At 71.6% G+C, this 48,566-nt stretch carries 38 protein-coding genes, 1 tRNA gene, 1 rRNA gene and 1 pseudogene; 14 read left to right on the top strand and 27 right to left on the bottom strand.

Features of this window, described 5'->3' with window-relative positions; genetic code table 11:
• From ACWCV3_RS26745 to miaA, 4 genes are all read right to left on the bottom strand, one after another.
• The coding region (locus tag ACWCV3_RS26745; RefSeq protein WP_451229164.1) for a RelA/SpoT family protein at positions 1-1,723 on the bottom strand (1,723 nt) is incomplete at its 3' end.
• Positions 1,724-2,007: 284 nt separating this feature from the next.
• Positions 2,008-2,889 (bottom strand): diaminopimelate epimerase, encoded by an 882-nt coding sequence (dapF, locus tag ACWCV3_RS26740; protein WP_451229161.1) that lies wholly within the window; start codon positions 2,887-2,889, stop codon positions 2,008-2,010.
• Positions 2,890-2,952: 63 nt separating this feature from the next.
• On the bottom strand, positions 2,953-3,453 hold the full coding sequence (locus ACWCV3_RS26735; RefSeq protein WP_451229174.1) for a hypothetical protein: 501 nt from the start codon (positions 3,451-3,453) through the stop codon (positions 2,953-2,955).
• A 107-nt stretch (positions 3,454-3,560) separates the two neighbouring features.
• Positions 3,561-4,499: a tRNA (adenosine(37)-N6)-dimethylallyltransferase MiaA gene (gene miaA, locus ACWCV3_RS26730; RefSeq protein ID WP_451229158.1), complete on the bottom strand. Its 939-nt coding sequence runs from the start codon at positions 4,497-4,499 to the stop codon at positions 3,561-3,563.
• 178 nt (positions 4,500-4,677) lie between these two features.
• Between miaA and ACWCV3_RS26725 the strand changes: the two genes are divergently transcribed.
• On the top strand, positions 4,678-4,926 hold the full coding sequence (locus ACWCV3_RS26725) for an antitoxin (RefSeq protein ID WP_451229155.1): 249 nt from the start codon (positions 4,678-4,680) through the stop codon (positions 4,924-4,926).
• A 214-nt stretch (positions 4,927-5,140) separates the two neighbouring features.
• Here the strand turns inward: ACWCV3_RS26725 and ACWCV3_RS26720 are convergent, their stop codons facing one another.
• The 3 genes from ACWCV3_RS26720 to ACWCV3_RS26710 all read right to left on the bottom strand — a co-directional run bounded on the left by ACWCV3_RS26720 (position 5,141) and on the right by ACWCV3_RS26710 (position 7,921).
• Positions 5,141-5,842 (bottom strand): class III extradiol dioxygenase subunit B-like domain-containing protein, encoded by a 702-nt coding sequence (locus ACWCV3_RS26720; RefSeq protein ID WP_451229152.1) that lies wholly within the window; start codon positions 5,840-5,842, stop codon positions 5,141-5,143.
• A gap of 70 nt (positions 5,843-5,912) precedes the next feature.
• The gene (gene miaB, locus ACWCV3_RS26715) at positions 5,913-7,439 is read right to left on the bottom strand and encodes a tRNA (N6-isopentenyl adenosine(37)-C2)-methylthiotransferase MiaB (protein ID WP_451229149.1); all 1,527 of its coding nucleotides are present in this window, start codon (positions 7,437-7,439) and stop codon (positions 5,913-5,915) included.
• A gap of 77 nt (positions 7,440-7,516) precedes the next feature.
• Positions 7,517-7,921: a pyrophosphohydrolase domain-containing protein gene (locus ACWCV3_RS26710; RefSeq protein ID WP_451229146.1), complete on the bottom strand. Its 405-nt coding sequence runs from the start codon at positions 7,919-7,921 to the stop codon at positions 7,517-7,519.
• A gap of 121 nt (positions 7,922-8,042) precedes the next feature.
• Between ACWCV3_RS26710 and ACWCV3_RS26705 the strand changes: the two genes are divergently transcribed.
• The gene (locus ACWCV3_RS26705) at positions 8,043-9,059 is read left to right on the top strand and encodes a TAXI family TRAP transporter solute-binding subunit (RefSeq protein ID WP_451229143.1); all 1,017 of its coding nucleotides are present in this window, start codon (positions 8,043-8,045) and stop codon (positions 9,057-9,059) included.
• Here ACWCV3_RS26705 and ACWCV3_RS26700 read toward each other — a convergent pair.
• Both ACWCV3_RS26700 and ACWCV3_RS26695 read right to left on the bottom strand, forming a co-directional pair.
• Entirely contained in the window at positions 9,038-10,471 is a 1,434-nt protein-coding gene (locus ACWCV3_RS26700) for a sensor histidine kinase (protein ID WP_451229140.1), read from the bottom strand. The genes ACWCV3_RS26705 and ACWCV3_RS26700 overlap by 22 nt on opposite strands.
• 9 nt (positions 10,472-10,480) lie before the next feature.
• Positions 10,481-11,167, bottom strand: coding sequence for a response regulator transcription factor (locus ACWCV3_RS26695; protein ID WP_451229138.1), 687 nt, complete (start codon positions 11,165-11,167; stop codon positions 10,481-10,483).
• A gap of 294 nt (positions 11,168-11,461) precedes the next feature.
• Between ACWCV3_RS26695 and ACWCV3_RS26690 the strand changes: the two genes are divergently transcribed.
• From ACWCV3_RS26690 to ACWCV3_RS26655, 8 genes are all read left to right on the top strand, one after another.
• Complete coding sequence (locus ACWCV3_RS26690) at positions 11,462-12,238, top strand: amino acid ABC transporter ATP-binding protein (protein ID WP_086693898.1); 777 nt, start codon at positions 11,462-11,464, stop codon at positions 12,236-12,238.
• A gap of 143 nt (positions 12,239-12,381) precedes the next feature.
• Entirely contained in the window at positions 12,382-13,212 is an 831-nt protein-coding gene (locus tag ACWCV3_RS26685) for a glutamate ABC transporter substrate-binding protein (RefSeq protein ID WP_451229135.1), read from the top strand.
• A gap of 130 nt (positions 13,213-13,342) precedes the next feature.
• A complete protein-coding gene (locus ACWCV3_RS26680) occupies positions 13,343-14,008 on the top strand; it encodes an amino acid ABC transporter permease (protein WP_451229133.1) in 666 nt (221 codons plus the stop codon).
• The gene (locus ACWCV3_RS26675) at positions 14,005-14,895 is read left to right on the top strand and encodes an amino acid ABC transporter permease (protein WP_451229131.1); all 891 of its coding nucleotides are present in this window, start codon (positions 14,005-14,007) and stop codon (positions 14,893-14,895) included. Before ACWCV3_RS26680 ends, ACWCV3_RS26675 begins: the two co-directional genes overlap by 4 nt.
• A gap of 232 nt (positions 14,896-15,127) precedes the next feature.
• Entirely contained in the window at positions 15,128-16,747 is a 1,620-nt protein-coding gene (locus ACWCV3_RS26670) for an FAD-dependent monooxygenase (protein WP_451229171.1), read from the top strand.
• A 115-nt stretch (positions 16,748-16,862) separates the two neighbouring features.
• Positions 16,863-16,910 carry a hypothetical protein gene (locus tag ACWCV3_RS26665; protein WP_311314449.1) on the top strand — a complete coding sequence of 16 codons (48 nt, stop codon included), beginning with the start codon at positions 16,863-16,865 and terminating at the stop codon, positions 16,908-16,910.
• Between the two features lie 67 nt (positions 16,911-16,977).
• A complete protein-coding gene (locus ACWCV3_RS26660; protein ID WP_451229129.1) occupies positions 16,978-17,508 on the top strand; it encodes a cysteine dioxygenase in 531 nt (176 codons plus the stop codon).
• On the top strand, positions 17,505-17,915 hold the full coding sequence (locus tag ACWCV3_RS26655) for a rhodanese-like domain-containing protein (protein ID WP_451229127.1): 411 nt from the start codon (positions 17,505-17,507) through the stop codon (positions 17,913-17,915). Before ACWCV3_RS26660 ends, ACWCV3_RS26655 begins: the two co-directional genes overlap by 4 nt.
• A gap of 52 nt (positions 17,916-17,967) precedes the next feature.
• On the opposite strand, the gene recX is transcribed toward ACWCV3_RS26655, so the two are convergent.
• From recX to ACWCV3_RS26635, 4 genes are all read right to left on the bottom strand, one after another.
• A complete protein-coding gene (gene recX, locus ACWCV3_RS26650) occupies positions 17,968-18,762 on the bottom strand; it encodes a recombination regulator RecX (RefSeq protein ID WP_451229125.1) in 795 nt (264 codons plus the stop codon).
• 3 nt (positions 18,763-18,765) lie between these two features.
• The gene (gene recA, locus ACWCV3_RS26645) at positions 18,766-19,902 is read right to left on the bottom strand and encodes a recombinase RecA (RefSeq protein ID WP_086693892.1); all 1,137 of its coding nucleotides are present in this window, start codon (positions 19,900-19,902) and stop codon (positions 18,766-18,768) included.
• Positions 19,903-20,727: 825 nt separating this feature from the next.
• Entirely contained in the window at positions 20,728-21,987 is a 1,260-nt protein-coding gene (locus ACWCV3_RS26640; protein WP_451229122.1) for an AI-2E family transporter, read from the bottom strand.
• 178 nt (positions 21,988-22,165) lie between these two features.
• Positions 22,166-22,360, bottom strand: a complete 195-nt coding sequence (locus ACWCV3_RS26635) for a DUF3046 domain-containing protein (protein WP_355194580.1) — start codon at positions 22,358-22,360, stop codon at positions 22,166-22,168.
• Between the two features lie 78 nt (positions 22,361-22,438).
• Between ACWCV3_RS26635 and ACWCV3_RS26630 the strand changes: the two genes are divergently transcribed.
• The gene (locus ACWCV3_RS26630; RefSeq protein WP_451229119.1) at positions 22,439-23,383 is read left to right on the top strand and encodes a hypothetical protein; all 945 of its coding nucleotides are present in this window, start codon (positions 22,439-22,441) and stop codon (positions 23,381-23,383) included.
• A 65-nt stretch (positions 23,384-23,448) separates the two neighbouring features.
• Here the strand turns inward: ACWCV3_RS26630 and ACWCV3_RS26625 are convergent.
• A pseudogene (locus ACWCV3_RS26625) lies at positions 23,449-23,636 on the bottom strand (AraC family transcriptional regulator); the annotation flags it as partial.
• Positions 23,637-23,718: 82 nt separating this feature from the next.
• Here ACWCV3_RS26625 and ACWCV3_RS26620 point away from each other — a divergent pair.
• Entirely contained in the window at positions 23,719-28,662 is a 4,944-nt protein-coding gene (locus tag ACWCV3_RS26620; RefSeq protein WP_451229116.1) for an ATP-dependent helicase, read from the top strand.
• 45 nt (positions 28,663-28,707) lie between these two features.
• Positions 28,708-29,553: a DNA-formamidopyrimidine glycosylase family protein gene (locus ACWCV3_RS26615; RefSeq protein ID WP_451229113.1), complete on the top strand. Its 846-nt coding sequence runs from the start codon at positions 28,708-28,710 to the stop codon at positions 29,551-29,553.
• Between the two features lie 52 nt (positions 29,554-29,605).
• Here the strand turns inward: ACWCV3_RS26615 and ACWCV3_RS26610 are convergent, their stop codons facing one another.
• From ACWCV3_RS26610 to ACWCV3_RS26565, 10 genes are all read right to left on the bottom strand, one after another.
• Entirely contained in the window at positions 29,606-29,893 is a 288-nt protein-coding gene (locus ACWCV3_RS26610; protein ID WP_451229110.1) for a hypothetical protein, read from the bottom strand.
• Between the two features lie 126 nt (positions 29,894-30,019).
• Positions 30,020-30,490 (bottom strand): Dps family protein, encoded by a 471-nt coding sequence (locus ACWCV3_RS26605; RefSeq protein ID WP_451229107.1) that lies wholly within the window; start codon positions 30,488-30,490, stop codon positions 30,020-30,022.
• Positions 30,491-30,685: 195 nt separating this feature from the next.
• On the bottom strand, positions 30,686-31,060 hold the full coding sequence (locus ACWCV3_RS26600) for a helix-turn-helix domain-containing protein (protein WP_086696108.1): 375 nt from the start codon (positions 31,058-31,060) through the stop codon (positions 30,686-30,688).
• 109 nt (positions 31,061-31,169) lie between these two features.
• Positions 31,170-31,715 (bottom strand): CinA family protein, encoded by a 546-nt coding sequence (locus ACWCV3_RS26595; protein WP_451229104.1) that lies wholly within the window; start codon positions 31,713-31,715, stop codon positions 31,170-31,172.
• Positions 31,712-32,455, bottom strand: a complete 744-nt coding sequence (gene pgsA, locus ACWCV3_RS26590; RefSeq protein ID WP_451229101.1) for a CDP-diacylglycerol--glycerol-3-phosphate 3-phosphatidyltransferase — start codon at positions 32,453-32,455, stop codon at positions 31,712-31,714. The genes ACWCV3_RS26595 and pgsA overlap by 4 nt, the downstream gene beginning before the upstream one ends.
• A complete protein-coding gene (rimO, locus tag ACWCV3_RS26585) occupies positions 32,452-33,924 on the bottom strand; it encodes a 30S ribosomal protein S12 methylthiotransferase RimO (protein WP_451229099.1) in 1,473 nt (490 codons plus the stop codon). The genes pgsA and rimO overlap by 4 nt, the downstream gene beginning before the upstream one ends.
• Before the next feature lie 111 nt (positions 33,925-34,035).
• Positions 34,036-34,881 carry a helix-turn-helix domain-containing protein gene (locus ACWCV3_RS26580; protein ID WP_451229096.1) on the bottom strand — a complete coding sequence of 282 codons (846 nt, stop codon included), beginning with the start codon at positions 34,879-34,881 and terminating at the stop codon, positions 34,036-34,038.
• A 280-nt stretch (positions 34,882-35,161) separates the two neighbouring features.
• Positions 35,162-37,864 (bottom strand): DNA translocase FtsK, encoded by a 2,703-nt coding sequence (locus tag ACWCV3_RS26575; RefSeq protein ID WP_451229094.1) that lies wholly within the window; start codon positions 37,862-37,864, stop codon positions 35,162-35,164.
• A gap of 125 nt (positions 37,865-37,989) precedes the next feature.
• Complete coding sequence (locus ACWCV3_RS26570) at positions 37,990-38,667, bottom strand: response regulator (RefSeq protein ID WP_451229091.1); 678 nt, start codon at positions 38,665-38,667, stop codon at positions 37,990-37,992.
• 241 nt (positions 38,668-38,908) lie between these two features.
• Positions 38,909-44,368 carry a HAMP domain-containing protein gene (locus ACWCV3_RS26565; protein ID WP_451229088.1) on the bottom strand — a complete coding sequence of 1,820 codons (5,460 nt, stop codon included), beginning with the start codon at positions 44,366-44,368 and terminating at the stop codon, positions 38,909-38,911.
• 323 nt (positions 44,369-44,691) lie between these two features.
• Here ACWCV3_RS26565 and ACWCV3_RS26560 point away from each other — a divergent pair, with 323 nt between their 5' ends.
• Positions 44,692-47,448 (top strand): SpoIIE family protein phosphatase, encoded by a 2,757-nt coding sequence (locus ACWCV3_RS26560; RefSeq protein WP_451229086.1) that lies wholly within the window; start codon positions 44,692-44,694, stop codon positions 47,446-47,448.
• Positions 47,449-47,532: 84 nt separating this feature from the next.
• On the opposite strand, the gene ACWCV3_RS26555 is transcribed toward ACWCV3_RS26560, so the two are convergent.
• The 3 genes from ACWCV3_RS26555 to rrf form a co-directional block, all read right to left on the bottom strand.
• Positions 47,533-47,605 (bottom strand) — tRNA-Thr (locus tag ACWCV3_RS26555).
• An 85-nt stretch (positions 47,606-47,690) separates the two neighbouring features.
• Positions 47,691-48,356 carry a DegT/DnrJ/EryC1/StrS family aminotransferase gene (locus ACWCV3_RS26550; protein WP_451229167.1) on the bottom strand — a complete coding sequence of 222 codons (666 nt, stop codon included), beginning with the start codon at positions 48,354-48,356 and terminating at the stop codon, positions 47,691-47,693.
• Positions 48,357-48,473: 117 nt separating this feature from the next.
• Positions 48,474-48,566, bottom strand: a 5S ribosomal RNA gene (gene rrf / locus ACWCV3_RS26545); the annotation flags it as partial.

The raw sequence follows: 48,566 nt of genomic DNA, 5'->3' as shown, positions 1-48,566 counted from the left end.
CATCGCCCGGGCGAACAGGATCGGGTCCTGGCCCGGCGGGCGGGTGGGCAGCGCCCACCTCGGGGGACGGCTGTGGTCGGTCATGGGCGCGGTCCTCGCCGGTGTCCGACGGGCCCTCCCCGGTGCCGGGGTGGGCCGCGAGCCAGCGCTGGATGGCGATGCGCGCGGCCGGGGTGTGGGCGTGCTCCAGCCATTCGCGGGAGGGGCCGGAGGTCGCGTCCTGCCCCATGAGCAGTTGCACGGTGTCGCCGTCGCGCAGCACGGTGGCGAGGGCGGCCAGACGGCCGTTGACGCGGGCGCCGATGCAGGCGTGGGCGTCGTCGCCGTACTGCGCGTAGGCGGCGTCGACGCAGGTGGCGCCCTCGGGGAGACCCAGGGTGCCGCCGTCGGGCCGGACCACGGTGATCTCGCGGTCCTGGGCGAGGTCGTCGCGCAGGGTGGACCAGAAGGTGTCGGGGTCGGGGGCGCCGCGCTGCCAGTCGAGCAGGCGGGAGAGCCAGCCGGGGCGGGTGGGGTCGGCCCGCTCGCCGTCGGGGCCGGCGGTCTGCTCCTCGGCGGGCGGGGTGTTGGGGTTGCCGAGTGCGATCACCCCGGCCTCGGCGGCCTGGTGCATGCGGTGGGTGCGGACGAGGACTTCGACGACCTGGCCGTCCGGTCTGGCCACGGCGGTGTGCAGCGACTGGTAGAGGTTGAACTTCGGTACGGCGATGAAGTCCTTGAACTCCGAGACGACCGGGGTGAGACAGGTGTGCAGTTCACCGAGGACGGCGTAGCAGTCGGCGTCCTCGTTCACCAGCACCAGCAGGCGCCCGAAGTCGGTGCCGCGCAGCGGGCCGCGCTTGCGGGAGACGCGGTGCACGGAGACGAAGTGGCGGGGCCGGATGAGGACTTCGGCCGGGATGTCGGCCTCGCGCAGCACCGCGCGCACCTCGTCGGCGACCTCGGCGAGGGGGTCTCCCCCGGCGGCGTTCCGGGCGACGAGTTCGCTGGTGCGGGCGTACTCCTCGGGGTGGAGGATGGCGAAGACGAGGTCCTCCAGCTCGGTCTTGAGTGCCTGCACGCCGAGGCGTTCGGCGAGCGGGATGAGGACGTCGCGGGTGACCTTGGCGATCCGCGCCTGTTTCTCGGGGCGCATCACGCCGAGGGTGCGCATGTTGTGCAGCCGGTCGGCGAGTTTGATCGACATCACGCGCACGTCGTTGCCGGTGGCGACGAGCATCTTGCGGAAGGTCTCCGGCTCGGCGGCGGCGCCGTAGTCGACCTTCTCGAGCTTGGTGACGCCGTCGACGAGATAGCGGACCTCCTCCCCGAACTCCTCCCCGACCTGGTCGAGCGTCACGTCGGTGTCCTCGACCGTGTCGTGGAGGAGGGAGGCGGTCAGGGTGGTGGTCTCGGCGCCGAGTTCGGCGAGGATCAGCGTCACCGCGAGCGGGTGCGTGATGTACGGCTCACCGCTCTTGCGCATCTGACCGCGGTGGGAGGTCTCCGCCAGGAGGTAGGCGCGGCGCAGCGGGTCGAGGTCGGCGTCGGGGTGGTGGGCGCGGTGGGCCTCGGCGACGTGTCCGATGGCGTCGGGCAGCTTGCTCCGGAGGGCGGGGCCGAGCAGCGCGGCCCGGCCCAGCCTGCGCAGGTCGATCCGCGGCCGGGACTTCCTGCGGGCCGCCGTGGGCGCCGTGGGCGCTACCGGGCCTGGGCTCGCGGGGTTCGTGGCCTCCGCACTCATGGGCACCTCCGGCTCGTGGACCGGCGGACGGGGCCCGAGGGGCATACGCGGCTCAGGGTTGGCGACGTTCCCCCGTCCGTGCCGGTGCTTGATGCTATCGAGCCCATCACGTGCTGTTGGCCGCCTCTCGGCCAGCGTGAACCGGATCACCCATTCGAGCGATGCAACGGAGGTTTAGATTTCTCGCCACCCGCCCTCCGGTCTGCCTCGGTTTCGAACGGCCTCGCTGCCGAAGAACGGCTGGTCCCCGGCTCACGGCGCCACCGGGCAGCGGTCCGTCCAGGTCAGCGGGTCGCGCTTTCCAGCCACTCGGCGTCGATCCGGCCCTCGGCGACGATCACTGCGGGACCCGTCATCTCGATCTCGCCATCCGGTCGTTCGGTGATGACCAGCCGGCCGCCGGGCACGTCCACGACGTACGTGGCCGGGACGCCGGTCACGGCCGGGTCGGCGCCGTCGCGCCGGGCGGCGGCCACCGCGACGGCGCACGCGCCCGTGCCGCACGAGCGGGTCTCGCCGGAGCCGCGCTCGTGCACGCGCATGGCGACGTGTCCGGGGGCCCGGTCGACGACGAACTCCACGTTGACGCCGTCCGGGTAGGCGCCCTCCGGGCCGACCGGCGGCGCGGTGTACAGGTCACCGGCGTGAGCGAGGTCGTCCACGAAGGCGACGGCGTGCGGGTTGCCCATGTTCACGTTCCGCGCGGGCCAGCTCCGCGCACCGACACTGACCGTGACGTCGCCCTCGGGCAGGTGGGCCCGGCCCATGGCGACGGTGACGTCTCCGCCGCCGGCGTCGTCCTTGGCGATGTGGACGTGCTTCACTCCTCCGCGCGTGGCGATGGTGAGGTCACCTTCGCCCACATGTCCGGCGTGCTGGAGGTAGCGCGCGAACACACGCACTCCGTTGCCGCACATCTCCGCGACCGAGCCGTCGCCGTTGCGGTAGTCCATGAACCACTCGGCCTCGCCGGCCATGTCCCGGGCCTCGGGGTGCGCGGCGGAGCGAACCACGTGCAGCACCCCGTCGCCGCCGATGCCGGCCCGGCGGTCGCAGAGCGCGGCGACGGCGGCGGGCGGCAGATCGAGGGCGTTCTCGGGGTCGGGCACGATCACGAAGTCGTTCTCGGTGCCGTGACCCTTGAGGAATGCGATCCGCTTGCTCATGCCTCGATCGTACGGGGTGTCCCGGAGACCGCCCGAGAGCGGCCGGGTGCGCAGGCGGGGGCGCTAGCGCAGGCGGGCGACCCGCCACACGGCGAGGACCGCGACGACGCCCACCAGCAGCGCGTAGGTGAGGGCGACGCGCCAGTCGGCGCGGCGGCCGGTGCCGCGCGGGGGCAGACCCGGCCAGGTGTAGCCGACGCGGCGGGCGGCCATCATGCCCCAGCCGGCGGCGCAGGAGCAGATCAGCAGGCCCAGCATGGCGATGACCGCGCCGCTGTCACCGAAGTCGAAGGCGAGCGGGAAGGCGAACATGAGCGAGCCGAGCGCGGCCAGGCCCACGATGGGCGCGAGCTGCCAGATGCGCAGCCGGCGCTGGGGGCGGAGTTCGACCTCGACCTCGGGGCCGCCCGCGAACATCTCCTCGGGCGCGGGTCCGTCGGCGACGACCACGATCGGGATGTCGTCCGGACCGTCGTCGGCCAGGCGGTCCTCCACGCCGGGCTCGTCACCGTCGGTGGTGATGTGCTCGGTTCCTGCTGCGGTGTCACGAGGGCCGGCCTCCATCGCCACGCGCCCTCCCAACTTGGACTTCACCGGTCGATCGAAGCACGATGATGGCACGGCGCCACAGGCCGGGCCGACCGGTGGCGCATCCCGATGCCAGGACGTGATCAGGCTGTGACCGGTCGTTCGACCAACGCCAGCGCACGCCCCTGGAGTTCCCCGCGGTCCGCCGCGGCGCCGCTGAGCCAGTGGACCCTGGGGTCCCGCCGGAACCAGGTGTCCTGGCGGCGCGCGAAGCGCTTGGTGGTCCGCACGGTCTCCGCGCGCGCTTCCTCCTCGGTGCACTGTCCCGCGAGCGCGTCGAGCACCTGCTGGTACCCGAGCGCGCGGGAGGCGGTACGGCCCTCACGGAGCCCCTGGGCCTCCAGCGCGCGCACCTCGTCCACGAGTCCGGCCTCCCACATGAGGTCGACGCGGCGCGCGATGCGTTCGTCGAGCTCGGGACGGGCGACGTCGACGCCGATCTGGAGGGTGTCGTAGACCGAGTCGTGGCCGGGGAGGTTGGCGGTGAAGGGGCGCCCGGTGATCTCGATGACCTCCAGGGCGCGGACGATGCGGCGGCCGTTGCTGGGCAGGATGGCGCGGGCCGCCTCGGGGTCGGCGGCGGCGAGGCGCGCGTGCAGGGCGCCGGGGCCGCGCACGGCCAGCTCGTCCTCCAGGCGGGCCCGGACCTCGGGGTCGGTACCGGGGAACTCCAGGTTGTCGACGGCGCCGCGCACGTACAGTCCGGAGCCGCCGACCAGGACCGGCCAGCGGCCCTCGGCCAGGAGGGCGTCGATGCGCGCGCGGGCCAGTTTCTGGTACTCGGCGACGGAGGCGGCGACCGTGACGTCCCAGATGTCGAGCAGGTGGTGCGGGATTCCGCCGCGCTCCTTCGGGGTGAGCTTGGCGGTGCCGATGTCCATCCCCCGGTAGAGCTGCATCGAGTCGGCGTTGATGACCTCGCCGCCGAGTTGCTGGGCCAGGAAGACGCCGAGGTCGGACTTTCCGGCCGCGGTGGGGCCGACGACGGCGATGACACGGGGGGCGGGGGATGCACTGCTCACCGCACCAGTCTCGCAAACCCCGCGGGTCCGTCGGCGGCCGACGGTGAACGACGTGCGGCTGGGGGCGTGATCACGGGCGTGGCCTGGGCGTTCGCGCGGTGTGCCGCCCGGTGGGGAGGGGTACCGTCCCTCACACGCGCCGCATCACGCGCATGTGGGCTGTTCCGGAAGGTGGATCATGGGTCTGTTCGACGATGTGAAGGCCGCGCTCGGCCCGGCCAAGGACAAGGTGACGGACCTGGCCCGGCAGCACGGCGACAAGGTGCAGGACGGTCTCGACAAGGCCGCGCGGGTGGTCGACGAGCGTACCCGGGGCAAGTACACCGACAAGATCCACGCCGGTACGGACAAGGCGAAGGAAGCGGTGGACCGCCTCGGCAAGGAGGGCCACAAGCCTGGCGAGGGCCCGCAGGCACCCAAGGGCTAAGGGCTGTCCCGTAATCCCTGGTGGATCAGCGCGCGGCGTCGGATGCGGTGCATCGCAAGGCGGAGGGTCGTCCGCATGGCGTATGCGGACGATCCGACAACGCGGCGAGGCGCCGTAGCCGTCGGCGCGCGCCCGCCGGGGATTGCGGGACAGCCCTTAAGGTCTTTCGTCCGGTCGGGCCCCGCGGAGCCGGGCGCGACCGGGACGGGTGGTTCTAGCTCCAGGCGGCGACGAGGTAGCCGACGCCGTACGGCGCCTCGTCGTGCAGCAGGGTTCCGGCCAGGCCCGCATCCTCGGCGGCCGAGGCGAGGACCTGCCAGGGTGCGCGGCCGGACACCTGGAGTTCGCGGGCGAGTCCGGTGTCGAGTGCGGCGAGGGCCGCGAGGTCGGCGGCGCCCAGCGCGCGTGCGGCCTCGGCGTCGAAGGGGGCCGCGCGGTCGTCGAGGTAGCCGGGGGCCTTGAGCGTGCGCGAGGCGCTGCCGTCGCCCATCACCAGCAGGGCGATCCTGTCGTTGCCGCCGGCGATCTCCGCGCCGAGCGCGGCGCACCTGTCGGCGGGGAGATCCGCGTCCACGGCCACCGCCTCGACCGGCACGTCCACCCAGCCATTCCGCTCCAGCAGCCAGGCGGCGACCGCCAGTGAAGGGGGCAGCTCCGGCCCCGGGGCGTCCCCGGTGCCGAGCCGCACGTCCAGATCGACACCGAAGCCGCGGAAGGAACCCCGAGTGCCCTGCGGGTGGTGCCCGTCCCGCTCGGCGGGGCCGACGACCACCAGGCGGTCGGGGCGGGCGGCGGCGAGCACGCCGAGCGCGTCCGCGCAGGCGGCCCGGGCGGCGTCCAGTTCGGGGGCGGCGCCCGCGGCCACTTCGGGTACGAGCAGCGGTGGGCAGGGGCAGACGGCGGCTGCGGCAAGCATGATCGGCAGCGTAACGCGCCTCACCCCCGGCCCGCGCATGCCGGGGACCAGGGGTGGGGCGGGTCAAGGGTCAGTCGCAGCCGCAGCCGCTCGTGGCGGCCGGCAGTGGCGCGGGCACACCGACCTTCGGCAGGCCGAGCATGACGCCGGCCTTCTCGGCGGTCTCGGCCGCGTTGCGCTTCTCCCAGGCGTCGCCCGCGCGCGTGCGGCGCACGGCGAGGACGGCGCCCTCGGCGAGCAGGTGGTGCGGGGCGGCGTAGGTCACCTCGACCGTGACGACGTCACCGGGGCGCACCTCCTCGTCCGGCTTGGTGAAGTGGACCAGGCGGTTGTCGGCGGCGCGGCCGGAGAGGCGGTGGGTGGCACCGTCCTTGCGGCCCTCGCCCTCGGCGACCATCAACTGAAGGGTGCGGCCGACCTGCTTCTTGTTCTCCTCCCAGGAGATCTCCTCCTGGAGGGCGACCAGACGCTCGTAGCGTGCCTGCACGACCTCCTTGGGGATCTGGCCGTCCATGGTCGCGGCCGGGGTGCCGGGGCGCTTGGAGTACTGGAAGGTGAACGCCTGCGCGAAGCGCGCCTCGCGCACCACCTTCATGGTCTCCTCGAAGTCCTCCTCGGTCTCGCCGGGGAAGCCCACGATGATGTCGGTGGTGATGGCAGCGTGCGGGATCGCGGCGCGGACCTTCTCGATGATGCCGAGGTAGCGCTCCTGCCGGTAGGAGCGGCGCATCGCCTTCAGGACGGTGTCCGAGCCCGACTGGAGTGGCATGTGGAGCTGCGGCATCACGTTCGGCGTCTCGGCCATGGCGGCGATCACGTCGTCGGTGAAGTCGCGGGGATGCGGGGAGGTGAAGCGGACGCGCTCCAGTCCCTCGATGTTCCCGCAGGCCCGCAGGAGCTTGCTGAACGCCTCGCGGTCACCGATGTCGGAGCCGTAGGCGTTGACGTTCTGCCCGAGCAGGGTGATCTCGCTGACGCCCTCGGCGACCAGCGCCTCGATCTCGGCGAGGATGTCGCCGGTCCTGCGGTCCTTCTCCTTGCCGCGCAGCGCCGGGACGATGCAGAAGGTGCAGGTGTTGTTGCAGCCGACGGAGATCGACACCCATGCCGCGTACGCGCTCTCGCGCCGGGTCGGCAGGGTGGAGGGGAACGCCTCCAGCGACTCGGCGATCTCGACCTGCGCCTCCTCTTGGACGCGGGCGCGCTCCAGCAGGACGGGCAGCTTGCCGATGTTGTGCGTGCCGAAGACGACGTCGACCCAGGGTGCCCGCTTCACGATGGTGTCGCGGTCCTTCTGCGCGAGGCAGCCACCGACGGCGATCTGCATCCCGGGCCGTGAAGCCTTGCGCGGCGCGAGCCGGCCGAGGTTGCCGTAGAGCCGGTTGTCCGCGTTCTCGCGGACGGCGCAGGTGTTGAACACGACCACGTCGGCGTCCCCGTCGGAACCCTCGGGCGCCCGTACGTAACCGGCGTCCTCGAGCAGCCCGGACAATCGCTCGGAGTCGTGGACGTTCATCTGACACCCGTAGGTGCGCACCTCGTACGTCTTGGCTTCTCGAACGTCCACTGCCGGGCTCCGGTCGCTGCTGGTGGTCATGGGTCAAGGGTAGGCGGTCCCGGGACGCCCTCCGTCCCCGCTCCCCGCGGCCCGTGACCGGGGACACAGCGGGGTCGTCAGCGCTCGGGCGGGGTCCATCCCTGGCGGCGCAGGACCGCCGACACGTCGGGCGCCCGATAGTGCTCGCCCTTCAGGACCTTGCCGTCCTCGCGGCGGCTGATCTCACCGGACGGCCCGACCTTGCTCATGTTGGCGCGGTGGATCTCGGCGATGACCTCGTCGAGGTCGATGCCGTGGACCAGGGCGGTGCCGTAGGCGACGTAGACCACGTCCGCCAGTTCCTGTGCGAGGTGGTCGAGCGGGCCGGTGACGGAGACCTCCGCCACTTCCGCGGCCTCCTCGGCGAGCAGTTCCCCTCGGTGCGCGGCGAGTTCGGGACCGATCTCGGTGGGTACGGCACGGGCGTCGAGACCGAAAGCGTGGTGGAACTCGCTGACGAGGCGGGCGGGAGAGGTGCTCATGCGGCGACTGTAGCCGCCGTCCCGGGCAGCCCGGCCGATTGTCCACAGGCGGTCGGGGAGGCGGCCGTCCGGTTGTCCACAGCCCTGGTCGGTCCGCTCCCGGCCTGGCAGGATCGCCCGCATGCCCAAGGTGTTCCCGTTCGCCGAGATCTCCGCCCGACTGCCCGTCCGGCGCCGCTTGCTGTGGGCGTCGGGCGTGGGAGTCGTGGTGCTCGGACTGCTGCTGTGGTGGCAGGCACCGCTCGGTGAGAAGCCACCGAGCGGGAAGATCGTGTTCAGCACCGGCACCACCCGCGGGGTGTACGAGGAGTACGGCCGCCGCCTGCGCAACGAGCTGGCGAAGGACATGCCCGGTCTGACGGTGGAGCTCACCAGCAGCGCCGGTTCGCAGCAGAACGTGCAGCGGGTGGCGTCCGGCGAGGCCGACTTCACCATCGCGGCGGCCGACGCGGTACAGACGTACGAGCAGGCGCACCCCGGCGAGCACCGGCTGCGCGGGGTCGCCCGGCTCTACGACGACTACGTGCAGCTCATCGTGGCTCCCGGCGCCAAGATCGACAGCGTCGCCGACCTCCGGGACAAGCGGGTGGCCACCGGGCTGCCCAACTCCGGTGTGCGGCTGATCGCGAACGGTGTGCTGAAGGCCGCCGGGATCGACCCGGAGAAGGACATCGTCCCGGTGTCGGCCGGCATCGACACCGGCCCGGAGATGCTGGCGGACCACGACATCGACGCCTTCTTCTGGTCCGGGGGCCTGCCCACCGGCGGCCTGGAGGCGCTGGCGGACAAGTCGGGGTTCCGGTTCATACCCATGGACGGGAAGCTCGTCTCCCGGTTGCACGCCGAGGGGGAGGTGGCGCGCTACTACCGCGCCACCAACATGCCCGAGTCCGCGTATCCGCTCGTACAGGGCGGCTCCACGGTGGCCACCATCGCCGTGTCCAACCTGCTGATGACGCGTTCGGACCTGGACCCGAGGCTCACCGAGTGGATAACCCGCGTCGTGATCAAGAGCCGGGACGACATCGGCAAGCACGTGCACTCCGCACAGCGCGTCGATCTGCGCACCGCCATCTACACCGACCCGCTCCCCCTGCACGCCGGCGCCCGGCGCTACTACCGCTCCGTCAAGCCCTGACGGGGGCCGGGGACGGATGCGTGCCGGGGCAGAGTGACGGTGACCCGCAGGCCCCCGGGCTCGTGGTGGCCGTAGGAGAGGGAGCAGCCCGCCGCGGCGAGCAGGGCGCGGGTGATGGACAGGCCCAGCCCTGAGCCCTTGATGTTCTGATGGCGTCCGCTGCGCCAGAACCGGTCGCCCACGCGCTCGAGTTCGTCGTCGGTCAGACCCGGCCCGGTGTCGGTGACCTGGACGGTGGCGGTGTCACCGCTCGCCTGGACAGCGACCTCGACCGCGCCGTGCTCGGGGGTGAACTTGACGGCGTTGTCGATCACCGCGTCCAGCGCGCTGGACAGGGAGATCGCGTCGGCCCAGGCGGTGGTGGGCGGGCAGTCGCCCATCAACCGGACGCCCTTGGCCTCGGCGGTCGGTGTCCAGGCGGCGACCCGTTCCTCGGCCAGTGCGCCGATGTCGGTCAGCCGGGCCTCGGTCTCGGCGTGCTCGGCCAGCGCCAGGTCGAGCAGGTCGTCCAGCACCTGGGCCAGCCGCTTGCCCTCGGTGCGCACCGAGGCGATCTCCTGGTTGCCCTCGGGGAGTTCGAGGGACAGCAGTTCGATCCTCAGCAACAGAGCCGAGAGGGGGTTGCGCAGTTGATGGGAAGCATCCGCGACGAAGGCGCGCTGCTGCTCCAGCACGTCCTCGACGTTGTCCGCCATCTCGTTGAACGACCGTGCCAGCCGCCGCAGTTCGGGCGGCCCGCCACCGACCGCGACGCGGGACTTCAGGCGTCCGGTGGCGATGTCGTGGGTGGTGGCGTCCAGGATGCGCACCGGCCGCAGGACCCAGCCGGTCAGCCGCAGCGCCGCGCCCACCGCGAGCAGCATCGCCGCGATCTCCCCGGCCGCGATCAGCGCCCAGCCGCGCAGCACCCGCCACCGCATCTGCTCGGTCGGCGAGTCGGTGACGACGACCGCGACCACGTCACCGTCCCGGATGACCGGCGAGGCGACGACGAGCCGGGACCGCTGCCAGGGCCACACCTGGCCGGGGTCATGGCTGCGGCGGCTGAGCAGCGCCTCCTCGAAGGCCGCCCGGACCGCCCCCTCCTGCGGTACGAACCAGTCGCCGGGAGCGTTGACCATGGCGGAGCGGTCGCTGTAGAAGACGCCGGCACGTATGCCGTAGACGTCGTGGTAGCTGTCCAGCTCGCGATGGAGGGTCTGGAGGCGCTCGTCGGGGGCGGTGGAGCGGCCACCGCTGGAAGTGTCGGTGACGAACTGGGCGAGCGCGGCGAAGCGCGCGGTGTCGTCTATCCGGTCGACGATGACGCGCTGCTGCTCGGCCGCGGCCACGCTGGCGGCAAGCGGTGCACCGAGCGCGAGGAGCACGGCCGCCATCAGCACGATGAGCAGCGGCAGGAGCCGAGTGCGCACCCGGCCCCGCTATCCGGCCGGGGCGACGAGCCGGTAGCCGACCCCGCGCACGGTCTCGATCAGCGCGGGCATGCGCAGCTTGGCGCGGAGCGACGCCACATGCACCTCCAGCGTGCGCCCGGTCCCTTCCCAACTGGTGCGCCACACCTCGCTGATGATCTGCTCCCGCCGGAACACCACACCGGGCCGCTGAGCGAGCAGCGCGAGCAGGTCGAACTCCTTGCGGGTCAGCGCCACGCCGGCCCCGGCGACGCTGACCTGCCGGGTGGGCAGTTCGATGCGCACCGTGCCGAGCAGCAGGGCGCCGTCGTCGCTGCTCACGGCGTCCTCGGGGACGGTGCGGCGGCTCACCGCGTGGATGCGGGCGAGGAGTTCGCCGGTGTCGTACGGCTTCACCACGTAGTCGTCGGCGCCGAGATTGAGCCCGTGGATGCGGGAGCGGATGTCGGAGCGGGCGGTGACCATGATGACCGGAGTGCCGGTGCGCTTGCGGATCTTGCCGCAGACCTCGTAGCCGTCCTGGTCGGGCAGGCCGAGGTCGAGCAGGATCACGCCGAAGCCGGGGCCCTCGGGGACGAGTGCCTGGAGCGCCTCCTCGCCGCTGCGGGCGTGGGTGACGTCGAAGCCGTGCCGGGCGAGGACCGCGGAGAGAGCCGCGGCGACGTGGTTGTCGTCCTCGACGAGCAGCAGTCTCATCCCAGCCCCCTTCAGTTCGGTCCTCGTACGGTCCGGGTTCTTCTCGGACGCGTACCGATGGTGCGCGCGTGTGTGCACCATGCAGTGACGCCGATGAAGGATGACGCCGTCAAGAGCGTTCCGGTTGCCCGGGCCTTCCGTTATCCGGCCGATACGCGCACAGAACGCGAGCACCACGACACGTGTCCGATTGCTATCGGATCGTGATGCTCAGATTCACCTCAGATGTAATGACGCCGGTGCGGGGTCGTCACTACTGTCCACCGAAACCGAGGAGGACGGAGCCCGAAAGCGATGACCGAAGTAGCGGTGGCCAAGGAAGACGTGGCCGCGTCCGACGACCTGGTCGTCCTGAAGAGTGTCAACAAGCACTTCGGCGCGTTGCACGTGCTCCAGGAGATCGACCTGACGATCGGCCGCGGGGAGGTCGTCGTCGTCATCGGACCGTCCGGGTCCGGCAAGTCGACCCTGTGCCGCACCATCAACCGGCTGGAGACGATCGACTCCGGCAGCATCACCATCGACGGCAAGCCGCTGCCCCAGGAGGGCAAGGCGCTGGCCCGGCTGCGGGCGGACGTCGGGATGGTGTTCCAGTCCTTCAACCTCTTCGCGCACAAGACCGTGCTCGAGAACGTGATGCTGGGCCAGCTCAAGGTCCGCAAGACGGACAAGAAGAAGGCGGAGGAGCAGGCACGCGCCCTGCTCGACCGGGTCGGCGTCGGCAGCCAGGCCGACAAGTACCCGGCGCAGTTGTCCGGCGGCCAGCAGCAGCGCGTGGCCATCGCGCGGGCGCTGGCGATGGGCCCGAAGGTGATGCTCTTCGACGAGCCCACGTCGGCCCTGGACCCCGAGATGATCAATGAAGTCCTCGAGGTCATGCAGCAGTTGGCCCGCGAGGGCATGACGATGGTCGTCGTCACCCACGAGATGGGCTTCGCCCGCTCGGCCGCCAACCGCGTGGTCTTCATGGCGGACGGCCGCATCATCGAGCAGGCCGCCCCCGAGCAGTTCTTCAGCAATCCGCGCAGCGACCGGGCCAAGGACTTCCTGTCCAAGATCCTGCACCACTGAGCCGCGGACCGGGTCCGCGCGCCGACCGTGCCGTCCCGGCCGTCCGGAACTCCGGGCGGCCCGGGGCCGGCCGCTCGGCGGCCCGTGTGCCCGCGCTCCCTCTCACGTCCGCTCCGTCACGCATCACGCAAAGGATGTCCACCATGAAGCTCCGCAAGGTCACCGCCGCTTCCGCCGTCGTGCTCGCCCTCGCTGTGTCCGTCACCGCGTGCGGCGGCGACAAGAACGACGACGCCTCGGGCGGCAAGAAGATCAAGGTCGGCATCAAGTTCGACCAGCCGGGTCTCGGTCTGAAGGAGCCGGACGGCTCGTTCTCCGGCTTCGACGTGGACGTCGCCACCTACGTCGCCAAGCAGCTCGGCTACCAGCCGAACCAGATCGAGTGGGTCGAGACCAAGAGCGCCGACCGCGAGAACGCCCTCCAGCGCGGCGACGTCAAGTTCATCGCGGCCACCTACTCCATCACGGACGAGCGCAAGCAGAAGGTGGACTTCGCCGGCCCGTACCTGCTGGCGCACCAGGACCTGCTGGTGAAGAAGGGCTCCAACATCACCAAGGGCACGGACCTCAACGGCAAGAAGCTGTGTTCCGTGACCGGTTCGACCTCGGCGCAGAACGTCCAGAAGACGATCGCCCCCAAGGCCAACCTGCGTGAACTCTCCGGCTACTCGGAGTGCGTCGCCGGCCTGCAGAGCGGCGCCGTGGACGCACTGACCACGGACGACTCGATCCTCGCGGGCCTCGCCTCGCAGGACAAGTACAAGGGCCAGTTCCAGCTCGCGGGTCTGAAGCTGAGCAACGAGAACTACGGCATCGGTGTCAAGAAGGGTGACACCGCGACCGTAGACAAGATCAACAAGGCGCTGGAGAAGATGGTCTCCGACAAGTCGTGGGACAAGGCCGTCGAGAAGAACTTCGGCCCGGCCGGCTACAAGAACGAGGCCGCCCCGAAGATCGGCGACATCGTCAAGTAGCCCCGGCACCACGACGCGAGGACCTGGCGGGCACCGCACGGTCCACGGCCCGCGCCGCCGTCCACCGCTTCCCGGACGGCGGCGCGCCCCGACCACCCCGTAGGCCACACACCCGGAAGCGCGGGAGAACGTGTTCGACTTTCTTGAAGGCTACGACGTCCTGGGAGCGTTCTGGACGACGGTGCAGCTCACCGTCTTCTCCGGCGTCGGCTCCCTCGTCTGGGCCATCCTGCTGGCCGGCATGCGGGTCAGCCCTGTCCCGCTGATGCGCGGGTTCGGCACCGCCTACGTCAACATCGTGCGGAACATCCCGCTGACGATCATCATCCTGTTCACCTCGCTCGGCCTCGCCGACATCTTCGGCGTCACCATGGGCGCCGAGGACTTCAAGATCCAGGGCTTCCGGCTCGCGGTCCTCGGACTGATCGCCTACACGGCGGCGTTCGTGTGCGAGGCGATCCGCTCCGGCATCAACACGGTGCCGCTGGGGCAGGCCGAGGCGGCCCGTGCCATCGGGCTGAGCTTCTCCCAGACGCTGCGGCTGATCGTGCTGCCGCAGGCGTTCCGCGCGGTCATCGGCCCCCTGGCCAACGTCCTGATCGCCCTGACCAAGAACACCACGGTGGCGGCCGCCATCGGCGTGGCCGAAGCCGCCACCCTGATGAAGGAGATGATCGAGAACGAGGCCCAGACCGTGGCCATCGGCACGGTCTTCGCCCTCGGCTTCGTGGTACTGACCCTGCCGACCGGCCTCCTCCTGGGCTGGCTCGGCAAGCGACTGGCGGTGAAGCGATGAGTTCCGTCCTCTATGACACACCCGGCCCCCGCGCGCGGGCGCGCAACGTCGTCCTCTCGGTCGTCTTCTTCGTCCTGCTCGCGCTGGTGCTGTGGTGGGCCGTGATGAAGCTGGACGACAAGGGCCAGCTGGCGTGGGCACTGTGGAAGCCCTTCACCACCGGTGAGGCGTGGACCACCTATCTGCTGCCCGGCCTCGGCAACACCCTGAAGGCTGCCGCGCTGTCCATGGTCATCGCCCTGCCTCTGGGCGCTGTGTTCGGCATAGCCCGGATGTCCGACCACCGCTGGGTGCGCGTACCGGCGGGCGTGGTCGTGGAGTTCTTCCGCGCCATCCCTGTACTGCTGCTGATGCTGTTCGCCGGCGAGTTCTACGTCCTTTCCACCGACATCCCCAGTGACTCCCGGCCGCTGTACGCCGTCGTCACCGGTCTGGTGCTCTACAACGCCTCGGTGCTCGCCGAGGTCGTCCGGGCGGGCATCCTGTCGCTGCCGAAGGGACAGACGGAGGCGGCGTACGCCATCGGTCTGCGCAAGGGCCAGACGATGGCGGGCATCCTGCTGCCGCAGGCCGTCACCGCGATGCTCCCGGCCATCGTCAGCCAGCTCGTGGTGATCGTGAAGGACACGGCGCTCGGCGGTGTGATGCTCCAGTTCACCGACCTGCTCAACGCCCGCAGCACCCTGGCGGCCAACTACGCCAACGTCATCCAGAGCTTCGCCGTCGTGGCGGTCATCTACATCGTGCTGAACTTCCTGCTCACCTCCTTCGCCTCCTGGCTGGAGGGCCGGCTGCGCCGCAGCACCCGCGGCACGGGCGCGGTGCTCGGGGCCGGCACGGTCGAGGACCTCAACGCGGGTGACGCCAGCGGTGCGGTGTCCGTCTGACACCTGCTCAGGTGAGCCCCTGGGGGCCGGGGTGGCGTGCGAGCGCCGTCCCGGCCCCCATTGCGGTCCCGGGCTCCGTGCCCGATCCTGATGAGGTGATCGCCACGGGCCCTGGTCACTTGACGCATACTCTGCCAATGGGTTGCATACATTCTGTGATCGTGCACCCCGCTTCACCTTCCTGTTCACGCGTGTTCGTCGAGGCATCGTCATGGGCAGGGGGCGCCACACCGTGGACCCGGTGATCATCGTCGGAGCGGGGCCCGTCGGGCTCACGCTCGCCTTGGCGCTGGCCCGTCAGGAGGTGCCGTCCGTCGTGCTCGACGAGACCGGCGGCAAGGACGAGCCCCGGCCCGCCCGCACCGTCGTGCTGCGCGAGGACACCACGGCCCTGCTGGAACGGCTGACCGCGGTCCGGGCCGGTGAACTGGGGCTGCGCTGGACCGGCTGGCGGTCGCAGCGACGCAGGCAGGTGGTGGGCGAGACCTCTTTCGCGGTCGGCGACCCCGCGCCGTTCCACGTCGAGCAGCATGTCCTCACCACCGCCCTGCGCGCGGCCGCCGACGCGGAACCGCTGGTGGAGGTCGCCTCGGACAGCCGTCTCGACTCCCTCGAACAGGAGCGCTCCGGCGTCACCGCGCACACCCGCGGCCCGCGGGGCACCTGGTGGCGGGGCGGTTTCCTCATCGGCTGCGACGGCCCCCGCTCCACGGTCCGCAAGCTGCTGGACATCCGCTTCCCCGGCCGGACGGCGGTGGAGCGGCACGCGGTCGCCACGCTGCGCGTCGAACTCCCCTGGGAGGGAGCCGCGTTGCTGCACCGGATGCCGCCGTGGCGGTCGTCCGGCCATCCCTCCACGGAGGTCGGCGCCCGGCCGCTGCCGGACAGCACCTGGCGCCTGGACTGGCTGCTGCCGGCCGGCCGGGACCTGATCACGCCCGAATTCCTGGTGAGCAACGTCCGCAAGACACTCGCCGGCTGGACCGGCGGCACGGTCCCGGCCTACGACCTCCTGGACACCGGTGTGTACGCGGTCCACCACCGACTGGCCCGCCGCTGGCGCTCGGGGCGGGTGTTCCTCGCCGGGGACGCCGCCCATCTGCTGGGCGCGCTCGGCACGCAGGGCCTCGACGAGGGGCTGCGGGACGCGGACAACCTCGCCTGGAAGCTGGCCGTCGCCTGGCATCACGGCGGGCACGAGCCGCTGCTGGACAGCTATCAGGCAGAGCGGCGCGCGGTGGTCGCCGCCCGGCTGCGGGCCGCCGACCAACTGCTCCCGGTGCTGCGCGGCACCGGCGGACTGCGCGGCTACGTGCCCGGCGCGGCCCGCAACCAGGACACGCTGATGACGGATGGTCACCTGGGGCGCGGGGCGCTCGGCGAACCGGGGGCGTACGCCGGCTCGCCGCTCGCGCCCCGCTACCTGGAGGGCGAGATCCCGGTGGACACCGGGCCGGGCGCGCCCGTCGCCGATGTACGGGTCACCGCGGAGGACGGTTCCTTCGTGCGGCTGCGCGACCGGCTGGGCCGGGGAGCGCTGCTCGTCGTGCTGATCGCGCCGGGTACGGGGGTGTGGGAGCGCAAGCACTGGATGTCCGCCGGGGTCATGCCCCGGCTGGCGGCCGCGGTGACCGCGCTGCCGCACCGGGCTGAGCTGCTGGTCGCGGAGAGCTATCCGGGAGCCCCGGCGCACAGCGTGCTCCTGATCCGCCCGGACGGCCATCTGGTCACCGCGCTCAGCGGAGTACGGCCCGCCGATCTGTACGCGGCGGCGGAGGCCGCGCTCGGTGGCGCGGCGCCGCTGGAGGACGCGCTGAAGGAAGAGGCGGAGGCCGGCTCGGGGGCGCGCTGACCTCGGGCGCGGCCCGAGCTGTCCACATGATGACGACCGATTGACCGCAGTGCGGCGGCATGCTGTACTCCGGATCGTGACCGACACCCGTGTATGCCTGTGGCGGAGAGTCCATATGGACCTGCTCCGCTACGCGGGCTGCGTGTGTCGCCCGTCCTGCTGAATTCGCATCCCCCTTGTCCGGGCGCCCTCGCGCGTCCGTTCGGCGAACCCTCTTCAGGACGGTGCACGTGTCTGTCTCCCCTCTCACCTCCCCCGCCCCCGCCTCGGCTCCCAGCCAGGCCGCGCTGCTCGACTTCGTCCGGCGCACGGCCGCCGACACGGAACTGATCGCCTCCCTCCCACTCGACCCCGAGGGCCGCACCTGGCTCAGGCTGGAGGGGCCGGGCGGCAGCGAGGCATGGCTGATCGGCTGGCCGCCCGGCACCGGCACCGGCTGGCACGACCACGCCGACTCGGTCGGCGCCTTCCACACCGCCTCAGGGGAGCTGTACGAGAACTCGCTCGCCGCCCGGTTGCCCACGGATGGCTGGCGGACCCTCGAACTCACCGAGGACGTCGACCGCGGACGCCGTCTCGGCGCCGGTCAGGGACGCGCGTTCGGCCGGCACCATGTGCACGAGGTGTTCAACAGCTCCTCCGACCGGCACGCCGTCTCGGTGCACGCCTACTACCCGCCTCTGCCACGCATCCGCCGCTACAGTCGAACCGGCCAGGTGCTCCGGCTGGAGCAGGTCGAGCGGCCGGAGGACTGGCAGTGAGCGGCGGCGAGGAGCTGCGCCCGGTGGGGATCGACGAGCTGCTGGAGCGGGTCCGTTCCGGTTACCGGCGCATCGAGCCGCGAGCGGCCCACGAGGAAGCCCGCGACGGCGAGGCCCTGCTGGTCGACATCCGGTACGCGGCGCTGCGCGACCGGGACGGGCTGATCCCCGGCGCCCTGGTGATCGAGCGCAACGAGCTGGAGTGGCGGCTCGATCCGCAGGGCAGCCACCGGGTGCCGGAGGCCACCGGGCACGATCTGCGAGTCGTGGTCATCTGCAACGAGGGCTACGCGTCCAGCCTGGCGGCCGCTTCCCTGCACCAGCTCGGGCTCCGTCGCGCGACCGACCTCGTGGGCGGTTTCCAGGCGTGGCGCGCGGCCGGGCTGCCGGTGAAGCCCGCGGCCTGAGGACCGCTTCCGCTCGGGGTTCGGCGCTCGGAGCGTACCTTCTCGGCGCTTCTCAGAAACCGTCCTCCGCCAGGAACCCGGTGTCCTCGCCCTCTTCCTCGAGCGCTTGGCGGACGACGCGGAGGGCCACGCCCTCGGGGTACCCCTTGCGGGCGAGCATCCCGGCGAGGCGACGGAGCCGTTTGTCCCGGTCGAGCCCCCGGGTGGCACGGAGCTTGCGCTCGACCAGCTCGCGGGCGGTCTCCTCCTCCTGCTCGGAGTCGAGCCGGCCCACGGCCTCGTCGATCAGTGCCGGGTCGACGCCCTTGGTGCGCAGTTCCCGGGCGAGAGCGCGACGGGCCAGCCCCCGGCCGTGGTGCCGTGACTCCACCCAGGCGTCAGCGAAGGCACTGTCGTCGATGAGTCCGACCTCCTCGAACCGCGACAGCACTTCCTCCGCCGCCTCGTCCGGGATCTCACGTTTACGCAAGGCGTCCGCGAGCTGCTTCCGGGTGCGCGGGGTTCCGGTGAGCAGGCGCAGGCAGATGTTCCGTGCCTTCTCGACGGGGTCCGCTTCCGTGGAGGACACCCCTTGCCCGGCCCTCGACGAGCGCGGGGTGTCCTCGTCCGTGCCGGCCGGCTCCCCGAAGCCGCGCCGTCGACGGCCACGCCGCGAGGAGCCGCCCCCGTGGGACTCCTCCGAGCGCGTGCCGTCCCAGCCGGACCGGCGTGACGCCGGGTGGCTTTCCTCGAGTCCGTCCGCGTCCTCACCGGGCGCGGCCGTGGCCGGGTCACGTCCGATGCCCCTCCCCCGTGGAGCACCGGACGCGGAGTGGTCGTACTCGGCCCAGTCGGTTCGTCGCGTCACGGGTCAGCTCTTGGCTGCGGCGGCCTTGGGCTTGGTGGCCTTGGCCGGGGCGGGGGCCGCCTTGGCGTCCGTGGCCTTGGCGTCGGCGCCCGGGGCGGTGACCGCGGCGGCGTCCGTGCCCGGCTCGGCGGCGGGCTTCTCGGGACGCACTCCGACTCCCAGCTTCTCCTTGATCTTCTTCTCGATCTCGTTGGCGAGGTCGGGGTTGTCCTTGAGGAAGTTCCGGGCGTTCTCCTTGCCCTGGCCGAGCTGGTCGCCCTCGTACGTGTACCAGGCACCGGCCTTGCGGACGAAGCCGTGCTCCACGCCCATGTCGATCAGACCGCCCTCGCGGCTGATGCCCTGGCCGTAGAGGATGTCGAACTCGGCCTGCTTGAACGGGGGGGCGACCTTGTTCTTGACGACCTTGCAGCGGGTGCGGTTGCCGACCGCGTCCGTGCCGTCCTTGAGGGTCTCGATGCGGCGGATGTCGATACGCACCGAGGCGTAGAACTTCAGCGCGCGGCCACCGGTCGTGGTCTCCGGCGAGCCGAACATGACGCCGATCTTCTCGCGGAGCTGGTTGATGAAGATCGCGGTCGTCTTGGACTGGTTGAGCGCGCTGGTGATCTTCCGCAGGGCCTGGCTCATCAGGCGGGCCTGCAGACCCACGTGGCTGTCGCCCATCTCGCCCTCGATCTCCGCGCGCGGGACGAGCGCGGCGACGGAGTCGATGACGATGAGGTCGAGCGCGCCGGAGCGGACCAGCATGTCCACGATCTCCAGGGCCTGCTCGCCGTTGTCCGGCTGGGAGAGGATCAGGTTGTCGATGTCGACGCCGAGCTTCTTCGCGTACTCGGGGTCGAGGGCGTGCTCCGCGTCGACGAAGGCGACCTGGCCGCCGGCCTTCTGCGCGTTGGCCACGGCGTGCAGGGTGAGGGTCGTCTTACCGGAGGACTCCGGGCCGTAGATCTCCACGACTCGGCCGCGCGGCAGACCACCGACGCCGAGAGCCACGTCGAGGGCGGTCGAGCCGGTGGGGATGACCTCGATGGGCTCCATCGACCGCTCGCCCATGCGCATCACTGCGCCCTTGCCGAATTGTCGTTCAATCTGTGCGAGCGCGGCGTCGAGCGCCTTCTCGCGGTCGGTTCCTGCCATGGGTTCCACCCGGTTTGCTTGAGTCGATCGCTTCACGTCAAAGACGCTAACGCCTGCCACTGACAACGCGCCCCGACGCCGGTCCGGCCTGTGGACAAGTGGGGTACATCCCTACCCGAACCGTACGTAAATCCCTGCCGTCAGCCTCGCCTGAACCTTCATGAGAATGGATGTTCGATTTTCGTGTCAAGCACGTCGGGTTCCCGGCGGGTCAGACGCGATCGAGTACTCGGCCCGGCCGTACGCGACCCCGCCGGAGCCGCACGTCAGCCGACTGCACCGGGCGGACTCATGCCCCCGGACACAGGCCACGGCGGCAATCCCGCCGCCAGAGGCAGGGCGTCCGGCAGTCAGGGCTTCGCGGCGGGTGCCGACATGAGGATTCGCGGGCTTCGCTACGGGCGTGGCCGCTGCGGGGCTCACCGGCCGCGAGTTCCCTGCCTGCAGGTGGTCCGTGAACTCGCTTGACGGACGGCGGACAGGGCAGCCACGTCCAGGCCCTCACCCGCGCCGATCAACATCGAGGACCCGATCAGCGCGACCGGTCGCGCTGTCGCCGCCCACGCCAGTCCGGCGGCACCCCCCCTGATCAGCGCTCTCGAAGAAGACGGCCCTTCTCCCGCGTCGCCGTACGCGCGGAGAACGGCTGCCACCTTTGGCCCCGAGGGCTGTCCCGTGATCCCCGGTGGATCAGCGCGCGGCGGCGGATGCGGTGCGTCGCAAGGCGGAGCGTCGTCCTCGCACCGGGCGTAGGCGGGCGATCCGGCAACGCGGCGAGGCGCCGTGGCCGTCGTCGCGCGCCCCCCGGGGGTCACGGGACAGCCCTTAGCCCTCCGAGTCCGGCTCCGGGGCCCGCGGGCGTCCCAGGCGGAGGCGGAGGAAGGTGTCCGGGCGGCCCTGTCGGCGCACTCGGTGGCCGTGCACGCGCGGGTCGTCCGTGACCGTGTACCGCTTCACGTACGCCCCGAGGAACGCCTGCAGCGTGGCCACCGCCGGAATGGCGATCAGGGCGCCCACCGCGCCGAGCAGGGCGGTGCCCACGATGACGGAGCCGAAGGCGACGGCCGGGTGGATGTCGACGGTCTTGGACGTCAGCTTGGGCTGCAGCATGTAGTTCTCGAACTGCTGGTAGACCACGACGAAGACCAGCACCCAGACCGCGTACCAGGGCGCCACGGTGAACGCGATCAGCATCGGCAGCGCGCCCGCGAGGTAGGTGCCGATGGTCGGTATGAACTGCGAGACCAGGCCGACCCATACGCCGAGCACGGGCGCGTACGGCACGCCGAGGGCCTGGAACAGGATGTAGTGCGCGACGCCGGAGATGAGCGCCATCAGGCCGCGCGAGTAGATGTACCCGCCGGTCTTGTCGACGGCGATCTCCCAGGCGCGCAGCACCTCGGCCTGCCGCGCGGGCGGCAGCACCGAGCACAGGGCGCGGCGCAGCCGGGGTCCGTCGGCGGCGAAGTAGAACGAGAAAAGGCCGACGGTGAGGATCTGGAAGAGACCGCCGAGCACCTGCGCGGACACGTCGAGGACGCCGGCCGCGCTGTTCTGCGCGTACTTGCGCAGCCAGTCGGAGTGGAGCAGGCCCTCCTGGACGTCGACCCGGCGGAGCTCCAGGTGGAAGGTCTGGTTGACCCAGTTGATGACCGAGTCCAGGTACTCGGGGAACCCCTCGATCATCTTGATGATCTGGCCGGCGAGCATCGAGCCGAGCAGGGTGAAGAAACCCGCGGTGACGACGGCCAGGGCGAGGAACACCAGGAAGGTGGCGAGCCCCCGGCGCATTCCGCGCGCGGACATGCGGCTGACGGCGGGCTCGATGGCGAGCGCCAGGAAGAACGCGATCAGGATGTCGAGGAGAAGTCCGGTCAGCTCGTGGAAGGCCCAGCTCCCCAGCTGGAAGAGGGCGACCAGCGTGAGCGCCAGCACCATGGCGCGCGGCAGCCAGCGCGGCATCCGGGCACCGGCGAGCGCACCGGCCGCGGGCTCGCGCGGCGGCGTGCCGGCGGCGGAGACCTCCGCCCCGGCCGGGGGCGCCGTCTGCGGGTCGGTCGGCTCGATGTCGTCGATGCGTGCCACGGGCCAAGTCTCGCCCACGCCACCGACAGCGCGGGCCGTATGAGGGCCCAGGTGACCTACTCGCCATGTGGCCGTCAACACACCCGTCGTACCGTCCGCCGACCGGGGCACCGGCGATCCGCGTATTTCCTCCCCGCCTTTCGGCCGATGTCGCCCGGTGCCGGGCGACGACCGCGGTTCAGCGCCTGTCCCCCGGCACGTCCATCACCGTGCACACCACGCGCCACACGTCCTTGGCGTCCCAGCCGGCGTCCAGTGCCTGGTGCACCGTCCGTCCGCCCAGCTCGGACATGATGTGATCGCGCGCGAAGGAGTCGGCGTACCCCGCACCGAAGTGCTCCGCCATCCGCTGCCAGAAGACCGTCAACCGCATGCGTCAAGTATCCCGCCTCGGGGGGCGGCGGTGTCCGGGACCGTTCTCGGCGGGCTGCGGGGCTCTACGGTCTGGTCCATGGCCGAATCAGGTGGTCCCTCGCTCCCCTCCGCGCGCCCGGCGCACACACCGCTCCTCCGTGCGGAGCGTTTCGTCTGGCTGACCGCGCGTGTACTGGAGCAGCGGCTCTTCGAGCACCGCTTCCTGAACGGTGGCACAGACCCGGTGGAGCGGGCCCTGGACGCCTATCGCAACGAGGACGGCGGTTACGGCCACGCCCTTGAACCCGATGTGCGCGGCCCGGTGAGCCAGCCGCTGCACACCGCCCGCGCGCTGCGGGTACTGGACGCGATCGGCCGGTGCGGCGGGCAGCGGGTGGAGCGGGTGTGCCGTTATCTGACCTCGGTGTCCACCGCAGACGGCGCCCTGCCCGCGGTCTGTCCGAGCCAGCGCGGCTATCCGGTGGCCCCCTTCGTGCCGGTGGTGGACGACCCGCCGAGCGAGCTGCTGGCGACGGGTCCGGTGGTGGGACTGCTGCACCGCAACGAGGTCTGGCACGCGTGGCTGTTCCGGGCCACCGACTTCTGCTGGCGGGTCGTGGACGCCCTGGAGACGTCGCATCCGTACGAGGTCGAGGCGGCCGTGGCCTTCCTGGACGCCGTTCCCGACCGCGCCCGCGCGGAGGCGGCCGCCGACCGCCTCGGGCGCCTGGTACGCGAGCGGCGGCTCGTGGCGCTGGAGGCGGAGCGCCTCGACGCGCACCCCGTTTCCGCCGGCCACGCGCCCGGCGAGCACCACTTCCCGCACGACTTCGCGCGCACCCCCGAGTCACTCGCGCGCGCGTGGTTCACGGACGAGGAGATGGCGCGTTCGCTGGACTTCCTCGCCGCCGGGCAGGAGGAGGACGGCGGCTGGCCGGTCCGCCGACGGCCCTGGGCACCCGCTCCGGCGCTGGAGGCACGCGCGGACGGGACGATCGAGGCGCTGCGCACCCTGCGGGCGTACGGCCGCTACGTCGGCTGAACCTGCGCTCAGCCGGGTCAGGGGGCGCCCATCGGTGGTCACCACCACGGCCACCGCGACGACCACTCGGCGCCCTGGTGGTGGAAGACCTCGACGCCGTCCGTGACGGCCGCGATCACGAAGTCCTCGTCGGTGTGGCGGACGAAGGTCTCGCGGATGCAGCGGGAGCGGGCAGGCCGACGCCGGGCGGTTCCGCGTACAGCCGGTGCCGTGCCCGCTCGCCTGAACCCGCCGTACGCCCGTCGCCGGCCACCGCTGCCGGCCACGGCACGCCCCGATCCGTCCCGTTCGCGGAGGTCAGCACGATTGTCAGTGGGCAGGTGCAGGATGGATTCATGGTCAGTTCCGCCCACCCGGCCCTCGAAGGCTTCTCCCCCGCGACCCGCGAATGGTTCACGGGGGCGTTCCACGCGCCCACCGGGGCCCAGGCGGGTGCCTGGAAGGCCATCGAGGAGGGGGCGGACGCGCTGGTGGTGGCGCCGACCGGCTCCGGCAAGACGCTGGCCGCCTTCCTCGCCGCCCTGGACCAGCTGGCCTCCACCCCGCCCCCGGCCGACCCGAAGAAGCGCTGCCGGGTGCTGTACGTGTCCCCGCTGAAGGCGCTCGCGGTGGACGTGGAGCGCAATCTGCGCAGCCCGCTGACCGGCATCCGCCAGGAATCCGTGCGCCTCGGCCTGCCGGAGCCCGAGGTCAGGGTGGGCATCCGCTCCGGCGACACCCCGCCCGCAGAGCGACGCGCGCTGGTCACCCGTCCGCCGGACATCCTCATCACCACCCCCGAGTCGCTGTTCCTGATGCTGACCTCGTCCGCGCGGGACGCGCTCACCGGCATCGAGACCGTGATCCTGGACGAGGTGCACGCGGTCGCGGGCACCAAGCGCGGCGCGCACCTCGCGCTGTCCCTGGAGCGGCTGGACGAGCTGCTGCCCGGGCCCGCGCGCCGGATCGGCCTGTCGGCGACGGTGCGGCCGGTCGACGAGGTGGCCCGCTATCTCTCGCCCCGGCGCAAGGTGGAGATCGTCCAGCCCGAGTCGGGCAAGGAGTTCGACCTGTCGGTGGTCGTGCCCGTCGAGGACATGGGCGAGCTGGGCGGCTCCCCCGCGGCCGACGGCGACGACAAGGCGGAGAAGCCGTCGATCTGGCCGCACGTCGAGGAGAGGATCGCCGACCTGGTCCAGTCGCACCGCTCGACCATCGTGTTCGCCAACTCCCGCCGCCTGGCGGAACGGCTGTGCAACCGGCTCAACGAGATCGCCTACGAGCGCGCCACCGGGGAGAAGCTGGAGGAGGACCACTCCCCGGCCGAGCTGATGGGCGGATCGGGCGCGGCCCAGGCCGCGCCGCAGGTGATCGCCCGCGCGCACCACGGCTCGGTCTCCAAGGAGCAGCGCGCCCTGGTCGAGGAGGACCTGAAGGCCGGGCGGCTGCCGGCCGTGGTGGCCACCTCCAGCCTGGAGCTGGGCATCGACATGGGCGCCGTCGACCTGGTCGTCCAGGTCGAGTCCCCGCCCTCGGTCGCCTCCGGTCTCCAGCGCGTGGGCCGTGCCGGGCACCAGGTGGGCGCCGTGTCGACCGGCGTGGTCTTCCCCAAGTACCGGGGCGACCTGGTGCAGGCGGCCGTGGTCACCGAGAGGATGCGCTCGGGCGGCATCGAGTCGCTGCGGGTGCCGTCCAACCCGCTGGACGTGCTGGCCCAGCAGCTCGTCGCCATGACGGCGCTGGACACCTGGCAGTTCGACGACCTGCTGGCCACCGTGCGACGCGCGGCTCCCTTCGCCTCGCTCCCCGAGTCAGCGTTCACGGCCACCTTGGACATGCTCGCGGGCCGCTACCCGTCGGACGCGTTCGCGGAACTGCGCCCTCGCGTGGTGTGGGACCGCGTGGCGGGCACCATCAGCGGGAGGCCCGGCGCCCAGCGGCTCGCCGTCACCTCCGGTGGCACCATCCCCGACCGGGGCCTGTTCGGCGTGTTCCTCGCCGGTTCCGACCCGAAGAAGGGCGGCGGCCGGGTCGGCGAGCTGGACGAGGAGATGGTGTACGAGTCCCGCGTGGGCGACGTCTTCACGCTGGGCACGAGTTCCTGGCGCATCGAGGACATCACCCGCGACCGGGTCCTGGTCTCCCCCGCGCCCGGGGTGCCGGGCCGGCTGCCGTTCTGGAAGGGCGACCAGCTCGGCCGCCCGCTCGAACTGGGGCGCGCGCTGGGCGCGTTCCTGCGCGAGGTCGGCGCGCTGTCCGAGGAGGCCGCCCGGCTGCGCCTGCTCACCGCGGGCCTGGACGCGTGGGCGGCGGACAACGTCCTGTCCTACCTCGCCGAGCAGCGGGAGGCGTGCGGGCACATCCCCGACGACCGCACCATCGTCGTGGAACGCTTCCGGGACGAGCTGGGCGACTGGCGCGTCGTGATCCACTCCCCCTTCGGCGCCCAGGTGCACGCTCCCTGGGCGCTCGCGCTGGGCGCCCGCCTCTCCGAGCGCTACGGCATGGACGCACAGGTCATGCACGCCGACGACGGCATCGTGCTGCGCCTGCCCGACGCCGACCTGATGGGCCTGGACCTACTGGACGGGAGCCCGGGCACGGGCGGCACGGAGTACGACGGCGAGCAGGCCCCGGTCGGCGCGGCGGACGTCGCCTTCGACAAGGGCGAGGTCGACCAGGTCGTCACCGACCAGGTCGGCGGCTCGGCCCTGTTCGCCTCCCGCTTCCGGGAGTGCGCCGCCCGCGCGCTGCTGCTGCCGCGCCGCAGCCCGGGCAAGCGCACCCCGCTGTGGCAGCAGCGCCAGCGTGCGGCGCAACTGCTCGAGGTGGCGAGCGAGTTCGGGTCCTTCCCGATCGTCCTGGAGGCCATCCGCGAGTGCCTCCAGGACGTGTTCGACGTGCCCGGCCTGGTCGAGCTGATGGGCGACATCGAGTCCCGCAAGGTCAGCCTGGTGGAGGTCACGACCCCCGAACCCTCCCCGTTCGCCCGCTCCCTGCTGTTCGGCTACGTCGCCCAGTTCCTCTACGAAGGCGACTCCCCGCTCGCCGAGCGCCGCGCCGCAGCTCTCTCCCTGGACTCGCGGCTGCTGGCCGAGTTGCTGGGACAGGCGGAGCTGCGGGAACTGCTGGACGCCGAGGTGCTGACCGAGCTGGAGCGCGAACTCCAGTGGCTCACCGAGGACCGCCGCGCCAAGGACCCGGAGAGCGTCGCGGATCTACTCAGGCTGCTGGGCCCGCTGACCGAAGCCGAGCTGGCCGAACGGGGCGCCGAGCCGGAGTGGGCGCGTGAACTGGCCGCCGCCCGGCGGGTCATCAAGGTGCGCGTCGCCGGTGCGGACCACTGGGCGGCCGTCGAGGACGCGGGGCGCCTGCGCGACGCGCTGGGCACGGCGCTGCCGGTCGGTGTCCCCGAGGCGTTCACCGAGCCGGTGAAGGACCCGCTCGGCGACCTCCTCGCGCGCTACGCCCGTACACACGGCCCCTTCACCTCGGCTGCCGCCGCCGCGCGTTTCGGTCTGGGCGTCGCGGTGACCGAGGGCGCCCTCCAGCGGCTGGCCGGCGGCGGCCGGGTCGTGCAGGGCGAGTTCCATCCGGCGGGCATCGGCCAGGAGTGGTGCGACGCCGCGGTGCTGCGCCGGCTGCGCCGCCGTTCGCTGGCCGCGCTGCGGCACGAACTGGAGCCGGTGCCGCCCGCCGCGCTGGCTCAGTTCCTTCCGCAGTGGCAGCACATCGGCAAGGGCCACTCGCTGCGCGGCACCGACGGGCTGGTGCGCGCGATCGAGCAGCTGCAGGGCGCCTCGGTACCCGCGTCCGCGCTGGAGAAGCTGGTCCTGCCCTCCCGCGTGGCGGACTACAAGCCGTCGATGCTGGACGAACTCACCGCGGCGGGCGAGGTCGTCTGGGCCGGGGCAGGCTCCCTGCCCGGCAAGGACGGCTGGGTCTCCCTCTACCTCGCGGACACCGCCCCCTTGCTGCTGCCACCCCCGCACCCCCTGGAGCTGGGTCCGCTCCACCAGTCGATCCTGGACACGCTCGCGGGCGGATACGGCCTGTTCTTCCGTCAGATCGCCGACCAGGTGCGCGCCACCACGCACCCCGAGGCGAGCGACGCCCACCTGGCCGACGCCTTGTGGGACCTCGCCTGGTCGGGCCGGCTCACCAACGACACCCTGGCGCCGATGCGCGCGCTGCTGGGCTCGGGCCGTACGGCGGGTTTCACGGCACACCGGGCCAAACGCAATGTCCCGCGCGGACGTTACGGCTCCCTGACCGCAGCCGCCCGCGCCGCCTCCCGGTCCGGCCCGCCGACCGTGGGCGGGCGCTGGTCGCTGCTGCCCGTGCCCGAGCCGGACGCCACCGTGCGCGCCCACGCGCGCGCCCGTGCCCTGCTGGACCGGCACGGTGTCGTGACACGGGGCGCCGTGGGCGCGGAGGGAGTCGAGGGCGGCTTCTCGGCGGTGTACCGGGTGCTGTCCGTCTTCGAGGAGAGCGGTCAGGCCCGGCGCGGCTATGTGGTCGAAGGGCTGGGTGCCGCCCAGTTCGCCATGGACGGCGCCGTGGACCGTCTCCGCGCGGTGTCCAACGCACGCGACCGGGGCGAGCGCGCCGTACCCACCCCGGCCCCGGCGGGCGACGGCGCCCTCCCGCCCTTCCCCGGTGACGTCCATGCCGCGTCCGACGCCGTCGACCCGTCCTCCGGCGGCTTCGGCCACCCGAGCCTCGACGGCGACCTCGCCTGGCCGCCCGAGGGCGGGGACGACGGCGGTCTCCCGCGCCCCTTCGGCCCGGCGGCCATCGCCGACCCGTACGCCTCCCCGGGCCAGGGCGGCCCACGCGGCGGCCCGCGCCACGGCGGCTCCCCCGCGAACCGGGGACACGGTTCCCGCGGGCGGGACACAGCCCCCGACTCCAAGGCGGTGGTCCTCGCCGCCGTCGACCCCGCCAACGCGTACGGCGCCGCCTTGCCCTGGCCCGAACCGCCGACCGGCGCCGGGCACAAGCCGGGCCGCAAGGCGGGCTCGCTGGTCGTCCTGGCGGAGGGCGAGCTGATCCTCTACATGGAGCGCGGCGGCAAGACCCTGCTGGCCTGGCCCACCGAGCCGGACTCCGCGGCGGCCGACGACCCGCGGCTGCGCGCGGCCGCGGAGGCCCTGGCGGCCGCCGCCCGCGCGGGCTCCCTCGGCACGGTCACCGTGGAGCGGATCAACGGCGCCGCGGCCCTGACCTCGGCCCTGGGCCCCCTGCTGGAGGGCGCCGGCTTCGTGGCCACCCCACGCGGCCTGCGCCTGCGCGCCTGAGCCCGGCGGCCGGAGAAGGCGCCCGCGCCGTGGCACCCTGGATGCATGCCCGAAGGTGACACGGTGTGGCAGACCGCCAAGCGGCTGCACGACGCGCTCGCGGGCAGGGTGCTGACCCTCAGCGACTTCCGGGTGCCGCAGTACGCGACGGTCGACCTGACCGGCCGCACCGTGCTGAACACCGCCCCGCGCGGCAAGCACCTGCTGACCCGCTTCGAGGGCGGCCTCACCCTGCACACGCATCTGCGGATGGAGGGCGCCTGGAAGGTGTACCGCCCCGGCCAGCCCTGGCGGGGCGGCGCAGGACACCAGATCCGGATCGTCCTGGGCGCCGGCGACCGCGTGGCCGTGGGATACCGCCTCTCGGTGCTGGAGCTGCTGCGCACCGAGGACGAGGAGAGCGTGGTGGGCCATCTGGGGCCCGACCTCCTCGGCCACGACTGGGACCCGACGCTCGCCCTCGCCAACCTGTACGCCGACCCGGACCGCGCCCTCGGCGAGGCCCTGCTCGACCAGCGCAATCTCGCCGGGATCGGCAACGTCTACAAGAGCGAGCTGTGCTTCCTGCTCGGCGTGACCCCCTGGCTCCCCGTGGGCTCACTCCCCGAGGGCCGCGCCGCCCAGCTCCCCGGCGTCGCCCAGCGCCTGCTGGAGGTCAACCGGGCCCGCCCGGTCCGCCGGACCACCGGCCTGCCCCGCAACGACCTCTACGTCTACGGCCGCGCCTCCCGCCCCTGCCTGCGCTGCCGCACCCGCGTACGCGTGGCCGACCAGGGGGACGGCGTCCAGGACCGACCCACCTACTGGTGTCCCACCTGCCAGAGCGGCCCGAGCCCCGCACCCGGCGCCGCACAGCGCTGGCGGGAGCGCTACCCTCGCCCCGCGCGCTGACCGAAGCCGCGAACATCAACGCGAGTCCCCGTCACTCCCGGAGCAGCCACGCTCACCCCGCCCCTGCCTCACCCGAACGAGTGACCTCGGCACTCGTCTCCGCGACCGGTTCCTCCCCCGTGGTCCGCCATGCCTCCCGCCAGCGCCCCGTCCGCACCGCCCCCTCGGCCCGGTCCTTGGCGACACAGTGCACCGGCAGCACCCCAAGCCCCCACCCCCCGAGCACCACGGACCCCTCCAGCGCTCCCGCGCCGTCGCCGAGGGTGAGCCGCAGCACCGCCCACCACCACACCGCGCCGAACCCCAGTCCTGCCCCCCAGCGCACTATTCGCCCGTCCATGGACACGCCACCTCCAGCCGGAGAAGCTAGAACACCGCCTGCCACCTGCGGAAGGCGCACCGAAGGGCTCACCGGAGCAGCACCGGGCGGACGCCCGGGGAAGACCGGCCCGAAAGCCCGCCGCCGCTAAGCGCTCTCGGCCTGGAACATCCAGTGGTGCTTCTCGAGGTCACCCGTGGTCTGGATGAACATGTCCTGGGTGACCGGGTCGGCGTCACCGGTGGCGTGCACCCGCTCCCGCATCCGCCCGATGACCGCGCCGAGGGCGGCGACCATGCCGGCGACCGCGTCCGTGTCCTTGATCCAGCCGGCCGGCGGAACCTCGATGCCGGTGCCGGAGGCGACCGTGGCCGCGCGTCCGTCCGGCGGGACGCCGAGCGCCGAGGAGCGTTCGGCCACCAGGTCGGAGGCGGTGCGCGCGGAGAGGACCACCTCGTCGAGCTGGAGGTGGATGGACCGGAAACGTGGCCCGACCACGTTCCAGTGGATCTGCTTGGCGACCAGCGACAGGTCGACCAGGTCCACGAGCGCCCCCTGGAGGGCTTCGGTGACGGTTTTCAGGGCGGCCTCGGGGAGGGAACTCTTCACCGCGTACATCCGCTGTCCTCGGGTCCTAGGGGGCTTCGGGTCCCTCCCACCATGACCGGGTGATCCGGACCGGGCAAACGCAGCAAATATCCGCAGACCACTTGACTCGCACATGCGAAAGCCCCGGCCGCGTCTCACCCGGAAGATCCAGGGAGGCCCGGCCGGGGCTCACACGTATCGGGCGCTAGGCCGCGTGCGCGCAGGTCACGCGGCGACCACGTCCACCGCTTCGGCGGGTGCCTTGATGGTCACCCGTTCCGGCGGCACACCGGTCACCGACACGGAACCCAGCATCGGCCGGACCGGTGCGGGTACGCCGTCGGTGGCGGCGGCGGACTGGGCCAGCTCGGCGAGCGCGAGTTCGTCACTCACCTCACGCATGAGTTCCGACATCCGTACGTCCAGCGCGTCGCAGATCGCGGAGAGCAGCTCGGAGGAAGCCTCCTTCTGCCCCCGCTCCACCTCGGAGAGATAGCCGAGTGAGACCCGGGCAGACGAGGAGACTTCGCGCAGAGTACGGCCCTGGCGCTGGCGCTGCCGACGCAGCACGTCACCCAGCAGGCGACGGAGCAGAATCATCGGTGGCTCCCTCCTCGGACCGCGTAGCCGCATCCTTCTCGCCCCACCGTACCGCCTCGCGCCGCGGCCGTGCGGGGAGCGATGTCGTGTTCACTCAGGGCTGCAAACATCAAAACCCCCCGTTCCGTTCCGTATCCTGTGCCCGCTCATTTCCGGTCTGTTCGCCCACAAGCTCCGCTACAAGCAGTGCGAGTACGCTCCGTACACTCTCCATACGAATTTCCGTACGGCCGCCGTTCAACCGCAGGGCCTCCACTTTTCCGCCGGAGGCGGAAGCCGGGCCCTTCCGGAGGGGTCCGTCGACGGCCACGTACACCGTGCCGACCGGCTGCCCGTCCTGGGGGTCGGGGCCCGCCACCCCGGTGGTGGCGATGCCCCAGTCGGCACCGAGGGACTCCCGCACGCCGGCCGCCATCTGAGCTGCGACCTGCGGATTCACCGCGCCGGATCGTTCCAGCAGACCGGCGTCGACTCCGAGGAGCCGGTGCTTCAGCTCGGTGGCGTAGGCGGTGACCGAACCCCGGAACACCCGGGAGGCGCCGGGGACCGAGGTGATCTCCGCGGCGACCAGGCCACCGGTCAGCGACTCGGCGACGGCGAGCGTCTCGCCGTTCACCGTGAGTAGCCGCACCAGCTCGGTGGCCGTGGAGTTCACGCTTCCCGCTCTTCCAACGCCGCCGCCCGCTCCTCGATTCCCCGGCGGCGCAGCACCATCGCCTGCCGCACGTAGTCGAGGCCGGTAACCACCGTCAGGACGACCGCGGCCGCCATTACCCAGAACCGCAGGGTGGCCAGCCAGCCGGTGAGCGCGAGCACGTACATGCCGACCGCGACGCCCTGGGTGAGCGTCTTCAGCTTGCCGCCCCGGCTGGCCGGGATGACGCCGTACCGGATGACGACGAAACGCAGCAGGGTGATGCCGAGTTCCCGGCCCAGGATGACCACCGTCACCCACCAGGGCAGGTCGCCCAGGGAGGACAGGCAGATCAGCGCGGCGCCCATGATCGCCTTGTCCGCTATCGGATCGGCGATCTTCCCGAAGTCGGTGACCAGGTTGTAGGTGCGCGCCAGATGCCCGTCGAACAGGTCGGTGATCATGGCGACGGCGAAGGCCGCCCAGGCGAAGGAGCGCCAGGCCGGGTCGTAGCCGCCGTCCGCCAGCAGCAGCGCCACGAAGCCCGGCACCAGGAGCAGCCGGAGCATGGTGAGCAGATTGGCGACGTTCCAGACGCTGGCCTGGTTGACCGCCGCGACGGCCAGCTTGCCGGCACGGGGGTGCCGCGCTTCCATCGCGGCGGCCGGGTCGGAGACCTCCGGAGCACCGTCGACGGCCTGGCCGGTCGCGCCGCGCGCGCCGGAGGGGCCGCCCGAGGCGGATGCCGGGACTCCGGTCATCTGGCCGCCTCCTCGCTGCACGCCGACGAGCCCGGGAGCGGCTCGGCCACCAGGTCGACCCCCTCGGTGCCGACCACCTTCGCCTCGACCATACGTCCCACGGCGAGACCCTCGCCGCTCGTGAGCAGCACCTGGCCGTCGGTCTCCGGGGCCTGGTGCGCGGCGCGGCCGTACACCCCGTCCTCGCCGTCGACGGACTCCACCAGGACGCGCACGGTTTCCCCGAGGCGCTCCTCGGCGCGCTGCGAGACGAGTTCCTCGGCGAGCCGGGAGATGTGGGCGAGGCGCTCGGCGACCACGTCCTCGTCCAGCTTGGTGTCGTAGGTGGCCGCCTCCGTGCCCTCCTCGTCGGAGTAGCCGAAGACACCGATGGCGTCCAGGCGGGCGCCGGTCAGGAAGCGCTCCAGCTCGGCCAGGTCGCCCTCGGACTCGCCGGGGAAGCCGACGATGAAGTTGGAGCGGACGCCGGCCTCGGGGGCCTTGTTGCGGATGGTGTCCAGCAGCTCCAGGAAGCGGTCGGTGTCACCGAAGCGGCGCATGGCGCGCAGCACGTTCGGCGCGGAGTGCTGGAAGGACAGGTCGAAGTAGGGCACGACCTTCGGGGTGGAGGTCAGCACGTCGATCAGGCCGGGGCGCATCTCGGCCGGCTGGAGGTAGCTGACGCGGACCCGCTCGATGCCGTCGACCTCGGCCAGCTCGGGCAGCAGGGACTCCAGCAGGCGGATGTCGCCCAGGTCCTTGCCGTAGGAGGTGTTGTTCTCGGAGACCAGCATGACCTCCTTCACACCCTGCTCGGCCAGCCAGCGAGTCTCGTTGAGGACGTCGCTGGGGCGGCGGGAGATGAAGGAGCCGCGGAAGGACGGGATGGCGCAGAAGGAGCAGCGCCGGTCGCAGCCGGAGGCGAGCTTGACCGAGGCGACCGGGGAGCCGCCCAGGCGGCGGCGCAGGGGCGCGCGCGGGCCGGAGGCGGGCGCGAGGCCGTCCGGGAGGTCGGCCGGGCCGTGGCCGGGCAGGGCGACGGCAGCCGCGGACTCCTGGCGCTCGGCCGGGCTGATCGGCAGCAGCTTGCGGCGGTCGCGCGGGGTGTGGGCGGCGTGCACGCCGCCGGACAGGATGGTCTGGAGGCGGTCGGAGATGTCGGCGTAGTCGTCGAAGCCGAGCACGCCGTCGGCCTCGGGCAGCGCCTGGGCCAGCTCCTTGCCGTACCGCTCGGCCATGCAGCCCACCGCCACGACGGCCTGGGTTCTGCCGTGGTCCTTGAGGTCGTTGGCCTCCAGGAGTGCGTCGACCGAGTCCTTCTTGGCGGCTTCGACGAACCCACAGGTGTTGACCACGGCGACATCGGCGTCCGCGGCGTCCTCGACGAGCTGCCAGCCGTCCGCCTCCAAACGGCCTGCGAGCTCCTCCGAGTCCACCTCGTTACGGGCGCAGCCGAGAGTGACTAGTGCGACGGTACGGCGTTCAGGCATGGGCTCAAGACTACTTTGTCTGTCCCGCACCCCATGTCGACGGGGTTGGCCGTTGCCGGACAACCCCGTCGACCCCGTCACGGTCTGCTCGCTCCATGTGCCCGGAAGGCGTCACCCGACCTCGGGATCGCCCTTGGTGTACGTGAGCCGCTCCACGGCACCGGGCCGGAAGTCGTCGTCGATCTTCTTGCCGTTGACGTACAGCTCGATCGCCCCGGCGTCACCGAGAATCAGGTTGATCTTGGTGCTGTCCTGGAAGGTCTTGGACTCGCCCTGGTTGAGCAGTCCGTCGAACAGCATGCGGCCGTTGTGGTCCTTCGCGGAGATCCAGCTGCGCCCGCCCGGCGCGGTGACCCGGACGGTCACCTTGTCCTGGGGGGCGGCCGCGATGGCGCTGTCGGACGGGTCGGACTTCGGCGTGGCGGACTGCCCCGTCTTCGGGGTGGGCGCCGCCGACCCGCCGGCGGTCGGCGAGGCCTTGCCCTCCACGGCCTGGGTGTCCGTGTCGCCGCCGGTCTGGGACTTGACGGCGGTGAAGCCGACGAAGCCGATGACGACGACGATGGCCGCGACCATGGCCGCGGTCCAGTTGGGGCCCCGGCGCTCGGGGCGGATGCGTTCCGCCTCGAACAGGGGGGCCGCGGGGGTGGGCGCGGGCCGGCCGCCGTGCTCGGCGTCGAACCGGGCGATGAGCGGGACAGGGTCGAGGTGGACCGCCTTGGCCAGGTTGCGGATGTGGCCGCGCGCGTACACGTCGCCGCCGCAGGAGGAGAAGTCGTCCTCCTCGATGGCGTGCACGATCGCGAGGCGGATGCGGGTGGCGTCGCTGACGTCACCCGGGCTCAGCCCGGCCGCGACGCGGGCCTGGCGCAGGGCGGTGCCGACGGAAGGACCGTCGGGCAGGGGGGCGTCGGTGAGCGGGGGCTCGTCTTCGGGGGGATTGCTGCCGATGGACACGGGGGCGCCTTTCGAGCGGGTGAGCCACCTGTGCTGAGCGTTCAGTCTAGGCGGGGTACGAAAGGGTGGGGCAAGCAGGCGAACGGACTTGTACGCCATCGGAATGGCCGGTCAGCCCGACGGCGGACGGGAGCGGGAGGCCCGGGCCGGTACCCACGCCCCTGCTCTCGCTCAACTTGACGTACTGCGAAGGGAAACGGTTGCCCGCCGATGTCTAACGGGTGGATCACGGTGGTGCCGCCACCCGGCGCAGTCCCGACACGCCGGGTGGTCCGAAGCCCTATCCGTCAGACTCCCCGCGAATCACGGCGAGCACGCCGTCCAGTTCGTCAGGCTTCACAAGAACGTCACGCGCCTTGGAACCCTCGCTGGGACCGACGATGTTCCGGGACTCCATGAGGTCCATCAGCCGGCCCGCCTTGGCGAAGCCGACCCGCAGCTTGCGCTGGAGCATGGACGTCGACCCGAACTGCGTGGAGACCACCAGCTCGGCGGCCTGGCAGAGCAGGTCGAGATCGTCGCCGATGTCCTCGTCGATCTCCTTCTTCTGCTTGGTGCCGACGGTGACGTCGTCCCGAAAGACCGGCGCCATCTGGTCCTTGCAGTGCTGGACGACGACCGCGACCTCTTCCTCGGTCACGAACGCGCCCTGCATACGGGTCGGCTTGCTGGCGCCCATGGGCAGGAAGAGCCCGTCGCCCTTGCCGATCAGCTTCTCGGCGCCGGGCTGGTCGAGGATGACGCGGGAGTCGGCCAGCGAGGACGTGGCGAAGGCGAGACGAGAGGGCACGTTGGCCTTGATGAGACCGGTGACCACGTCGACCGAGGGCCGCTGGGTGGCCAGCACCAGGTGGATGCCGGCGGCGCGGGCGAGCTGGGTGATGCGGACGATCGCGTCCTCGACGTCGCGCGGGGCGACCATCATCAGGTCGGCCAGCTCGTCCACGATCACCAGCAGGTACGGGTACGGCTGCAGCTCCCGCTCGCTGCCCGGGGGCGGGGTGACCTTGCCCTCGCGCACGGCCCGGTTGAAGTCGTCGATGTGCCGGAAGCCGTAGGCGGCGAGGTCGTCGTAGCGCAGGTCCATCTCGCGCACCACCCACTGCAGGGCCTCGGCTGCCCGCTTGGGGTTGGTGATGATCGGTGTGATCAGGTGCGGGATGCCCTCGTAGGCGGTGAGCTCGACGCGCTTGGGGTCGACCAGGATCATCCGGACGTCCTCGGGGGTCGCCCGCATCATGATCGAGGTGATCAGGCAGTTGATGCAGGAGGACTTGCCGGAGCCGGTGGCGCCGGCGACCAGCATGTGCGGCATCTTGGCCAGCGAGTGCATCACGTAGCCGCCCTCGACGTCCTTGCCGAAGGCGACCAGCATCGGGTCGTCGTCCTCGGCGGACTGCGCGAGCCGCAGCACGTCACCGACGTTGACCATCTCCCGGTCGGTGTTGGGGATCTCGATGCCGACGGCCGACTTGCCGGGGATGGGGCTGATGATCCGCACGTCCGGGCTGGCGACGGCGTAGGCGATGTTCTTGGCCAGCGCCGTGATCCGCTCGACCTTCACGGCCGGGCCGAGCTGGACCTCGTACCGGGTGACCGTGGGGCCCCGGGTGAAGCCGGTGACGGCGGCGTCCACCTTGAACTCGGAGAACACCGTGCGCAGGGAGTCCACGATGGCGTCGTTGGCCGCGCTGCGCGCCTTGCCGGGGCCGCCCCGGGTGAGCAGGTCCAGCGAGGGCAGCGAGTAGGTGATGTCACCGGAGAGCTGGAGCTGCTCCGCGCGGGCGGGCATCTCGCGGGGCACCTCCGGGGGCGCCTTGGTGAGGTCGAGGACACCGGAGTCGGTGTTCCTCCTGCCCGGCACCGGCCGGGACGACGGCGCCGGGGAGGGCACGGGGACCGGGGTGGTCTCCTCGCGGTCCCCCGCGCTCACGCCCTGGGTGAGGTCGGCGACGACCGGGGACGGCGGCATCCCGTGCTGCACGGCGCCGTCGAGCGCGGCGTTGGCGGCCGAGGCCACGTCGATTGCGTCCATCTCGCGCGGTTCGGACTGCGCGGACCGGCGGGGGCGGCGGCGCCGGGTCAGCGCCTCGTCCTCGGCGGCGTCGGGGTCGTACGCCTGGGGGCCGGCGCGGCGGCCGCGGGGGCGCGCGGGCGGTTCGTCGCGCCACTGCTCGTCGTAGCCCTCGGCGTCGTCCAGGTCGGCCGCGTAGTCGTGCAGCACGCCGAGGCGGATGCCGAGAGCGCGCAGCCGGCGCGGGATGTGGTTGACCGGGGTGGCGGTGACCACGAGCAGCCCGAACACCGTGAGCAGCACCAGCAGCGGTACGGCGAGCACCTCGCTCATCGTGTAGGTCAGCGGGGTGGCTGCGGCCCAGCCGATGAGGCCGCCGGCGTCCCTTATGGCCCGCATGCCGTCACCTCGCGCGGGCGAGCCGCAGGCGATGTGCACCTGGCCGAGCACGCCGACGACGAGCGCGGACAGGCCGATGACGATCCGGCCGTTGGCCTCCGGCTGCTCCGGGTGCCGGATGAACCGCACGGCGATGACCGCGAACAGTATCGGCACCAGCAGGTCGAGGCGGCCGAAGGAGCCGGTGACCAGGATCTCCACCAGGTCTCCGACGGGTCCGCTCAGGTCGGCCCAGGTGCCGGCGGCGACGATCAGCGCGACGGCGAACAGCAGCAGTGCGATCCCGTCCTTGCGGTGGGCGGGGTCGAGGTTGCGCGCCCCTTGCCCCACCCCCCGGAAGACGGCGCCGACCGCGTGCGCCATGCCGAGCCATACGGCGCGGACGAGTCGGTACAGGCCCCCGGTGGGGCTCGGCGCGGGCTTGGGCGGTGCCTTGCGGACCGGGGCCCGGCGGGCCGCCGCCTTCTTGGCCGGGGCCTTCCCGGCGACCGCCTTCCGCGCCGGAGCCTTCGCGGGAGCGGCCGCCTTCCTGGCGGGCGGCTTCTTGGCTGCGGAGGGACGTGAGGCCATGGGACCGAGGTTACCGGGGGAGACGACAACGGACACGTGTGCCCACTGCTTCACCCGTTCGTGTCGCCCTTGACCGGGAGTCGAATTGACGCTCGCTCATGGGGTTCCGGGGACCCGGCGGAGCGTCAACTCTGCGGAGGTAGTGGGGCGGAGCCGTCGGCACCGGGCTCCAGAGCGTCCAGCGCCCGGCGCAGACCGGTGAGTTTGCGCTCCAGGTGCGCGGCCGTGGCCACCGCCGCCGCGTCGGCCGACTCGTCGTCCAACTGCTTGGAGAGCGCCTCGGCCTGCTCCTCGACGGCGGCGAGCCGAGCCGACAGCTCCGCGAGCAGCCCGGCGGGCTCCTTGGTGTCGACCGTGTCCTTCTGCCCGCCCTCCAACTGGAGCCGCAGCAGCGACGCCTGCTCCCGCAGTTGGCAGTTCTTCATGTACAGCTCGACGAACACCGAGACCTTGGCGCGCAGCACCCACGGGTCGAACGGCTTGGAGATGTAGTCGACCGCGCCCGCCGCGTAACCCCGGAAGGTGTGGTGCGGGCCGTGGTTGATCGCGGTGAGGAAGATGATCGGGATGTCCCGGGTCCGCTCCCGCCGCTTGATGTGCGCGGCCGTCTCGAAGCCGTCCATCCCCGGCATCTGGACATCCAGCAGGATGACCGCGAAATCGTCCGTGAGCAGTGCTTTGAGCGCTTCCTCCCCGGACGATGCCCGCACCAGCGTCTGATCGAGCGCAGAGAGGATGGCCTCCAGCGCCAGCAGATTCTCCGGCCGGTCATCGACCAGGAGGATCTTGGCCTTCTGCACCATGGCCCGCCCTCCTCGCCCCGGCGGTACACCGGGCGCCGCCCCAGGGGACGACTCCCTTTCGCCGCCCGTCCTTGTGCCGGTCATCGTAGCCGCACCCCGCCCGTCGCCACACCCTGTCACCGCGATGTCACGGTACACACGGTTCAAACGCGGGCAGAGCCCGGAAGGTTCCCGGAATCCGAGGTTCCCACACCTGGCCCGCGCTGTGCACCGCGCCCCCGTGGCCGGTCCTGGCGCACCGTCACTCCGGCCGCATCCACTGCCGCATGACGCCCAGCAGATGATCCGGGTCGACCGGCTTGGTGACGTAGTCCGAGGCGCCCGACTGGAGCGCCTTCTCCCGGTCTCCCTTCATCGCCTTCGCGGTCAGCGCGATGATCGGCAGCCCGGCGAACTGCGGCATCCTGCGGATCGCGGTCGTCGTCGCGTACCCGTCCATCTCCGGCATCATGATGTCCATCAGCACCACGGCCACGTCGTCGTGCTGCTCCAGGACCTCGATGCCCTCGCGGCCGTTCTCCGCGTACAGCACGGACAGGCCCTGCTGTTCCAGGACGCTGGTGAGCGCGAAGACGTTGCGGATGTCGTCGTCGACGATGAGCACCTTCTCGCCGCTGAACCGCACCGCGCGCACCGGGCGCTCGGTGTCCTCGGACTGCTCGATGGTGATCGGCTGATCCGGCCGCGCCTCGGCCTCGGGCAGGTTCCGGCGGCGCCGCCGGAAGAGCGCTGCGGGCCCGTTCTGCGTCTCCCGGTACGACTTCACCTCGGCCGGCGTCTCGGCCCGGGTCTCCGTCAGCCTGGCGGACAGATGCGCCTCCGAGGCGACCAGCTCCCCGGCCTCCATCGGGGCCACGGACTGCTGGTAGCCCTGCGGCGGGAGTTCGCTCGGGTGCAGCGGCAGGTACAGCGTGAACGTGGACCCGCGCCCCGGCTCGCTCTGCGCGTGGATCTCACCGCCGAGCAACTGGGCGATCTCCCGCGAGATGGACAGACCGAGGCCGGTACCGCCGTACTTGCGGCTGGTCGTGCCGTCGGCCTGCTTGAACGCCTCGAAGATCACCCGCATCTTGCTGGCGGCGATGCCGATCCCGGTGTCGGTCACCGAGAACGCGATCAGATCGGCGTCCGGATCGGTCAGCGCCCCGGCCTCCAGCAACTGCTCCCGGATGGTCTGCGGCACATCGGTGCCGGCGGGCCGGATCACCAGCTCCACCGAGCCCGAGTCGGTGAACTTCACCGCGTTGGACAGCAGGTTGCGCAGCACCTGCAGCAGACGCTGTTCGTCGGTGTGCAGGGTGGCGGGCAGCTCCGGGGAGACCCGCACCGAGAGATCCAGGCCCTTCTCCGCGGTCAGCGGGCGGAAGGTCGCCTCCACGTAGTCCACGAGCTGGACCAGCGCGATCCGCGTCGGGGAGACGTCCATCTTGCCGGCCTCGACCTTGGACAGGTCGAGGATGTCGTTGATGAGCTGGAGCAGGTCGGACCCGGCACCGTGGATGGTCTCGGCGAACTCGACCTGCTTGGGAGACAGGTTGCTCTCCGCGTTGTCGGCGAGCAGCTTGGCCAGGATCAGCAGCGAGTTGAGCGGCGTACGCAGCTCGTGCGACATGTTGGCGAGGAACTCGCTCTTGTAGCGCATCGACACGGCGAGCTGCTCGGCACGCTCCTCCAGGACCTGCCGCGCCTCCTCGATCTCGGTGTTCTTCACCTCGATGTCCCGGTTCTGGCGGGCCAGCAGCTCGGCCTTCTCCTCCAGTTCGGCATTGGAGGACTGCAGCGCCTTCTGCCGGTTCTCCAGCTCCGCCGAGCGCTCCCGGAGCTGCTCGGTCAGCAGCTGGGACTGCTTGAGCAACTGCTCGGTCTTGGTGTTGACGGAGATCGTGTTGACGCTGGTGGCGATCATCTCCGCGATCTGGTTGAGGAAGTCGCGCTGGATGTGCGTGAACGGCGTGAACGACGCCAGCTCGATCACACCGAGCACATTGCCCTCGAACACCACCGGCAGCACGATGACCTGCGCCGGCGGGGCCTCCCCCAGCCCCGAGGAGATCTTCAGATAGCCGCTCGGCACATCCCTGACCAGGATCGTCCGCTTCTCCTGCGCGGCCGTCCCGATCAGCCCCTCACCGGGCCGGAACGAGGTCGGCATGGCCCCCGTGGAGCAGCCGTACGAGCCGAGCATGCGCAGCTCGTACTCCTCCTCGCCGTCCCCGGCGAGGTCCCTGCCGTCCAGCAGCGGCATGGTCAGGAAGAACGCGCCGTGCTGCGCGGAGACCACCGGCGTCAGCTCGCTCATGATCAGCGACGCCACGTCCTCCAGGTCCCGGCGGCCCTGCATCAGCGCCGAGATCCGGGCGAGGTTGCCCTTGAGCCAGTCCTGCTCCTTGTTGGCGATCGTGGTGTCGCGCAGGTTGGCGATCATCTTGTTGATGTAGTCCTGGAGTTCCTGGATCTCCCCGGACGCGTCCACGTCGATCTTCAGGTTCAGGTCGCCGCGGGTCACCGCGGTGGCCACCTTGGCGATGGCGCGCACCTGCCGGGTCAGATTCCCGGCCATCTCGTTCACCGACTCGGTCAGGTCCCGCCAGGTGCCGTCCACGTCGAGCACGCGCGCCTGGCCGCCGAGCTGGCCCTCGGTGCCCACCTCGCGGGCCACGCGGGTGACCTCCTCGGCGAAGCTGGAGAGCTGGTCGACCATCGTGTTGATCGTCGTCTTCAGCTCCAGGATCTCGCCCCGCGCGTCGATGTCGATCTTCTTGGTCAGGTCGCCCTTGGCGATCGCCGTCGTGACCATGGCGATGTTGCGCACCTGGCCCGTCAGGTTGGACGCCATACCGTTCACCGACTCGGTGAGGTCCTTCCAGGTGCCCGCGACACCGGGCACGTGCGCCTGGCCGCCCAGGATGCCGTCCGTACCCACCTCACGTGCCACCTTGGTGACCTGGTCGGCGAACGAACTCAGCGTCTTCACCATGGTGTTGATGGTGTCGGCGAGCTGAGCCACCTCACCGCGCGCCTCGATGGTGACCTGCCGCGTCAGGTCGCCGTTGGCCACCGCGGACGCCACCTGGGAGATGTTGCGCACCTGCATGGTCAGGTTGTTGGCCATCAGGTTGACGTTGTTGCTCAGGTCCTTCCAGATGCCCGTGACACCCGGTACGTGCGCCTGCCCGCCCAGGATGCCCTCGGTACCCACCTCGCGGGCCACCCGCGTCACCTGCTCGGCGAAGCTGGAGAGCTGGTCGACCATGGTGTTGACCGTGGTGACCAGTTCGAGGATCTCGCCCTTGGCGTCGACGGTGATCTTCTTCGACAGATCGCCCTTGGCCACCGCCGTCGTGACCTCGGCGATGTTGCGCACCTGGATCGTGAGGTTGTTGGCCATGAAGTTCACGGACTGCGTGAGGTCCTTCCAGGTGCCGGAGACACCCTGCACCTCGGCCTGACCGCCGAGCATGCCCTCCGTACCCACCTCACGGGCCACCCTGGTGACCTCCTGCGCGAACGACGAGAGCTGGTCGACCATCGTGTTCAGCGTGTTCTTCAGCTCCAGGATCTCCCCGCGCGCGTCCACGGTGATCTTCTGGGAGAGGTCGCCGCGCGCGACCGCGGTGGCGACCTGGGCGATGTTGCGGACCTGGGCGGTGAGGTTCCCCGCCATGCCGTTCACCGAATCGGTGAGGTCCCGCCACACCCCGGCCACGCCCGGCACCTGCGCCTGACCGCCGAGTCGGCCCTCGGTGCCCACGTCACGGGCCACCCGGGTCACCTGGTCGGCGAAGGCGGAGAGCTGGTCCACCATCGTGTTGATGGTGTTCTTCAGCTCCAGGATCTCACCGCGGGCGTCCACGTCGATCTTCTGGGAGAGGTCGCCGTTGGCCACCGCCGTCGTCACCTGGGCGATGTTGCGCACCTGGGAGGTGAGGTTGCCGGCCATGAAGTTGACGGAGTCCGTCAGCTCCTTCCAGGTGCCCGACACCCCGTCAACCCGTGCCTGGCCGCCCAGCCGTCCCTCGGTGCCCACGTCACGGGCCATCCGCGTCACCTGGTCGGCGAAGCTGGAGAGCTGGTCCACCATCGTGTTCACGGTGTTCTTCAGCTGGAGCATCTCACCGGACACGTCCACGGTGACCTTCTGCGACAGATCGCCGTTGGCCACCGCCGTCGTCACCTGGGCGATGTTGCGCACCTGGCCGGTGAGGTTGCGGAAGGCAGTGTTGACCGAGTCGGTGAGGTCCTTCCAGGTACCGGCCGCGCCGGACACCTGCGCCTGGCCTCCCAGCTCGCCCTCGACACCGATCTCCCGCGCGACCCGCGTCACCTCGGCACCGAACGCCGAGAGCTGGTCCACCATCCCGTTGACGGTGTTCTTCAGCTCCAGCATCTCGCCCGCCACGTCGACGGTGACCTTCTGCGACAGGTCACCGCTTGCCACGGCGGTCGTCACCGCGGCGATGTCCCGCACCTGGGTGGTGAGGTTCCGGAACACCGTGTTCACGGAGTCCGTCAGGTCCTTCCACGTGCCCGCCGCACCGGGCACGTTCGCCTGCCCGCCGAGGCGGCCCTCGGCACCGACCTCGTTGGCCACCCGCGTGACCTCGTCCGCGAAGATCCGCAGCGTCTCGGTCATCTGGTTGATCGTCTCGGCGAGCTGCGCCACCTCGCCCCGCGCGGGCACGGTCACCTTCTGCGAGAGGTCACCGTTGGCCACGGCCGTCGTCACCTGGGAGATACCCCGCACCTGGAGCGTCAGGTTGCCGGCCATCGTATTGACGGAGTCGGTCAGCTCCTTCCACACCCCGGCCACGCCCGGCACCTGCGCCTGCCCGCCCAGGATGCCCTCGGTGCCCACCTCACGGGCCACCCGTGTCACCTCGGAGGAGAACGAGGAGAGCTGCTCCACCATCGTGTTGACGGTGTTCTTCAGCTCCAGCATCTCGCCCGCCACCTGCACGGTGACCTTCCGCGACAGATCACCGCCCGCGACCGCCGTCGTCACCAGCGCGATGTCCCGCACCTGGGCGGTGAGCCGGTTCGCCATCGTGTTGACGGACTCCGTCAGGTCCTTCCAGGAACCCGACATGCCCCGCACCTTCGCCTGCCCGCCGAGCTTGCCGTCGGTGCCGACCTCGACGGCCACCCGCGTGACCTCGTCGGTGAAGGTGGAGAGCTGGTCGACCAGGTTGTTGACGGTCCGGCCGACCTTCAGGAACTCGCCCCGCAGCGGATGCCCGGTTCCGTCCGGCGCCTCGGTGCGCAGGTCCATACGCGGCGACAGATCGCCCTCCGCGACCGCCGTCAGCACCCGGCTGACCTCGGACACCGGCCACACCAGGTCGTCGACCAGCGCGTTGGAGTTCTCCACCGCGGCCGCCCAGGAGCCTTCGCAGGCGCCCGTCTCCAGCCGCTCGGTGAGCTTCCCCTCCCGGCCGACCGTGCGCCGCACCCGGGCCAGCTCACCGGTCAGATGCAGATTGCGGTCGGCGACCTCGTTGAAGACCGCCGCGATCTCCGACATCACACCGTCGCCGGACACCGTGAGCCGCTTGCGGAAGTTGCCGTCGCGCATGGATTCCAGCGCGGCGAGCAACCGGTTCAGGGCAGCCGTGTCCACCTCTGTGACGCCACCGCTCCCGCGCGGGGACGGCCGGCCCTTCGCGCGCGTCCTATTGCCCCGCGTCGCTGCGCCAGACTCCACTGTGTCCCTCCCGGAGGGGTAGACCGCCACTGCCGTGCCCGGCCGCGTTCTGGGGCTGCTGCCCTGCGTGCTCGGGACGCACTCAGCCCGAACGGACCTTCATCAAAATCCTGCCCAGTGTTTCACCCCTGCCGAACCAGGCCATAACAGTTCGGCAGCTTCGCACACGGTTCGCACACCGTGGGGGGTAATCACCGGCGACCGGCATCCACTGCGACGGCGAAGGTAAGTAACCTTGCATCCGGCTGTCCAGCCGCACCGGCCCGACCGGCCTGGGCGGCGGCACGAGAAGGACACGGGCATCGGAGGGGCGGCCGCAGAGCATGACCACCGGACTGATCTCGGGGGGGCCTCCCCCGGAGCCACGGCCCAAGGGCGAGCGGACCCCGCAGCAGCGGTCCGGCCCGGCCGGACCACCTGCCCCGCACGTCGACGACAGAGCAAGGAGTTCCGTGATCACCGCCCGCGCGGCCGCCAGCTTCGAGCCCGTCGGGCGTTCGGTCGCGACCGCCCGCGCCTTCGTCCGCGACACCCTCCAGGGCTGGGGGTTCGCGGACATCGTCGACGACGCCGTGGTGCTCACCAGCGAGCTGGTCACCAACGCCGTGGTCCACGCGGGCACCGAGGCCGAGGTCCTGTGCCTGCGCACCGAGCACGGCGTACGCGTCGAGGTCTCCGACCGCTACCCCGAGCGCGAGGTCCCGCTGCAGAGCGCGCGCGCCGTCATGGGCAGCCCCGACCGCGAGGGCGGCCGCGGCCTGCAACTGTGCGCGGCCCTCGCCACCCGCTGGGGCGTCGAGTACAGCCCCACCCACAAGAACGTCTGGTTCCAGCTCGACCTGCCCGAACGCCACGTCGGCACCCGCGCCGCCGGACCGGCCCTCCCTCCCGACCTGCTCCCGCTGGCCGACAGCCGGGTCCGGGTGGCCGTCCTCCAGATCGACCGCAAGGGCTGCGTCAGCGCCTGGAACGAGGACGCCGAGGAACTCTTCGGCCACCCGGCCCACGAGGTCGTCGGCAGGCCCCTGACCGACCTCGCCGCCTGGCCGCACACCCCCGGCACCGGCACCGGCATCGCCGAGGCCCTCCAGCTCTCCCGCTGGGAGGGCAGCTACGGCGTCCGGGGCGCCGACGGCCGCGTCTCCCCCGTATACGCCTCCCACCTGCGCGTCCGGGACACCGGCGGCGAGCCCTCCACCGTCTGCCTGCTGGTCCGCGACCACGAGCGCGCCGTCCTCCAGACCCCCTCGCGGGTCCCCTCCGGCGATCCGAACGGCTCCGACGGCCCGAACGCGGACCCCTTCGAGGTCTTCATCGGCTCCCCCGCCCCCGACGACCTGGACGGACTCCTCCAGCGCACGGTCGAGCGCGCCCGCGACATGCTCGACGGCGACTCCGCCTTCCTGCTGCTCGCCACGGACGACGAGACCGAACTCGAGGTCCGCGCCTCCACCGGCCTGCCCTCCACCCGCCAGCGTTTCGCCCGCGTCCCCGTCGAGGCCGGCCCCGGCCGCTACGGCTCCGCCCGCATGCCCGCCGTCCACGACGACCTGAGCGCCGTCCCCAGCGCCGCCGTGCCTCTCCTGGCGAGCACCGGCATGCGCTCGGTGGTCACCGTGCCGCTCAAGGTCGAGGGCCGTCTCACCGGCTCCCTGGGCGTGGCGGCCGAGGCGCCGGGCCGGTACTCCAACGAGGAGGCACTGCGCCTGCAGTTCGCCGCCGACCGCATCGCGCTCGCCGTGGAGTCCGCCCGCCTCGGCGAGCTGGAGCGGCTGCGCCGAGGATCGCTCAGCTTCCTGGTCGAGGCGTCCGACCTGCTCGCCGGCACCCTGGACCGCGACCAGACCCTCGCCCTGATGGCCCAGATGACCGTGCCGACCCTGGCCACCTGGTGCGCGGTCTACACGATCAGCGAGCAGTCCGCCGACCCGTACCTCTCGTACGTCCTGCACGAGGACGAGGAGTTCATCGACGGCATCAAGTCCCTGCTGTCGAAGATCCCGCCGCCCGACCCGGTACTGACGCCCGGCGCACGGGTCTGGCCTCTGCCCGGCGAGGTGGCCCACCAGGCAGCCCTGCGCAGCTCCATGCGCAGCCTGGGCCTCTCCGGCGGCCCCACCCAGCAGCTCACCTCCAGCATCGGCCCCAGCCTGGCGACCGCCTCGGCGGTCGGCGGCGAGACCGTGGTACTGCCCCTGGTGGCCCGCAACCGGGTCATCGGCATGCTGACCCTGGGCAAACCCACCGACGAGCACTTCCGCCAGGAGATCCTGGAACTGGCCGAGGACCTGTCCCGCCGGGCCGCCCTGGCGCTGGACAACGCCCGCCTGTACTCGGAGCGCACGGCCATCAGCCAGTCCCTCCAGCGCAGCCTCCTGCCCCCCGGCCTCCCGCCCATCGACGGCGTCGAGGTCGACGTCATCTACCGCGCGGCGGGCGAGGGCAACGAGGTCGGCGGCGACTTCTACGATCTCTTCCCCATCGGTGACGGCGCCTACGGCTTCGCCATCGGCGATGTCTGCGGCACCGGCCCCAACGCCGCCGCCGTGACCGGCCTCGCCCGGCACGCCCTGCGTCTGCTCGCCCGCGAGGGTCTCAGCGGCCCGGCGGTCCTGGAGCGGCTGAACTCCGCGATCCTCGACGAGGGCGACCGCAGCCGCTTCCTGACCCTGCTCTACGGCGAGCTGCGCCCCCAGGAGAACGGCGGCGCCGAGCTGAAGGTGGTCTGCGCCGGCCACCCGCTCCCCCTGCGCCTGCGCCAGGACGGCACGGTCACCGCGGCCGCCGAACCCCAGCCCCTCCTGGGCGTCATCGAGGACCTGGAACTGTACGAGGAGACGGTCACCCTCGACCCCGGCGACGTCCTCCTCTGCGTCACGGACGGCGTCACCGAACGTCGAGAAGGCACCCGCATGCTCGGCGACGACGGCCTCGCGGACGTCCTGACGACCTGTACGGGGCTCACGGCCGGCGCGGTCGCGGCACGCGTGCTGCGCGCGGTGGAGCGCTTCGCCTCGGACGCCCCCTCGGACGACATGGCCATCCTGGCGATGCGGGTACCGGGGCTTCAGCAGGACTGAGGTCCCTGGTCCGGCCCGCCGGGCGGGCCGGACCTGCGGACATGCTAAAGGCCCCACCCGAATCGGGTGGGGCCTTTAGTGCTGAGCCCCCAAACGGAATCGAACCGTTGACCTTCTCCTTACCATGGAGACGCTCTGCCGACTGAGCTATGGGGGCCTTGTCGCTTTCGAGGTCTCCCTCGCGGCAACAAGAAGATCGTACCCTGAACGGGCTCGGCTTCCCAAATCCGTTCGCAGCCTGTTCAGAAAGCGGGCTGGAGCAGTCCGCCAAGTGCATTGCACGCGGCGACGATCCGCTGCATCTCCCGCTTCGTCAGGGCAGGGTCGACGGGCAGTGCGAGCGTCTCGTCCGCGGCCCGCTCGGTCTCCGGCAGCGTCCAGCCGGGGCGCCGGAACGCCGGCAGGCGGTGGGCGGGGGTCTGGACCGGAATCCGGCAGGCGACTCCCCTGGCCCGCAGGGCCCGTGCGAACGCGTCCCGGTCGGGACGCCCGTTGCCCGGCACCCGGACCACGTACTGCTGGTAGGTGTGCCCGTCACCGCTGTCCGGCGTCCGAACTCCCTTGAGCCGGGCGTCCAGATAGGCAGCTCGCTCGCGACGCCGGACCAACTCCTCACCAGGAGCGTCGGCTTCACCCCGTTCCAGCACCAGCAACCCGCGCCGGTGCCCCAGCTCGCGCAGCAGCCTGACGTCGGCCCGCCGGCCGAACCGGTGGACTACGACGACGGCCGCGGTCCGGTCCGTAAGGGCCGCCCCGACGGAGTCCGCGTCCAGGCAGTAGGAGGCCGGATCTATGTCGGCGAACACCGGCCGCGCGCCCACCAGAGCGACCGCCTCGGCGACTTCGGCGTTGCCGAAGGCAGGTACGACGACTTCGTCCCCGGCGCCCACGCCGGCGGCCTTGAGCATGGCTGCGGTACTCATGCGGCACATGTTCGATGGGCGGCGTGAACGACAAGTTAAGGAAAACAAAAAAGGGTTGGTCCCTGAACCGAAGTTCAGGGACCAACCCTTTTATCAAGATTAGTTCGGCGGCGTCCTACTCTCCCACAGGGTCCCCCCTGCAGTACCATCGGCGCTGTGAGGCTTAGCTTCCGGGTTCGGAATGTAACCGGGCGT

This window comes from Streptomyces sp. NPDC001781, from assembly GCF_053596035.1.
The sequence above is the reverse complement of the archived record's forward strand: the minus strand, read 5'-3'. Positions and strand labels throughout refer to the sequence as shown.

What these genes read in the sequence shown, in the direction of transcription:
- ACWCV3_RS26605 (WP_451229107.1), bottom strand. Translation starts at nt 30,490, where the DNA reads ATGTACGCGGTGAAGAGTTCCCTCCCCGAGGCCGCCCTGAAAACCGTC.
- ACWCV3_RS26635 (WP_355194580.1), bottom strand. Translation starts at nt 22,360, where the DNA reads ATGCGGTTGACGGTCTTCTGGCAGCGGATGGCGGAGCACTTCGGTGCG.
- ACWCV3_RS26575 (WP_451229094.1), bottom strand. Translation starts at nt 37,864, where the DNA reads ATGGCCTCACGTCCCTCCGCAGCCAAGAAGCCGCCCGCCAGGAAGGCG.
- ACWCV3_RS26720 (WP_451229152.1), bottom strand. Translation starts at nt 5,842, where the DNA reads ATGCTTGCCGCAGCCGCCGTCTGCCCCTGCCCACCGCTGCTCGTACCC.
- ACWCV3_RS26560 (WP_451229086.1), top strand. Translation starts at nt 44,692, where the DNA reads ATGACCACCGGACTGATCTCGGGGGGGCCTCCCCCGGAGCCACGGCCC.
- ACWCV3_RS26630 (WP_451229119.1), top strand. Translation starts at nt 22,439, where the DNA reads ATGGCCGAATCAGGTGGTCCCTCGCTCCCCTCCGCGCGCCCGGCGCAC.
- pgsA (WP_451229101.1), bottom strand. Translation starts at nt 32,455, where the DNA reads ATGACCGGAGTCCCGGCATCCGCCTCGGGCGGCCCCTCCGGCGCGCGC.
- ACWCV3_RS26600 (WP_086696108.1), bottom strand. Translation starts at nt 31,060, where the DNA reads ATGATTCTGCTCCGTCGCCTGCTGGGTGACGTGCTGCGTCGGCAGCGC.
- ACWCV3_RS26685 (WP_451229135.1), top strand. Translation starts at nt 12,382, where the DNA reads ATGAAGCTCCGCAAGGTCACCGCCGCTTCCGCCGTCGTGCTCGCCCTC.
- ACWCV3_RS26615 (WP_451229113.1), top strand. Translation starts at nt 28,708, where the DNA reads ATGCCCGAAGGTGACACGGTGTGGCAGACCGCCAAGCGGCTGCACGAC.
- miaB (WP_451229149.1), bottom strand. Translation starts at nt 7,439, where the DNA reads ATGACCACCAGCAGCGACCGGAGCCCGGCAGTGGACGTTCGAGAAGCC.
- ACWCV3_RS26610 (WP_451229110.1), bottom strand. Translation starts at nt 29,893, where the DNA reads ATGGACGGGCGAATAGTGCGCTGGGGGGCAGGACTGGGGTTCGGCGCG.
- ACWCV3_RS26735 (WP_451229174.1), bottom strand. Translation starts at nt 3,453, where the DNA reads ATGGAGGCCGGCCCTCGTGACACCGCAGCAGGAACCGAGCACATCACC.
- recA (WP_086693892.1), bottom strand. Translation starts at nt 19,902, where the DNA reads ATGGCAGGAACCGACCGCGAGAAGGCGCTCGACGCCGCGCTCGCACAG.
- ACWCV3_RS26690 (WP_086693898.1), top strand. Translation starts at nt 11,462, where the DNA reads ATGACCGAAGTAGCGGTGGCCAAGGAAGACGTGGCCGCGTCCGACGAC.
- ACWCV3_RS26620 (WP_451229116.1), top strand. Translation starts at nt 23,719, where the DNA reads ATGGTCAGTTCCGCCCACCCGGCCCTCGAAGGCTTCTCCCCCGCGACC.
- ACWCV3_RS26710 (WP_451229146.1), bottom strand. Translation starts at nt 7,921, where the DNA reads ATGAGCACCTCTCCCGCCCGCCTCGTCAGCGAGTTCCACCACGCTTTC.
- ACWCV3_RS26695 (WP_451229138.1), bottom strand. Translation starts at nt 11,167, where the DNA reads ATGAGACTGCTGCTCGTCGAGGACGACAACCACGTCGCCGCGGCTCTC.
- ACWCV3_RS26550 (WP_451229167.1), bottom strand. Translation starts at nt 48,356, where the DNA reads ATGCTCAAGGCCGCCGGCGTGGGCGCCGGGGACGAAGTCGTCGTACCT.
- ACWCV3_RS26705 (WP_451229143.1), top strand. Translation starts at nt 8,043, where the DNA reads ATGCCCAAGGTGTTCCCGTTCGCCGAGATCTCCGCCCGACTGCCCGTC.
- dapF (WP_451229161.1), bottom strand. Translation starts at nt 2,889, where the DNA reads ATGAGCAAGCGGATCGCATTCCTCAAGGGTCACGGCACCGAGAACGAC.
- ACWCV3_RS26725 (WP_451229155.1), top strand. Translation starts at nt 4,678, where the DNA reads ATGGGTCTGTTCGACGATGTGAAGGCCGCGCTCGGCCCGGCCAAGGAC.
- rimO (WP_451229099.1), bottom strand. Translation starts at nt 33,924, where the DNA reads ATGCCTGAACGCCGTACCGTCGCACTAGTCACTCTCGGCTGCGCCCGT.
- ACWCV3_RS26570 (WP_451229091.1), bottom strand. Translation starts at nt 38,667, where the DNA reads ATGGTGCAGAAGGCCAAGATCCTCCTGGTCGATGACCGGCCGGAGAAT.
- ACWCV3_RS26675 (WP_451229131.1), top strand. Translation starts at nt 14,005, where the DNA reads ATGAGTTCCGTCCTCTATGACACACCCGGCCCCCGCGCGCGGGCGCGC.